This window comes from Rhodococcus sp. 66b, assembly GCF_002076325.1.
Lineage (GTDB): Bacteria > Actinomycetota > Actinomycetes > Mycobacteriales > Mycobacteriaceae > Rhodococcus_F > Rhodococcus_F erythropolis.
The window spans coordinates 576,714-631,855 of record NZ_MUZB01000001.1; the positions used below are offsets into that span (position 1 = coordinate 576,714).

General features: G+C 61.6%; 57 protein-coding genes and 1 pseudogene (2 of these 58 cut by a window edge). 23 read left to right on the forward strand and 35 right to left on the reverse strand.

Going from position 1 to position 55,142, the window contains the following annotated elements:
- Window positions 1-265 carry the 5' end (the start) of an ATP-binding cassette domain-containing protein gene (locus tag B0E55_RS02580; RefSeq protein WP_019747147.1) on the reverse strand. The gene continues 458 nt to the left of window position 1, outside the view, so 265 of the gene's 723 nt are visible here — the first part of the coding sequence; its start codon is at window positions 263-265; its stop codon lies off the left edge, out of view.
- Between the two features lie 179 nt (window positions 266-444).
- Between B0E55_RS02580 and B0E55_RS02585 the strand changes: the two genes are divergently transcribed.
- Window positions 445-1,074: a hypothetical protein gene (locus B0E55_RS02585; protein ID WP_241840959.1), complete on the forward strand. Its 630-nt coding sequence runs from the start codon at window positions 445-447 to the stop codon at window positions 1,072-1,074.
- Window positions 1,075-1,159: 85 nt separating this feature from the next.
- On the opposite strand, the gene B0E55_RS02590 is transcribed toward B0E55_RS02585, so the two are convergent.
- The 4 genes from B0E55_RS02590 to B0E55_RS02605 form a co-directional block, all read right to left on the reverse strand.
- Window positions 1,160-2,995, reverse strand: coding sequence for an acyl-CoA dehydrogenase (locus B0E55_RS02590; protein ID WP_020906438.1), 1,836 nt, complete (start codon window positions 2,993-2,995; stop codon window positions 1,160-1,162).
- 89 nt (window positions 2,996-3,084) lie between these two features.
- Window positions 3,085-3,717, reverse strand: coding sequence for a class I SAM-dependent methyltransferase (locus B0E55_RS02595; protein ID WP_019747150.1), 633 nt, complete (start codon window positions 3,715-3,717; stop codon window positions 3,085-3,087).
- A 21-nt stretch (window positions 3,718-3,738) separates the two neighbouring features.
- Entirely contained in the window at window positions 3,739-6,222 is a 2,484-nt protein-coding gene (locus tag B0E55_RS02600) for an FtsX-like permease family protein (RefSeq protein WP_080909018.1), read from the reverse strand.
- Window positions 6,222-7,004: an ABC transporter ATP-binding protein gene (locus B0E55_RS02605; protein ID WP_019747152.1), complete on the reverse strand. Its 783-nt coding sequence runs from the start codon at window positions 7,002-7,004 to the stop codon at window positions 6,222-6,224. Before B0E55_RS02605 ends, B0E55_RS02600 begins: the two co-directional genes overlap by 1 nt.
- A 109-nt stretch (window positions 7,005-7,113) precedes the next feature.
- Between B0E55_RS02605 and B0E55_RS02610 the strand changes: the two genes are divergently transcribed.
- The 4 genes from B0E55_RS02610 to murJ all read left to right on the forward strand — a co-directional run bounded on the left by B0E55_RS02610 (window position 7,114) and on the right by murJ (window position 11,884).
- Window positions 7,114-8,352 (forward strand): sensor histidine kinase, encoded by a 1,239-nt coding sequence (locus B0E55_RS02610; protein ID WP_241895990.1) that lies wholly within the window; start codon window positions 7,114-7,116, stop codon window positions 8,350-8,352.
- Window positions 8,340-8,981, forward strand: a complete 642-nt coding sequence (locus B0E55_RS02615) for a response regulator transcription factor (RefSeq protein ID WP_003945784.1) — start codon at window positions 8,340-8,342, stop codon at window positions 8,979-8,981. Before B0E55_RS02610 ends, B0E55_RS02615 begins: the two co-directional genes overlap by 13 nt.
- A gap of 161 nt (window positions 8,982-9,142) precedes the next feature.
- Window positions 9,143-10,171 carry a beta-ketoacyl-ACP synthase III gene (locus tag B0E55_RS02620; protein ID WP_003945837.1) on the forward strand — a complete coding sequence of 343 codons (1,029 nt, stop codon included), beginning with the start codon at window positions 9,143-9,145 and terminating at the stop codon, window positions 10,169-10,171.
- A gap of 96 nt (window positions 10,172-10,267) precedes the next feature.
- Window positions 10,268-11,884: a murein biosynthesis integral membrane protein MurJ gene (gene murJ / locus B0E55_RS02625; RefSeq protein WP_241895991.1), complete on the forward strand. Its 1,617-nt coding sequence runs from the start codon at window positions 10,268-10,270 to the stop codon at window positions 11,882-11,884.
- Here the strand turns inward: murJ and B0E55_RS02630 are convergent.
- The 3 genes from B0E55_RS02630 to B0E55_RS02640 form a co-directional block, all read right to left on the reverse strand.
- Window positions 11,870-13,024 (reverse strand): alkaline phosphatase family protein, encoded by a 1,155-nt coding sequence (locus B0E55_RS02630; protein WP_021333167.1) that lies wholly within the window; start codon window positions 13,022-13,024, stop codon window positions 11,870-11,872. The two genes, murJ and B0E55_RS02630, sit on opposite strands and share 15 nt — an antisense overlap.
- A 135-nt stretch (window positions 13,025-13,159) precedes the next feature.
- Window positions 13,160-13,933 carry a VOC family protein gene (locus tag B0E55_RS02635; RefSeq protein ID WP_019747156.1) on the reverse strand — a complete coding sequence of 258 codons (774 nt, stop codon included), beginning with the start codon at window positions 13,931-13,933 and terminating at the stop codon, window positions 13,160-13,162.
- Between the two features lie 261 nt (window positions 13,934-14,194).
- Window positions 14,195-15,139: an alpha/beta fold hydrolase gene (locus tag B0E55_RS02640; protein ID WP_080909020.1), complete on the reverse strand. Its 945-nt coding sequence runs from the start codon at window positions 15,137-15,139 to the stop codon at window positions 14,195-14,197.
- A 144-nt stretch (window positions 15,140-15,283) separates the two neighbouring features.
- Here B0E55_RS02640 and B0E55_RS02645 point away from each other — a divergent pair, with 144 nt between their 5' ends.
- Complete coding sequence (locus B0E55_RS02645; protein ID WP_241895992.1) at window positions 15,284-15,496, forward strand: hypothetical protein; 213 nt, start codon at window positions 15,284-15,286, stop codon at window positions 15,494-15,496.
- Here the strand turns inward: B0E55_RS02645 and B0E55_RS02650 are convergent.
- Window positions 15,478-16,239, reverse strand: coding sequence for an SDR family NAD(P)-dependent oxidoreductase (locus tag B0E55_RS02650; RefSeq protein WP_080909021.1), 762 nt, complete (start codon window positions 16,237-16,239; stop codon window positions 15,478-15,480). The two genes, B0E55_RS02645 and B0E55_RS02650, sit on opposite strands and share 19 nt — an antisense overlap.
- A gap of 205 nt (window positions 16,240-16,444) precedes the next feature.
- On the opposite strand from B0E55_RS02650, the gene B0E55_RS31630 reads away from it, so the two are divergent.
- Complete coding sequence (locus tag B0E55_RS31630; protein ID WP_019747160.1) at window positions 16,445-16,603, forward strand: hypothetical protein; 159 nt, start codon at window positions 16,445-16,447, stop codon at window positions 16,601-16,603.
- Window positions 16,604-16,716: 113 nt separating this feature from the next.
- Here B0E55_RS31630 and B0E55_RS02655 read toward each other — a convergent pair whose 3' ends face one another.
- The gene (locus B0E55_RS02655) at window positions 16,717-17,562 is read right to left on the reverse strand and encodes a glycosyltransferase family 92 protein (RefSeq protein ID WP_080909063.1); all 846 of its coding nucleotides are present in this window, start codon (window positions 17,560-17,562) and stop codon (window positions 16,717-16,719) included.
- Window positions 17,563-17,668: 106 nt separating this feature from the next.
- Between B0E55_RS02655 and B0E55_RS02660 the strand changes: the two genes are divergently transcribed.
- From B0E55_RS02660 to B0E55_RS02670, 3 genes are all read left to right on the forward strand, one after another.
- Entirely contained in the window at window positions 17,669-18,904 is a 1,236-nt protein-coding gene (locus tag B0E55_RS02660) for a cytochrome P450 (RefSeq protein WP_080909022.1), read from the forward strand.
- Entirely contained in the window at window positions 18,901-19,464 is a 564-nt protein-coding gene (locus B0E55_RS02665) for a TetR/AcrR family transcriptional regulator (RefSeq protein WP_021333171.1), read from the forward strand. The genes B0E55_RS02660 and B0E55_RS02665 overlap by 4 nt, the downstream gene beginning before the upstream one ends.
- Window positions 19,465-19,563: 99 nt before the next feature.
- A complete protein-coding gene (locus B0E55_RS02670) occupies window positions 19,564-21,477 on the forward strand; it encodes an alkyl/aryl-sulfatase (RefSeq protein WP_029254603.1) in 1,914 nt (637 codons plus the stop codon).
- 36 nt (window positions 21,478-21,513) lie between these two features.
- Here B0E55_RS02670 and B0E55_RS02675 read toward each other — a convergent pair whose 3' ends face one another.
- The 3 genes from B0E55_RS02675 to B0E55_RS02685 are packed head-to-tail and all read right to left on the reverse strand — an operon-like array spanning window position 21,514 to window position 24,121.
- Entirely contained in the window at window positions 21,514-22,134 is a 621-nt protein-coding gene (locus tag B0E55_RS02675; RefSeq protein ID WP_019747165.1) for an L-threonylcarbamoyladenylate synthase, read from the reverse strand.
- Between the two features lie 26 nt (window positions 22,135-22,160).
- Window positions 22,161-22,586 (reverse strand): MerR family transcriptional regulator, encoded by a 426-nt coding sequence (locus B0E55_RS02680; protein ID WP_019747166.1) that lies wholly within the window; start codon window positions 22,584-22,586, stop codon window positions 22,161-22,163.
- 35 nt (window positions 22,587-22,621) lie between these two features.
- A complete protein-coding gene (locus tag B0E55_RS02685) occupies window positions 22,622-24,121 on the reverse strand; it encodes a SulP family inorganic anion transporter (RefSeq protein WP_019747167.1) in 1,500 nt (499 codons plus the stop codon).
- Window positions 24,122-24,418: 297 nt separating this feature from the next.
- Here B0E55_RS02685 and B0E55_RS02690 point away from each other — a divergent pair, with 297 nt between their 5' ends.
- From B0E55_RS02690 to B0E55_RS31820, 4 genes are all read left to right on the forward strand, one after another.
- The gene (locus B0E55_RS02690; protein WP_080909023.1) at window positions 24,419-25,633 is read left to right on the forward strand and encodes an Ig-like domain-containing protein; all 1,215 of its coding nucleotides are present in this window, start codon (window positions 24,419-24,421) and stop codon (window positions 25,631-25,633) included.
- A gap of 55 nt (window positions 25,634-25,688) precedes the next feature.
- Window positions 25,689-26,807 carry an Ig-like domain-containing protein gene (locus B0E55_RS02695; RefSeq protein WP_080909024.1) on the forward strand — a complete coding sequence of 373 codons (1,119 nt, stop codon included), beginning with the start codon at window positions 25,689-25,691 and terminating at the stop codon, window positions 26,805-26,807.
- Window positions 26,808-27,095: 288 nt separating this feature from the next.
- Entirely contained in the window at window positions 27,096-27,464 is a 369-nt protein-coding gene (locus tag B0E55_RS02700) for a hypothetical protein (protein ID WP_029537646.1), read from the forward strand.
- Between the two features lie 354 nt (window positions 27,465-27,818).
- On the forward strand, window positions 27,819-27,989 hold the full coding sequence (locus B0E55_RS31820; protein ID WP_020906453.1) for a hypothetical protein: 171 nt from the start codon (window positions 27,819-27,821) through the stop codon (window positions 27,987-27,989).
- A 44-nt stretch (window positions 27,990-28,033) separates the two neighbouring features.
- On the opposite strand, the pseudogene B0E55_RS02705 reads toward B0E55_RS31820, so the two are convergent.
- From B0E55_RS02705 to B0E55_RS31825, 3 genes and pseudogenes are all read right to left on the reverse strand, one after another.
- Window positions 28,034-28,777: pseudogene (locus B0E55_RS02705) on the reverse strand (HNH endonuclease family protein); the annotation flags it as partial.
- A 78-nt stretch (window positions 28,778-28,855) separates the two neighbouring features.
- Window positions 28,856-29,311: a pyridoxamine 5'-phosphate oxidase family protein gene (locus B0E55_RS02710; protein WP_080909026.1), complete on the reverse strand. Its 456-nt coding sequence runs from the start codon at window positions 29,309-29,311 to the stop codon at window positions 28,856-28,858.
- Window positions 29,312-29,333: 22 nt separating this feature from the next.
- Window positions 29,334-29,702, reverse strand: coding sequence for a hypothetical protein (locus tag B0E55_RS31825; RefSeq protein ID WP_020906454.1), 369 nt, complete (start codon window positions 29,700-29,702; stop codon window positions 29,334-29,336).
- A gap of 704 nt (window positions 29,703-30,406) precedes the next feature.
- Between B0E55_RS31825 and B0E55_RS02725 the strand changes: the two genes are divergently transcribed.
- On the forward strand, window positions 30,407-30,877 hold the full coding sequence (locus tag B0E55_RS02725; protein WP_020906455.1) for a hypothetical protein: 471 nt from the start codon (window positions 30,407-30,409) through the stop codon (window positions 30,875-30,877).
- Window positions 30,878-30,884: 7 nt separating this feature from the next.
- On the opposite strand, the gene B0E55_RS02730 is transcribed toward B0E55_RS02725, so the two are convergent.
- From B0E55_RS02730 to B0E55_RS02740, 3 genes are all read right to left on the reverse strand, one after another.
- Window positions 30,885-31,808 carry a DUF2797 domain-containing protein gene (locus B0E55_RS02730; protein WP_080909029.1) on the reverse strand — a complete coding sequence of 308 codons (924 nt, stop codon included), beginning with the start codon at window positions 31,806-31,808 and terminating at the stop codon, window positions 30,885-30,887.
- Between the two features lie 63 nt (window positions 31,809-31,871).
- Window positions 31,872-32,528, reverse strand: coding sequence for a DUF305 domain-containing protein (locus B0E55_RS02735; RefSeq protein WP_020906457.1), 657 nt, complete (start codon window positions 32,526-32,528; stop codon window positions 31,872-31,874).
- The gene (locus tag B0E55_RS02740; protein WP_020968633.1) at window positions 32,525-34,090 is read right to left on the reverse strand and encodes an LVIVD repeat-containing protein; all 1,566 of its coding nucleotides are present in this window, start codon (window positions 34,088-34,090) and stop codon (window positions 32,525-32,527) included. The genes B0E55_RS02735 and B0E55_RS02740 overlap by 4 nt, the downstream gene beginning before the upstream one ends.
- 178 nt (window positions 34,091-34,268) lie before the next feature.
- Between B0E55_RS02740 and B0E55_RS02745 the strand changes: the two genes are divergently transcribed.
- The gene (locus B0E55_RS02745) at window positions 34,269-34,856 is read left to right on the forward strand and encodes a TetR/AcrR family transcriptional regulator (protein WP_225320295.1); all 588 of its coding nucleotides are present in this window, start codon (window positions 34,269-34,271) and stop codon (window positions 34,854-34,856) included.
- A 45-nt stretch (window positions 34,857-34,901) separates the two neighbouring features.
- The gene (locus B0E55_RS02750; protein WP_060938318.1) at window positions 34,902-36,038 is read left to right on the forward strand and encodes a GIY-YIG nuclease family protein; all 1,137 of its coding nucleotides are present in this window, start codon (window positions 34,902-34,904) and stop codon (window positions 36,036-36,038) included.
- A gap of 80 nt (window positions 36,039-36,118) precedes the next feature.
- Here the strand turns inward: B0E55_RS02750 and B0E55_RS02755 are convergent, their stop codons facing one another.
- The 4 genes from B0E55_RS02755 to B0E55_RS02770 all read right to left on the reverse strand — a co-directional run bounded on the left by B0E55_RS02755 (window position 36,119) and on the right by B0E55_RS02770 (window position 39,924).
- On the reverse strand, window positions 36,119-37,336 hold the full coding sequence (locus B0E55_RS02755; protein ID WP_019747181.1) for a Dyp-type peroxidase: 1,218 nt from the start codon (window positions 37,334-37,336) through the stop codon (window positions 36,119-36,121).
- A complete protein-coding gene (locus B0E55_RS02760; RefSeq protein ID WP_019747182.1) occupies window positions 37,329-37,829 on the reverse strand; it encodes a copper chaperone PCu(A)C in 501 nt (166 codons plus the stop codon). Before B0E55_RS02760 ends, B0E55_RS02755 begins: the two co-directional genes overlap by 8 nt.
- A gap of 25 nt (window positions 37,830-37,854) precedes the next feature.
- Complete coding sequence (locus B0E55_RS02765; RefSeq protein WP_020906462.1) at window positions 37,855-39,285, reverse strand: PepSY-associated TM helix domain-containing protein; 1,431 nt, start codon at window positions 39,283-39,285, stop codon at window positions 37,855-37,857.
- A 108-nt stretch (window positions 39,286-39,393) separates the two neighbouring features.
- Window positions 39,394-39,924, reverse strand: coding sequence for a hypothetical protein (locus B0E55_RS02770; protein WP_020906463.1), 531 nt, complete (start codon window positions 39,922-39,924; stop codon window positions 39,394-39,396).
- 213 nt (window positions 39,925-40,137) lie between these two features.
- On the opposite strand from B0E55_RS02770, the gene B0E55_RS02775 reads away from it, so the two are divergent.
- Together B0E55_RS02775 and B0E55_RS02780 are read left to right on the forward strand one after the other, a co-directional pair.
- Window positions 40,138-40,482, forward strand: a complete 345-nt coding sequence (locus B0E55_RS02775) for a hypothetical protein (RefSeq protein WP_080909030.1) — start codon at window positions 40,138-40,140, stop codon at window positions 40,480-40,482.
- 385 nt (window positions 40,483-40,867) lie between these two features.
- Window positions 40,868-42,034, forward strand: a complete 1,167-nt coding sequence (locus B0E55_RS02780; RefSeq protein ID WP_020906466.1) for a MinD/ParA family ATP-binding protein — start codon at window positions 40,868-40,870, stop codon at window positions 42,032-42,034.
- Window positions 42,035-42,072: 38 nt separating this feature from the next.
- On the opposite strand, the gene B0E55_RS02785 is transcribed toward B0E55_RS02780, so the two are convergent.
- The 3 genes from B0E55_RS02785 to B0E55_RS02795 form a co-directional block, all read right to left on the reverse strand.
- Window positions 42,073-43,107, reverse strand: coding sequence for a baeRF2 domain-containing protein (locus B0E55_RS02785; RefSeq protein ID WP_019747188.1), 1,035 nt, complete (start codon window positions 43,105-43,107; stop codon window positions 42,073-42,075).
- Window positions 43,108-43,308: 201 nt separating this feature from the next.
- Complete coding sequence (locus B0E55_RS02790; protein WP_019747189.1) at window positions 43,309-44,391, reverse strand: M48 family metallopeptidase; 1,083 nt, start codon at window positions 44,389-44,391, stop codon at window positions 43,309-43,311.
- Between the two features lie 77 nt (window positions 44,392-44,468).
- Window positions 44,469-44,672 (reverse strand): hypothetical protein, encoded by a 204-nt coding sequence (locus tag B0E55_RS02795; RefSeq protein WP_003945456.1) that lies wholly within the window; start codon window positions 44,670-44,672, stop codon window positions 44,469-44,471.
- Between the two features lie 145 nt (window positions 44,673-44,817).
- Here B0E55_RS02795 and B0E55_RS31830 point away from each other — a divergent pair, with 145 nt between their 5' ends.
- A complete protein-coding gene (locus B0E55_RS31830) occupies window positions 44,818-44,973 on the forward strand; it encodes a DUF6131 family protein (RefSeq protein ID WP_003945912.1) in 156 nt (51 codons plus the stop codon).
- On the opposite strand, the gene B0E55_RS02805 is transcribed toward B0E55_RS31830, so the two are convergent.
- The 4 genes from B0E55_RS02805 to B0E55_RS02815 form a co-directional block, all read right to left on the reverse strand.
- Window positions 44,967-46,139, reverse strand: coding sequence for a carboxylate-amine ligase (locus tag B0E55_RS02805; protein WP_080909031.1), 1,173 nt, complete (start codon window positions 46,137-46,139; stop codon window positions 44,967-44,969). The two genes, B0E55_RS31830 and B0E55_RS02805, sit on opposite strands and share 7 nt — an antisense overlap.
- A gap of 517 nt (window positions 46,140-46,656) precedes the next feature.
- Window positions 46,657-47,043, reverse strand: a complete 387-nt coding sequence (locus tag B0E55_RS31500; RefSeq protein WP_133053396.1) for a hypothetical protein — start codon at window positions 47,041-47,043, stop codon at window positions 46,657-46,659.
- A gap of 257 nt (window positions 47,044-47,300) precedes the next feature.
- Window positions 47,301-48,707 (reverse strand): serine hydrolase, encoded by a 1,407-nt coding sequence (locus B0E55_RS02810; RefSeq protein WP_080909032.1) that lies wholly within the window; start codon window positions 48,705-48,707, stop codon window positions 47,301-47,303.
- A gap of 184 nt (window positions 48,708-48,891) precedes the next feature.
- Window positions 48,892-49,779: an SAM-dependent methyltransferase gene (locus B0E55_RS02815; RefSeq protein WP_080909033.1), complete on the reverse strand. Its 888-nt coding sequence runs from the start codon at window positions 49,777-49,779 to the stop codon at window positions 48,892-48,894.
- Between the two features lie 284 nt (window positions 49,780-50,063).
- On the opposite strand from B0E55_RS02815, the gene B0E55_RS02820 reads away from it, so the two are divergent.
- Together B0E55_RS02820 and B0E55_RS02825 are read left to right on the forward strand one after the other, a co-directional pair.
- Entirely contained in the window at window positions 50,064-50,402 is a 339-nt protein-coding gene (locus B0E55_RS02820; protein WP_021333190.1) for a hypothetical protein, read from the forward strand.
- 47 nt (window positions 50,403-50,449) lie between these two features.
- The gene (locus B0E55_RS02825) at window positions 50,450-50,935 is read left to right on the forward strand and encodes an RNA polymerase subunit sigma (RefSeq protein WP_019747197.1); all 486 of its coding nucleotides are present in this window, start codon (window positions 50,450-50,452) and stop codon (window positions 50,933-50,935) included.
- 44 nt (window positions 50,936-50,979) lie between these two features.
- Here B0E55_RS02825 and B0E55_RS02830 read toward each other — a convergent pair whose 3' ends face one another.
- From B0E55_RS02830 to B0E55_RS02845, 4 genes are read right to left on the reverse strand one after another with little or no spacing between them, the layout of a single operon-like run.
- A complete protein-coding gene (locus tag B0E55_RS02830; protein ID WP_080909034.1) occupies window positions 50,980-51,750 on the reverse strand; it encodes a glucose 1-dehydrogenase in 771 nt (256 codons plus the stop codon).
- Window positions 51,751-51,758: 8 nt separating this feature from the next.
- Entirely contained in the window at window positions 51,759-52,334 is a 576-nt protein-coding gene (locus B0E55_RS02835; protein ID WP_019747199.1) for a TetR/AcrR family transcriptional regulator, read from the reverse strand.
- A 51-nt stretch (window positions 52,335-52,385) separates the two neighbouring features.
- A complete protein-coding gene (locus B0E55_RS02840; RefSeq protein ID WP_019747200.1) occupies window positions 52,386-52,913 on the reverse strand; it encodes an SRPBCC family protein in 528 nt (175 codons plus the stop codon).
- Between the two features lie 50 nt (window positions 52,914-52,963).
- Window positions 52,964-54,151 carry a zinc-dependent alcohol dehydrogenase gene (locus tag B0E55_RS02845; RefSeq protein WP_080909035.1) on the reverse strand — a complete coding sequence of 396 codons (1,188 nt, stop codon included), beginning with the start codon at window positions 54,149-54,151 and terminating at the stop codon, window positions 52,964-52,966.
- A gap of 202 nt (window positions 54,152-54,353) precedes the next feature.
- On the opposite strand from B0E55_RS02845, the gene B0E55_RS31835 reads away from it, so the two are divergent.
- On the forward strand, window positions 54,354-54,500 hold the full coding sequence (locus B0E55_RS31835) for a hypothetical protein (RefSeq protein WP_019747202.1): 147 nt from the start codon (window positions 54,354-54,356) through the stop codon (window positions 54,498-54,500).
- Between the two features lie 150 nt (window positions 54,501-54,650).
- On the opposite strand, the gene B0E55_RS02850 is transcribed toward B0E55_RS31835, so the two are convergent.
- Window positions 54,651-55,142 carry the 3' portion of a PAS and ANTAR domain-containing protein gene (locus B0E55_RS02850; RefSeq protein ID WP_019747203.1) on the reverse strand. 147 nt of this gene lie beyond the right edge of the window, so the window shows 492 of its 639 coding nt (coding positions 148-639); its start codon lies off the right edge, out of view; it ends in the stop codon at window positions 54,651-54,653.

Here is a 55,142-nt window from a genome sequence, read left to right on the forward strand (position 1 = left end):
CGAAGATCTCTCGGGGACGCGTTCGACCGAAGACGGACAGTGATCCGGAACTGGCTTTCATTCGTCCGCTGAGTGTCAGAAGTAAGGACGTACGTCCTGAACCGGCGGAGCCTTCGAGGATGGTCACACCGCCTGCACGAATCTCGAGATTGACGGGTCCGAACACCGGCCCCCATGGGCCGTCGAGCGCCAAGTCCGTGGCGGTCAATGCCAGTTCAGGGGCGTAATCGAGTTGTGCGTGCTCTGGTGCGACCACGATGATCACCTGTCTGTTGATCTACTCGGCCTTCGAAAGAACCGAGTGCTGGTTCAGTGGACGTTCGTGCTCACCCAATCACATCGGTAGCGGGTGAGCGGTCCCACGAATGGGATGTGTCGGACACGATCGGTAACTTGGAGACCGAACGGTATGTATTCTGTTGGAAACGGGCAGGGGGTGTCGAGGTGCCGGTTCGTAGACGCGGTATGTGCGCGTTACTGGTCATGGCCGCCCTGTCAGTTGTCTCCTGTGGCGGTGAGCGCGAGTCGCCCCCGTTCGTGTCGAGCGAGAGGCTTTTCGAGTTCACCGGTCGCAATGTCGGACCCTTGACCGTTCCGCCCTTGCCTTCCGATCGGCACGAGTCCGAAGCAGCGCCATACGGAGCCATCACCCTGTCCGGTGGGTGGAGCGGCGCAGCCAATGTCTCGCTGCCCGGATCCGTCACGTGTTTCGAGCACAACTGGGCGGATTCGCTGCCCGCCGGTCACCGTCAGTGGGCCTACGAGGTGCACACGAGTTCCTTCTACGAGTACGACGGCGGCGGCGAATATCCGGGGCGTGATTTCCAGTTGCAGGTCTACGTGAACGAAAACCCGGAACCAGGTCAGTCCGGGGCGACGATGATGTTCTCGGATCAGAGCGGACAGTTCGTGTCCTTCGGCGGCGGCGTCGACAATTCCATCGAAATAGTCAGTTCTCCGGACCGCAGACGCGTGGCGCTTTCCCTGGTAGGAACGGCGGCACGGCCCGGCGAACAACCGACGACGTCCGTACTGTCCGCACAGATCAGTTGCCCGACCGTCGAGCGCAGATGACCACAGATTGCCTTGACTGCCGAGCATGAAAATGCCGGTCCCGAAACATTCTCGGGACCGGCACTTTTCATGAATCAGGAACGAATCAGAATGCTGCTTCGTCGATCTCCATGATGTCGTTCTCGGTGTTCGCGATGATCTCGCGTGAAGCGGTGAGCTCGGGCAGGACGTTCTTGGTGAAGAAGGACGCGATGGCGACCTTGCCCTCGTAGAAGCCCTTGTCCTTGTCGGAAGCGCCGTTGTCGAGTGCTGCGAGAGCGATCTCGGACTGGCGGAGGAGCTGCCAGCCGATGAGCAGGTCGCCGACGGACATCAGGAAGCGGACGGAGCCGAGGCCGACCTTGTACAGCTCGGTGGGCTGCTCCTGAGCTCCCATGAGGAAGCCGGTGAGCGTGGCAGCCATGGCCTGGACGTCTTCGAGTGCGGTGGCGAGCAGTGCGCGCTCCGCCTTCAGGCGACCGTTGCCGGCTTCGCTGTCGATGAAGGTCTTGATCTGTCCGGCAACGTGAGCGAGGGCGACGCCGCGGTCACGAGCGATCTTGCGGAAGAAGAAGTCCTGAGCCTGGATGGCCGTGGTGCCTTCGTACAGCGAGTCGATCTTGGAGTCGCGGATGTACTGCTCGATCGGGTAGTCCTGCAGGAAGCCGGAGCCACCGAGGGTCTGCAGGCTGTCCGTCAGGTACTGGTACGCACGCTCGGAGCCGACGCCCTTGACGATCGGGAGCAGCAGGTCGTTGACGCGGAACGCGGTGTCCTTGTCTGCGCCCGAGACGAGCTGGGCGACAACCTCGTCCTGGTGTGCTGCGGTGTAGAGGTACACCGCGCGCAGGCCTTCGGCGTATGCCTTCTGCATTGCCAGGCTGCGACGCACGTCGGGGTGGTGCGTGATGGTCACGCGCGGTGCTGCCTTGTTGGTCATCTGGGTCAGGTCAGCACCCTGAACGCGCTGCTTGGCGTAATCGAGAGCGTTGAGGTAACCGGTGGAGAGGGTGGCGATTGCCTTGGTGCCGACCATCATTCGAGCGTGCTCGATGACGTCGAACATCTGGGCGATGCCGTTGTGGACCTCGCCGACCAGCCAGCCCTGTGCGGGGATGCCGTGGCCACCGAAGGTGACCTCACATGTGGCGGAGACCTTCAGGCCCATCTTGTGTTCGACGTTGGTGACGAAGACGCCGTTGCGCTCGCCGAACTCTTCGGTCTCGAAGTTGAAGTGCGTCTTCGGGACGAAGAACAGGCTCAGGCCCTTGGTGCCGGGTCCGGCGCCTTCGGGGCGAGCGAGAACGAGGTGGAAGATGTTCTCGAACAGGTCGTCCGAGTCGGCCGAGGTGATGAAGCGCTTGACGCCCTCGATGTGCCAGGAGCCGTCGTCCTGCTTGATCGCCTTGGTGCGTCCGGCACCGACGTCGGAGCCGGCGTCGGGCTCGGTGAGGACCATCGTGGCGCCCCATCCGCGTTCGACGATGGTGGCTGCCCACTTCTTCTGCTCTTCGGTGCCGTTGTTGAACAGCACGTCCGCGAAAGCGGGTCCGGCCTGGTACATGTGCGCTGCAGGCTGTGCGCCCAGGATCAGCTCACCGATGGCCCACACGACGGAGCGGGGAACCGGCACGCCGCCGACCTCTTCGCTCAGTCCCATGCGGTACCACTCGGCATCCCACAGAGCCTTGAACGACTTCTTGAAGGATTCCGGAAGTGCAACGGTGTGCGTCTCGGGATCGAAGACAGGGGGGTTGCGGTCCGCGTCGGCGAAAGATTCGCCAAGCGGTCCCTCGGCCAGGCGTGCGACCTCTGCCAGCATGTTGCGGACAGTGTCGGCATCCAGGTCGCCCCAAGCGCCTTCGCTCAGTGGCTTCTCCAGTCCGAGAACCTCGAAGAGGTTGAACTCCAGGTCCCGAACGTTGCTCTTGTAATGGCCCATGTCTTCTGCTTCTCCCAGTGAGGTGGTGCGGTCCAGCACTCCTAGTACCGCCCGAAGTTTATTACTCGTCGGTAACTTAATACATGTTACTAGCCGTTCTTTGCATTGCCAACACCGGATTTGCGTCCGATGACAAGCGCGTCGACCGCGATTCCCGTTTCGGTGTGTCTGTGCGGATTTCCGGCGATCTCGAACTCGAGCCTTCCTTGGAATTCCTGCATCAATTCTTCTGGTGTGTAAAGGATTTCGGGATCTTTCGGTCCGCCGACGCCGTAGTCGATGTTGCTTCGGTCGTGCCCCAAAATCATGAGGATTCCGTCAGGTTTCAGAGAATTTATGGCACGGTTCACAACCAGGGTGCGTTGTGGTGCGGGCAGATGAAGGTAAAGAAGCAGGGCCAAGTCGTATCCCTGCCCATTCCTGGAGGCGTAATCCGCGACGGTGACGTCGCCGCATCGGTAGTCGAGCCGGTCGAGAACCGATCGGGGCGAGCGGGCCGCGATCGTGCGGGCTTTCTCGATCGCGACGGCCGAGTAGTCGATGCCGGTGACCTCCCAACCGCGGGTCGCGAGCCACAACGCGTTACGGCCCTCGCCGCACGCCAGGTCGAGTGCCTGGCCGTGGGGGAGGGCCGTCGCGTATTCCACCAGCAGTTCGTTGGGAGGAGCGCCCCAGACGAGCTCGGTTTCTTCGTACTTCTTGTCCCAGGCCGCCGCATCCATAGATGACGACGGTAGTGCCACTCAGTGGTTACGCACTCCGTCCATCGGGTTCTTGCGTAGGGCGGCGCGCGTCGGGATCGCGATGGAGACAAATCCCAGAACAGCGGTCACCGCGACGATGGAACCGTAGATCGCCGGTGAAATCGCCGGGATCGGCTGCCCGGACACCGCTACGGCGATGCCCATCAGAGGCGGCAGGGCGATCAGTGATCCGACCACGACGGCGATTCCCACCACCATCAACGACTCGATGCGCATCATCGCTCGGACCTGCCTCGTCCGCGAGCCCACCAGTTGAAGGAGCGCGAACTCGCGGGAACGCTCGGCAGTGGCGGCGACCAGGGTGTTCACGACGGCGACTGCGAGATAGCCGAGCAGGACGAGGACGGCGAGGATGCTGACCCACGACTGCATACGACGCTGATCTTCGCCCGCGGCCCCGAACTGGTCCTGGTTCATCGCGGCGATCGAGGGGAACGAGCGCAACGACTGCTGGACTTCGGCCGACCGTCCGGGTTCGGCAGCAACCAGAACGGTGTCGATCAGAGCGTCGGTGGAGTGCTGACGCAAAGTCTCGATCGGCATGGTCACGTCCCCGAATCCGAGGCCGCGACCATATTTTGCGACGACCATCGGATGCACCAGTGTGCCGTCCCCTAGATAGAGGTCGACGCGCTGACCTACCTTGGCTCCGAGTGTGAAGGCGCCGTCTTCGCTCACGGCAACGGTATCGCCGGTCAGAGCGCTCAGGTCGCCCTCGGTCACCGCGAGATCGAGGGTCGCGTCGGCGCTGGCGGCGTCGATGCCCTGGGCAGCGATCGCGCTGTCGGCTGAGCCGCCTTCCTCACCGCTGGGTACCGGCAGGACTTGACTGCGGACCACCGGGTTTGCCGCACTCACTCCGGGCACCGATGCGATCGAGTCGAGGAGCGAGGGAGCGATGCCGGCCGGCGCGCCGACGATCAGGTCGGCGGTGACGCCCTTGATCGACTGGTTGGTCGCCTCGGCGGCGACGGTGCTCTGGCTGAAGAACTGCACCGAGCCCAGTGCGATTGCGAGAGCCAATGGAACAACCGCCGACGAGAGCCGTCTCGAATTGGATTCGGCGTTGGCGGCAGCGAGAACTTTGGACGCCGACCCACTACGGCGCAGTGGACCGCCGATCACCTTGATGATGCCGCGCACCAACAAGGGGCCGAGCAGCGCGACCGAGAAGATCAACAACAGTGCACTCGAACCGGCTCCAGCGGCTGCCACGCTGCCGGGCAGGAAAGCGGGGAGGATGCACGCGCTGAGACCGGCGGCACCGAAGATCAGCCCGGTGACGATGCGTCCGCGGCTCAGTTTCGCCGGGCCGCTTTCGGATTCGCGAAGCGCTTCGACTGGGTCGAGCTTCGCCGGTCGTCGTGCCGCGATCGCCGCTGCCGCGCGGGCAGTGAGTACGCAGATCAGGAATGCCGCGATCGCCGGAAGTGGGCTGTACGCCAACGCGAAATCGGTGGGCATGACCCCGGCGTCGGCAAACTGTGCACCCAGGAATCGGGCGAGCAGGTATCCGGGCACCGCGCCGAGAGCTGCCGCCGCAGCAGCAACGAGCAGCACTTCACGTCCGATCATGACGTGGACTTGTCGCGTGGTGGCCCCGATTGCCCGCAGCAGAGCGAACTCTCGGCGTCTGGCGTTGATCGAGAGCGACAGCGTGCTGGAAACGACGAACATACTGACCATCAACGCGAGACCGGCAAACGACGCGCAGAGCACGATCAACTGGGTCCGCGCAGCACCGGCGTCGAGGAATTCGATGCCTCCGCGCGCAGTGCCGGTCGAGACCTCCGCGCCGGTTCCGGCGAGTGCATCGCGGGCGAGAGCGGCAGCATCCATGCCTGCGGGAGTGATCAATCCGACTGCGGTGACAGCGTTCTGGTGCGGCCACAACCGTTCGGCCTCTGCGTCGTCGAGGAAGACGAGTGCCGGACGGTCGGGTGACGGCACCGAGGCCGAATCAGCTGTGCCGACGACGGTGTACTCGTCGGCTATCGCGCCGTGAGCCAGCGTGATTTGCTCGCCGAGCGCGGCGCCCGTAGTCGAGACCACCTCGTCTTGGCTCTGCGGAGCGCGCCCCTCGGTGAGCGAGTACGGCGCCAGTTGTGCTGTGTTCCAAGGATGTGCGTCGAGTACGACGCCCTCGGCGGTGCTGACGGGGACGGAGATGTCGGGAATCACCGTGACATCGAGGGCATCGAGCTTGCGGACGGTATCGCCGTCGAGGAGAACTCGCTCGGCAAAAGGCTGATCGGCGTCTTCCTTGACCTCGAGCGCCTGTGGTGCACTCACGACGGCGTCGGCACCGGCGTAGAGATGTGGTGAGACTCCGCCTCGCACTCCCGATTCCAGCAGCACACCCAGACCGCAGGTGAGGAGCGCTGCGCAGAATACGGAGACGAACACGGCGACGAAACCGGAGCGATGCGCTTTCAGGTGCGCAAAGGTGTGCGCTTTCATCATCACCAGTCCCCGAGGTGTGTCATGCGCTCGGCGATCTGCTGCGGCGTCGGGCGGTCGATGTGCCCGACCAGTTTCCCGTCGGCGAGGAACAGCACACGATCGGCGTACGACGCGGCCACCGGGTCGTGCGTGACCATGACGATGGTCTGATCGAACTCGGCGGCTGTCCGGCGCAACAACTCCAGAACCTGCTTGGCGCTGCGGGAGTCGAGGGCGCCGGTCGGCTCGTCGGCAAAGAGTGCGTCGGGGTGAGTGACGAGGGCGCGCGCGATGGCGACGCGTTGCTGCTGACCGCCGGACAGTTCGGAGGGTTTGCGCTTGCGGTGCGATCCGAGTCCGACGGATTCGAGGACGAAGGTCAGGTACTGCTTGTCGGCTCGTCGTCCGGCGAGGAGTAGGGGGAGCGTGACGTTCTGCTCGACGTCGAGAGCGCCGAGCAGGTTGTAGGCCTGGAAGACGAAACCGATGTGATCGCGACGGAAGATGCTGCGGGCCTTCGGCTTCAGCTGTGAGATCTCGGTGTCGCCCAGCCACACCGATCCGCTGCTCGGTCGATCGAGCCCTGCGGCGCAGTGCAGGAAAGTGCTCTTGCCCGATCCGGACGGGCCCATCACGGCGGTGAAGGTGCTGCGCGGCAAGGTGAGGCTGATGTTGTCGAGGGCGGTCACGGCGCCGCGGCCGTTGCCGTAGATCTTGCTGACGCCTTCGAGTCGCACGGCGGATGTTCGGGCGGCCGTGGCACCAGGGGCCGGCGGGGCGAGGACCGAGTGTCGATTCTTCATGGGATGAACGCTATGGAGATTCGGCATTCGTCGACATCCAGCAGGGTCCCGAATCAATGGTGTAGCCAGCTGTAGTGGATCGCGGCATCAGGTGCGGCATGCTGGGGCAGTGAAGAAGAGAACCAGGGCTGCGGTGTACGTGCTCGTCGAGGGTGCGGCAGCCGTGGTCTCCCTGTTCTTGCTGATGGTCGGTCTCATTCTGCTGTCGCTCTCGATTCTGATCGTCGGCTGGTTGCTGTTGCCGTCGTACGTGCGGGTGCTCCGGTGGTGGGCGGGTCTGGCCCGCACGAGAACGGCTGCGTACACCGGACGCCCTGTTCTGCAGCGATACCCACCGATGCCCGGCAATCCGACCTTCGGGGATTGGCGCCGGTTCCTCACCGATCAGTCGACCAGGCGCGACGCGGCCTGGCTGTCGATTCATGGTCTGGGGGCTTTCGTCGCGGCGATGCTGACCATTGCTCTGCCACTCGGTGCACTCAATTCGATTGCCGTCCCGCTGTACTGGCAGCAGATGCCCGCCGGTGAACCCGTCAACAATCCGTACCCCGTGACGTCGTGGTTGGGCGCTGCCGGAATGCCGTTGATCGGCATCCTGTACCTCCTGATCGCGTGGTGGTTGGTCCCCGCGATGGCGAAGTGGATCAGCTGGTCGACCACGACTTTGCTTGCGCCGGACACGCGTTCGGACCTCTCGAAGCGCGTCACCGCCCTGACGGCCAGCCGCGCTGCGGCGCTCGACGCACATTCGGCCGAACTCAAGCGCATCGAGCGGGATCTGCACGACGGCGCGCAGAACCGTCTGGTCGCGGTGGTGATGATGTTGGGGATGGCCGAGCGGTCGTTGCAGAACAATCCGGACCAGGCTCTGCCACAACTGCATCGTGCCCAGGATGCGGCCACCGAGGCGTTGAGCGAACTCCGGACGTTGGTGCACGACATCTACCCGCCGATCCTCGACGAGTTGGGTCTGGAGGGCGCGATCTCCGCGCTCGCCGGGCGCTCCGCCGTGCCCTGCGTACTCGAGATCGACGAACTCCGCCGTGCCCCGGCTGCCGTCGAGGCTGCTGCGTACTTCGTCGTCGCCGAGGCCTTGACCAACGTCGCAAAACACAGCGGAGCGCGCAGTGTCACCGTCACGGCACGGACGGAGGCGTCGGACGACTCGTTGGGTGAGACGATGCTCATCGACGTGATCGACGATGGTCAGGGCGGCGCGAACGAACGCCCGGGCGGCGGCGTGGCGGGTATCCGACGCCGGGTCGAGGCTTTCGAAGGAACCGCAGTATTGGAGAGCCCGGAGGGTGGACCGACAACGATGAGGGTGGAACTACCATGCGGATTCTGATTGCCGAGGACGACGCTCTCCTGCGAGAGGGGCTGGCACTGCTGCTCCGCGGAGAGGGCTTCGAGGTGTCTGCCGTCTCCGACGCCGCACAGTTCCTCACGGTGTTCGAGGAGACCGCCCCCGACGCCGCGGTGCTCGACGTCCGGATGCCTCCTACTTTCACCAACGAGGGGCTTCGAGCGGCGATCGAGGTGCGCAAGCTTCGCCCGGGCTTTCCCGTCCTGGTCCTTTCCGCGTACGTCGAGGATCGCTACGCCGGTGAATTGTTGGCAGGAGGCGCCGGCGGGGTCGGGTACCTGCTCAAGGAACGGGTCGGCAAGGTAGCCGAGTTCGTCGACGCATTGAACCGGGTCGTCGACGGCGGAACCGTGATGGATCCCGAGGTTGTATCCCAACTGATGAGCCGTCGACGCGCCGACGATCCGATCAGATCACTGACCCCACGCGAGTCCGAGGTTCTCGGACTGATGGCGGAGGGGCTGGGAAATCAGGAAATCGCCAGGAAACTGGTCGTCAGCGACACTGCTGTGAGCAAGCACATAGGAAATATCTTCGCAAAACTCGGCCTGTCGGCTTCCGAAAGCGGGCATCGTCGTGTTTTGGCAGTTCTAGCTCATTTACGCGCCTGATCGTGGATCTGGACTACATACCTGACCGAAGCGTAATGTGAGCCAGCCTCATGTTGTTGCCGTGATCGAACGGTGACCTGAGAGGCAGGGGCTTATGTCCTGTACGTAACGTGTGATGTCGAATGCGCGTCATCACCAGAAACCAACGAGGAGATCGATCAATGGGTAAGCCGATTGCCAGTGTGGCCGGAGGTCGGCAGTCCGTCCTTCTCGGGCTCGGCGTTCACCGCCCGGAGCGAGTCGTGACCAACGACGAGATCTGCGAGCTGATCGATTCCACCGACGAGTGGATCCAGACGCGATCGGGTATCAAGTCGCGCCGGTTCTCCGGCGAAGGTGAAGGCATCCTCGCGATGTCGATCAGCGCGGCCCGTAAAGCACTGGACGTCAGCGGCATTGCTCCCGAGCAGATCGGCGCCGTGATCATCGCGACGTCGACGTGGGACCTGCAGACTCCTCAGGCTGCGTCCATCGTCGCCCACGAGCTCGGCATCAAGGGTCCGGCTGCATTCGACGTCGCGGCAGGCTGCGCCGGTTTCTGTACCGCCCTTGCCGTGGCCAGCGACCTCGTTCGCGGCGGCACGGTTGATCACGTACTCGTCGTCGGCGTCGAGTTGATGAGCGAGGCCACCGAGCCCACCGATCGCAGCGTTCGCTTCATCTTCGGTGACGGCGCAGGCGCAGTTGTCGTCGGCCCGAGCGATACCGTCGGAATCGGCCCGGTCGAGTGGGGTTCGGACGGCAGCCAGTCCGACGCCATCGTTCAGGAGCCGAGCTGGCTCGACTACACCAAGAACCCGACCGGACCTCGGCCGTGGATCAAGATGGCCGGTACCGCGGTGTTCCGCTGGGCTGCCTTCGAGATGGGCAAGGTCGCCACTCGCACCCTGGAGAAGTCGGGGCTGGGTATCGAGGACATCGACGCTTTTGTGCCGCACCAGGCAAACCAGCGCATCAACGAGGTCATCGCTCGCAGCATGAAGCTGCCCGAGGGCTTCCCCGTCTCCAACGACATCGCCGAGACGGGCAACACGTCCGCGGCCTCGATCCCGCTCGCCATGGAGCAGATGCTGCGCGACGGCCAGTGCAAGCCGGGCGACAAGGCATTGCTTCTCGCCTTCGGTGCGGGTCTGTCCTTCGCCGGCCAGGTTGTCGTCATGCCGCCGTTGGCTGGAGCGGAATCAGCCTGATCTTCTCTCGTGACGAGCGCCTCGAACCCCACGGTTCGGGGCGCTCTTCCGTTTCCGTCCAGATCGTCGAACCTCGCGCTGTGGCACCCTGGCCAGATGGTCGAAAGTGCGGGGGAGTCCGAACGTACGGGTGTGACAGGCGGCAGCTTGGCGAAGATGGGCGGGCAAGTGGCGCTCGCCAGCACGGTCAGTCGGATCACCGGCTTCGTCCGCACCCTTGCCCTTGCCGCGGTCCTCGGCATCGCCCTGGTCAGTGATGCGTACAACGCGGCCAACAGCTTCCCGAACATGGTCTATCAGCTCCTCCTCGGCGGGATTCTCGCCAGCGTTCTGCTTCCGTATCTGACACGGCAGCGAAGTCGTGGGCGGACGCTCGAACGAGAGCAGACGCAGCGCGTTCTCACCGTCGGAGCGCTTGCTCTTGCGCTCGTGACGGTAGTGGCGGTGGTGTGCGCGCCGCCTCTGGTCTCGGCCGTGATCGATGATCCGGCTCAACGAGAGTTGACGACGCTCTTCGCGTACTTGCTTCTGCCGGAGATCTTCTTCTACGGCGTCACGGCGATGATGACGGCAGTACTCAGTGTTCGATCAGTGTTCGGCGCGCCGGCCTGGGCCCCGGTGATCAACAACGTCGTCCTTCTGGTGACGGTCGCGGTCTTCCTGTGCATCCCGGGGCCGGTTACTCTGACTCCCGAGTCGATGACCACCGCGCAGGTTCTGGTGATCGGTATCGGCACTCTGCTCGGGATCGTGGCGCAAACCGCCGTCGTTGCTCGAGCGCTGCACCGCAACGGGTTTCGGTGGCGCCTTCGCGTGCGGGTCGTACCGCACACCTGGCGCCCGGTGCGCGTCGGGGCGCCGTTGCTCGGTTGGGTACTTGTGTACGTCGTTGCCGGTCAGATCGGTGTGTGGGTGACGATGAAGGTCACTCTCTCCCGTCACGTCTACTCGATGTACACGCACGCGGATCTGCTGTTTCAAGTGGCGTACGGCATTCTCGGTGTGTCGTTGTTGACGGTGCTGATGCCGCGGATCGCCAGGTCGGTTGCTGCGGGTGACGACGTCGGCGTCGTATCCGATCTCGGCCGGGGAGCCCGGTATTCAGTGGTGGCGCTGATTCCGGTGACGGTGGCGCTCATGGTGTTCGGCCCCTCGTTGACCACCTTGATCTTCTTCGGCCGGGTCGACGGCAGCAGTGCCCGGTTGATCGGGACGGCCGTTGCGGTCAGTGCATTCGGGCTGGTGCCTTTTGCGATGGTCATGCTTCAGCTTCGAGTGTTCTACGCCGACAACAACACCCGAACTCCCGCGGTGATCGCGCTGGTGATGGTGATAGTCAAAACAGCGCTCGTTCTACTTGCGTCACTGTCCGCGAGTGACGAAACGCTGTTCCTGGCCGTCTGTGCGGCGGGCTCGTTCTCCTACGTGTGCGGAGCGGCGCTCGGCCACATCCTGCTTCGAAAGCGATATGGGCTGTTGGGATTCCGTCGCGTACAGGCCACCGTCGGAAGGATTTCGGCGGCGGCAATTCTGGCAGGTTGTTGTGCGCTGGCTTTGGTGGTGGCGGTTCAGAACCGAGTTCCCGAGCCCAGGCTTGCTGCTGTTATTTCATTGTCGGCGGGTGCGGCCGTCGGTGCCGTCGTCCTGTTGGGCGCATGCAAGGTCGTCGGTGTTCCCGAGATTCGCCGGGCTCGGGCCCTACTGTTGTCCTGAGGACAAGAGCGGTACCAGCAGTTCGTCCGGAGTGAGGGCGCCGTGCTGTCCACGGAGGCCGGACAGTCCCGATTCGACAGATCGACGTACGACGGCCACGTCCCCGGACGCAATGGCGATGACATCACCGATCCGGCCGTGATACTCGGAATGCACTGCAGGCCCGAACAATCCTGCGACTATGCCCTCGGATCTCGTCCCGATCCACATGCGGTCACCCAGTTCGGCGCGCCAGCGGTCCGCAACATCTTGTGCAGCGCCTTCTCGGGTGTGGATGTGACGACATCTAGGTTCACCGGCAAGAGCGAGTACATCTTTGGACAGAATCGGAGTGTTGTCGAAGTCGATCTTGTTCTCGTCCAACACGTCGACCATTCCGTGGTCTGCCGTCACCAGCAATCTCACGTCCGGACCGAGAGCGGCGGCGAGTTGCTCGACCAGTCGATCGACAAGCATCAGTTGGAAAATCCACGGCTCGGACTCGGGGCCGTAGACGTGGCCGAGTGCATCGATCTCGCTGATGTAGCAGTACGTGAACGTACGGTCGGCAGATTTCGACGCGGCCACGGTGCGAGCGAGGAGGTCTCCGTATGCCTGGATTCCGGCGAACTGGGCGCCGCGCATTCCCGCCCGGGTGAGGCCGCTGCCGTCGAATTTGGACGGAACGACGGTAGTGACGGTGATGCCGGCGGCCGCGGCACGATCGAAGGTCGTGGCCTGCGGCTGCAGGGTCTCCGGGACGATGGAGTCGGTCTGAGATTCCTTCTTGCCCGCGCTGTGCCAACCCAGCCAGTTGAACACCGAATCGGCTTCTTCGACGTAAGACTGGTAACCGGTGATTCCGTGCGCCCCCGAGGGCAGCCCGGTCCCCAACGAGACGATGCTGGTGGCCGTCGTCGTGGGGAATCCTGCCCGTATGGGCGTTCCGATCAGTGAGTTCAGGAATGGTGCGTGTTCGGCGTTGCGGGCGAGCAAGTTCGCGCCCATCCCGTCTACCAGCAGAATTACAGTCTTCTGGCTGGGCTGTAGATCGAGACGGTTCGCTTCGCCGCTCACTCCGAGAGAAGCGAGTACCGACGGCGCAAGCGTCGACAGAGTCGGCTGCGAGTACACATCGAGGAGAGGGGCGGGGGCGGGCATCCCATGAGATTAGGCGTTGGACGCAGAAAACTGCATACCTTCTGGGCGAGTGTTCAAATCCGTGCGGTCAAATCGGGACTTTCCAGATGATCAGCGCGCAGAGACCGCGGGCCGGTGCGGCCTCTGCGCGGAGATTCACTCCATGATCGTGGAGATCTGGAACTTGGCACCGAGTGGATCGGCCACCGACGCGAGACGGCCGAAGGGCGTGTCCTCGGGATCGCGCAAGACGCTGCCGCCGAATTCGACGACCTTGGCGACGGCCGCGTCGGTGTCGTCCGCCCCGAAGTACACCTGCCAGAACGACGGCACCTCTGCCGGGAGGAACGAGCTGGCATCCATCAAACCGGCGACGACGGTGTCGCCCTGCTTGGCCTGTGAGTACCGGAACTCGTCGCTGTCGCCGATGGACTCGTAAGTCCAGCCGAACACGTCGGTGTAGAACGGCAGGACCGCGGCGTAGTTCTTGGACAAAGTCTCGTGCCACACCGGGGCTCCGGCCTCGCCGACCAGACCGAAGCCGTGGTGCTGATCTGCCTGCCAGATACCGACGACTGCACCGGCAGGATCGCCCACGATCGCCATGCTGCCCTGGGGACCGACCTGCATCGACGGCATCATGATCATTCCGCCCGCGGCTTCGGCCTTGGACGCCGACGTTGCCGCATCAGTCGAGGAGATGTAGGTGGTCCAGACGTTGCCGTACGGGTTTCCCTCCTGCTGAGGTCCGAGCCCGGCGATGGGCTGCCCGTCTTTGCTGAAGATCGCGTAGCCGCCGTACTGCGGGTCGTCGTTTGTGTCAGTCTGCCAACCGAACACGTTGGTGTAGAAGGATTTGGCGACCTCGGTATCGGAGCTGGTGAGGTCGATCCAACAGGGTGTTCCGTCGAGCGCTGTGCGTGCGGGCATCTGAAACTCTCCTTTACCGAAACGGATACACAAGTACGGGTCGCGCAAATGCTTGGCCGAGGAAGGCGCGAATCTCACGCTACGCGCGTACCCCGACACATTCCCAGGGCTCGAGAGCTTTGGAGTATTTGACCGTTCGCGCTTACCGGTGGGCCGGACCTGCCGACGTAGTCGATCGCCGAATCGTCCTTGATACGCCGAAGTTGATGGGGCACTTGCTCGATCGACAAGGCCGTTCAACGGGTGTGGTGCCGGTACGTGTCAGCTCGTGATCAGCCCCGTGCGATCGAGCCACGCGAGCGCATGACGGGTGAACTCGTCCGGAATCTCCAACTGTGGGGTGTGGCCGGTGTCGCCGAGAATGATGGTGGTCCAGTGTGGATGTGCGGTAGCAGCTGCCCGTGCAGCCTCGACCGGGACAAGACGATCGCGATCGCCGTGCATCAGGAGTGTCGGAGTCGTGATCTCTCGCAGTGTCTTTCGATAGGCGGCCGGACGGGCGAGGGTCATCAACAGTGACCGTGCTGCCTGCAGGAACTCGGCATCCTGAGTGGGTTCGCCGCGACGAATCGCAGTCAAGGCAGCGCCCGCGTCGAGGACCGCGGGGTCTGCTCGCGTCGGATCGGCAAAACACAATCTGGTCATCTGAGCGGCCAACTGCCGGTCGGACATCTTCCGGCGTCCGAAGCCGAGAACCTGCTCACCGACGTACGGCATCGAGTAGAGCGCGAATTGGGCGGCGACGGTCAGATCGGGAAGTTGGACGGGCAGTGGGAGCGCCGGATCCACCAGCACCAGGCCGGCAACTGATTCGGGATTGGCATGGGTCGAGATTGCCGAGACCATTCCCCCCATCGAATTGCCGAACAGGACGGCAGGTTCACCTACTACTGTCTCGAGAAAGCGATTCAGGAGTGCTGCGTTGGCGTCGACGCCGGTGTGCCGCCCACGGGCAGAGGTGAGTCCGAATCCGGCGAGGTCCAGTGCGTACACACGCGTGCGCGCCGCCAGCGTCGGTGCCACCCGCACCCAGTTCAGGTGCGAGCCGCCCAGACCGTGAACGAGCACGATGGGCGGCGCTCCGCTGGGACCGCCGAAGTCGATCCAGTGAACATCACCGCCGAGGTCGGTGATGTTGCTTGTCCCGCCCCACGGGTGTGTGAGGGTGCTTCCGTCGGCGGGTTCGGCCGAAACAGCGGATTCCATACCTGACAGGATGCACCGAGGCGCGGTTCCAGTCACGCTCTCGTCCCGGTTCGGTATCCGAAACTGTGTCCTCGATCACGGATTATCGGGAAGCTCGGGAAACGGGCAAAACGGAATTTGACTGGTGTCAAGTACTTTTCGCGGTTGTCATCGCTTTCCGGCGGCCGTGGTGTGCGTCCGGCGGAGGTCGGTTCGGGCATACTGAAAACCATGTGGTGGATGGTCGGGCTCATTGTTCTGGCCGCGCTGGTTTTGGCATCCGTTCTGGTCGGTTTCGTTTTCCGCCGCCCGATCGCCGAAGCCAAGTCGGCGGTGCTTGCCTTCGACGACGCCAGCTCTCAGCCCCAGCGCGACTGACCACCGTCGAGCGGAATTGTTGCTCCAGTCAGATACGCGGCATCCGGGCCGACCAGGAAAGCCACCGCGGTGCCGATGTCCGTTTCGCAGTCCCCGATCCTCCGTAGCGGAATCCCGGCAACAAAAGCGGCAGCCTCTTCCGGACGCGCATCTGCCCAACGCTGTAGCCCGGGCGAGGATGCATGAGGAGCAACCGCGTTGACTCGGATCCCGTCGACGCCCCATTCGCACGCTGCTGCGCGACTGAGGGCTCGGACGGATTCCTTCACGGCCGCGTATCCGCCGTAGCCGGCGGCGTCCCAACGGACGGCCACGGAACTGACCATGTTGATGATCGCCCCGCCGCCGCGTTCCTTCATGAACGGGTAGCAGGCTTGCATTGTTCGCAGCGTCGCGACGGGACCGGAAGTCAATCCGTCGGCAAGGCGCTCCGGAGTGAGGTCGAGGACGTTGCCGAGCGGGTTGAGGCTGGCGTTGTTGATCAGGATGTCGACGCCGCCGAACAGTTCCACGGTTCGCGCCACGGCAGCGGTGATGGAACCCGCGTCGGCGATATCCACGAGCACCGGTTCGGCACGGCCTCCGCGTTCGGTGATCTGGTTACATGTGACGACGAGTTTCGACTCAGTGCGGCCCGCCACCGCGACGGAAGCACCTTCCTTGGCAAGCGCAAACGCAACACCCTGGCCGACGCCTTGCCCTGCGCCAGTGATCAGGGCCACTTTTCCATCCAACTTGCCCACTGCTGTTCTCCTGCTCGTCATTCAACGGTTCCCGAAGCGTTGTCCGAATCGCGCATTGTTACTCGTGGGTTCCCGCTGGATGAGATGTGAGTTACGTCCCACTCAACGGCACCGCTTCAAATTTCGGCTGTCTTACGTATATTGTGAGCGCCGTTACATACCGGGCGCGCGGACCGCGTACACATTCCATGATGAGGAGCTAGACATGGCATTCACCACTGGCAGCAGCAAGACGGACCTGGCACAGCTCGGCGACTTCCAGAAGATCATTGCAGGCCTGGGCGGCGTTCTCGTCGGCATCGGCGCAGTTGCTGGTCTTCTCGGCGCAATCGGTGGCGCAGGAAGCTCGCAGCCGAAGGCTTGATTGCTTCGCTGAACCGGATTTACGGCCCCCGGCCCGCATTCTGAAGGCATTGCCTTCGTGGATGCGGGCCGGAGGTTTATCTGTACCTGAATACCTGTGTCTTGCAGGCACATTCAATTCTGTGATACGTCAATTGCCGCCGGAACATCCACACCTTCTTCGTGGACTTGGGGTCCGAAGTTCGGCAGCGGAGTGAAGTCGAGTGCCGCCTCCGAACCGCGGTAATGGCGGAAGTAGAAGAGGGATCGGTCGGGCCGCACCAGGCTGTCCGGTTCGCTTGTCTTCCATCCCCAGTGGACGTCCGCTCGCAGAATCTCCGACAGCCTCACGATGTTCTTGCAGCCGTGGCTTTGCAGTCCAAGGCATTTCAATTCCTCGACGTCTCGCAGTTGCCCGTCGCGCGTCCACCTGGATTCGTAAACCAGAGCATCGAGAACGACGCGGTGCGAACCCGCTTGAGTAACTCCGGCAAGTAGAACCTCCCAGTCCAATCCTGGTGCGTGTTGGAGGTATTCGTCGGCGTCGACGAATGCTGCCCATGCGACGGTGTCGCGGTACCGGCTCACGTAATCGACGTAGGCCTCTACCTGTCCGTGCACGATCCGACCGTCCGCGTCGCGCGGTTGCCAGTCGACGATCGTCACCGGAAGGTCGTGCAGTTCTTTGCGGAATGCGACCTGAACTTCACTGTCCGACATCGATCGGGTGAAGGCGCCGTAAGAGTTGCCTCTCTTGTCCTCGCTGCGGCCGTGCCAACGGTTGAGGCTGAATGCGCTTGTCTTGCGGGTGGACCCGACGGAACCGGTGTTGTCGTAGAGAACAACCTCCCAGCCTTGCTCGATGTGGTGCAGGCACCAGTCCCTGATGAAGGGGAGATGTTCGCGGGGGAGTAGGACCGCAACCACGGCGCGGCGTCCGGTGGCAGAGCTGTTCAGGTGGTTCTTCGGATCCGTGATCACCCGACACACGATAGTGCTCCGCGTGGAAGCGGGTTACTCGATATTGATCGCAGAAATATTAGTCGTCAACGTTGACACATCTATCAATTTGTCTCATAGTCGAGTCATGACAACATCTGTGTCACATTCGCCACGGTTTGTTCCTTCCACCGGGGAGTCCTGGCGTTCGCCCTGGGCCATGTACGACGCATTGCGCGAGAACGACCCGGTGCACAACGTTGTGCCGGAAGCTGCGCCGCAGGACGACTACTGGGTGCTCACCCGTCACGAAGACGTCTACAACGCCGCTCGCGACTACGAGACGTATTCGTCGGCAAAGGGATTGACCACTGTCTACGGTGAACTCGAACAGATCGGGATGCAGGACAATCCGCCGTTCGTGATGCAGGACCCGCCCGTGCAGTCGGAGTTCCGGCGCATGGTGTCGAAGGGTTTCACTCCGCGTCAGGTATCGGCGGTCGAGCCGATGGTTCGCGAATTTGTCGTCGAACGTATCGAGGCGCTGAAAGCGCGTGGCAGCGGCGACATCGTCGTCGAGCTCTTCAAACCGTTGCCGTCGATGGTTGTCGCACACTATCTGGGTGTACCGGAATCGGACCGTGACCAGTTCGACGGCTGGACCGAAGCCATTGTCGCTGCCAATTCGGCAGGTGGCGTGGCCGCGGCAGCGACGACGGCGCAGGCCGCCACCGGTGAGTTGATGATGTACTTCGCTTCGCTGATCGAACGCCGCAAGGTCGAACCGGGTGACGACACGATTTCGCACCTACTCGCCGCTGGACTCGGTGAAGACGGCGACATGTCCGGCCTGCTGTCGATTCTGGGCTTCGCCTTCACCATGGTGGCCGGTGGAAACGACACCACGACAGGAATGCTGGGTGGTTCGGTGGCGATGCTGACCGAACGCCTCGACCAGCGTCATATCCTGCTGGACGATCCCGCATTGATCACCGACGCGGTCGACGAGTTGCTTCGACTCACCTCGCCGGTCCAAGGACTGGCACGCACCACGACGCGAGATGTGGCCTTGGGTGGCAAAGTGATTCCAGCAGGACGTAAGGTTCTGCTGATGTACGGTGCGGCCAATCGTGATCCCGAAAAGTACGGACCCGACGCGGCGGAGTTGGACGTCTTGCGTCGACCGCAGAAGATTCTCACCTTCAGTCACGGCGCCCACCACTGTCTGGGGGCGTCGGCAGCTCGGATGCAGGCTCGAGTTGCGTTGGAAGAGTTGCTCTCCCGGATTCCAGATTTCCATATCGACGTCGACGCGATGCAGTACGCGCCGGGCAACTACGTGCGCCGTCCTCTCACAGCGCCCATGTCGGTGACCCGGCCGTGAGCAACGACTGGCTCGGTGAGGGGCGCGCCTTGGCGGCAGCCGAGAAGATCCTCGACAGTGCGGCGCAACTGTTCGTCGAGAAAGGTGTCAACGCCGTCGGTATGGCGGAGATAGCCTCTGCTGCAGGATGTTCCCGGGCCACCCTGTATCGGTACTTCGAGAATCGGCAGGCCCTTCACATTGCATTCGTTCACCGCGAAGCGCGCAGGCTGGGAACTGCGATCGCGGAATCGGTAGCGACCATCGATGATCCGAGCGAGCGTCTCGAAATGGCGATGCTCACCGCAGTGTCCGCGGTGCGCAGCACTCCGACGTTGGCTGCATGGTTCACTCCGGGTGATGCGAGTCTTGCAGGTGAACTTGCCAATTCATCCGACGTCATCAACGGACTGGGCGTCGCGATGCTCGGTGAAATCGGAGCAGGCACAGCGTCACGAGCACGCTGGATCGTGCGAGTGATCCTTTCGCTGCTCATGGTGCCGGGGGCGGATGAGAACGACGAGCGGACGTTGGTGCGTGAGTTCGTTGCTGCGCTGTTGAACGCTGGACGAACCACGTGATCATCCCTTCCGGGTGATGCGCGAGGACTACGTGGCGATCGAGGATGAACCGGTATCCAGACACAGGACACCGCGAGTTCCCGAGGAGCGTAAGAGAAGATGACTACACCATCCGAACTCGACCCCAAGCCCGCTACCGAAGCGACTCGCCTTGCGAATGCCCAGGTCCTCCGTGATCTTCCGTTCGATGACACATTCGACTTCGAACTGATTTCTCGCGGTCTGGTAGCGCCGCTCATCGACGGCGGGTTGGTCAAGGGTGACAAAGGACAGTTCATCTTCTCCTACGACGCCTACGGGTTCGCCGACGGCGAAGCGCCGGACACCGTCAACCCGAGTCTCTGGCGCCAAGCCACTTTGATGGGAAAGGGCGGCGGGCTCTTCAAGCTTGCCGATCGCCTCTACCAGGTGATCGGCCAGGACTTGTCGAACACGACGATCATCGAGGGCGATACCGGGTTGATCATCGGTGACACCCTGATGTCCGCGGAAACAGCCGCTCTTGCGCTGGAGTTGTACTACCAGCACCGCCCCAAGGTCCCGGTCAAGGCAATTATCTTCACACACTCCCACGGCGATCACTTCGGCGGAGTCAAAGGATTTGTCACCGACGAAGAGATCGAGTCCGGTGCCGTAAAAGTCTATGCACCAGACAGTTTCACGGAGGAAGCGATCTCCGAGAACGTGCTCGCCGGAACGGCGATGACGCGTCGCGGAATGTACATGTACGGATCATTCCTGCGTCCAGGCCCGCAGGGGCAGGTTTCCGGTGGTCTCGGACTGTCCACGTCGCACGGCACGTCGACGTTCGCGGTGCCGACCGACGTCATCACCGAACCGGTACACGAAGAAGTCATCGACGGCGTGCGAGTGACGTTCATGCTCGCGCCGGGCACCGAAGCGCCGTCCGAAATGTTGTTCTATCTACCCGATTTCAAGGCGCTCGGGTCAGCGGAGGACGTCACGCACACAATGCACAACCTGTACACGTTGCGCGGCGCCAAAACTCGCGACGCCAAGGCCTGGTCGCACTACGTTCGTCTGGCGATGGAACTTTTCCCCGACGTCGAAATCATTTTTGCGCAGCATCATTGGCCCACGTGGGGCAACGACAAGATCTTGAAGCTGATGTCGGATCAGGCAGACCTGTACAAGTATCTGCACGATCAGACGTTGCGTCTTGCCAACAAGGGACTGACACCGGTAGAGATTGCCGACCAGATCGAGGTACCCGACGCCATCGGAAAGCAGTGGTACAACCGCGGGTACTACGGCTCGCTCAGTCACAACGTCAAAGCGATCTACACCTTCTATCTCGGTTGGTTCGACGGCGTTCCGGCTCACCTCAATCCTCATCCGCCGGTGGAGAACGGCAAGCGCTACGTCGAAGCCGTCGGCGGACCCGATGCGCTTCTGACCAAGGGCAAGCAGGCGTTCGACGACGGCGACTACCGCTGGGCGGCCGAGCTGGTGAACCATCTGGTGTTCGCCGATCCGAGTAACCAGAAAGCGCGAGAGTTGTTGGCGGACACGTACGAACAACTCGGCTACCAAGCCGAGAACGGTACGTGGCGCAACTTCTACCTGGTCGGAGCGATGGAATTGCGGCATCCGCTGGCACCGATGCCGTCCAACAACCCCACCGGCCCGGCCGTTGTCGCCGTGATGCCTCTCGAGCAGATGCTGGACTTCTGGGCAGTTCGCCTCGACGGTCCCAAAGCTGCCGACGTCGACCTGTCGTTGCGATTCGTGTTGTCGGACACTGCTGACAACGTCCTGGTCACAGTGCGCAACGGCGTGCTGAATTACGACACGGACAAGGCAGATGCTTCGGCCGCCCTGACTCTGACCTTGACCCGTGCCGTGTTCAACGAGGTGTATCTGGGAACGACCTCGCTCACCGAATCCATCAAGGCCGGAACGGCAAAAGCTGTGGGAGATCAGTCTGAACTGGAGACGTTCATCTCGCTGCTGGAGGACTTCGATCTGTGGTTCGACATCGTGACGCCGTGACACGTTGCCATCCGTGATGTGGCACGGGCGGGGGGATCATTCGAAACGGGAAGGATCTCCCGCGCCGACGCGCACGATCTCGGGGGCGCCGGACGAATAGTCGACCACCGTGGTGGGCTCGGTTCCGCAGTCACCCGAGTCGATGACGGCGTCGAGTTGGTGGTCGAGTTCTTCCTTGATCTGCCAGCCGTCCGTCATCGGCTCCTCGGCGCCGGGCAGGAGAAGGGTGCTGGAGAGGATCGGTTCACCCAACTCTTGCAAGAGCGCCCGCACTACCGGGTGGCTGGGGATACGCACTCCGACGGTCTTCTTCTTGGCGTGTGCCAGTCGACGCGGAACTTCCTTCGTGGCGGGAAGGATGAACGTGTACTGCCCAGGCGTAGCCGCTTTGACCGCCCGGAACGCCGAGTTGGTGACGTGGACGAAGTGCCCGAGCTGCGCGAAGTCGGCACAGACCAGCGTGAAGTGGTGATCCGACCGCAGGTGACGGATCTCGCGGATCCGATCGGTGCCCGAGTGATTGTCCATTCGGGCACCCAGGGCGTAGCAGGAGTCGGTGGGGTAGGCGATGACCGCGTCGTTGCGCAGCATTTCGACGATCTGGCTGATCGCGCGCGGCTGCGGGTTTTCCGGGTGAACGTCGAAATATCGGGCCATCAACCCAGCTTAGTTCAGCTTGCAGATCACGAATGCCGTTCACCGTTCAGACTGTGGTCGGCGAGCAATCCCGTCAGCTCTTCGGCGTAGGCGAGTTGCTTACGTAAGTGTGTGCAGCTTTCTTCCGCCCGGGTATGGCAGGCGGTGACGAATTCGGTTGCGGCGGTTCGTGTTGATGCGTCCGAAGCTTCGTCGCCGAGCACTGCCAGGGAATTGAGGAGTTGTTTCATTTCTTCGAGACTGAATCCGAGCGGCTTCATTCGTCGGATTACCAGTAGCCGTTGGACGTCCGCCTCGGTGTACAAGCGGAATCCTCCGGCGGTCCGCTCCGATGGAGTGACCAGACCGACCTCGTCGTAATGACGGATCGTCTTGATCGACAGTTCGGTGCGTTCGGCAACCTGCCCGATCTGCATGTTCTGTCCCTGGACCGCATGTTCCGGCTCAGACATCACTCCTACTTTCGTCGCGCTGGGCTTCCATACTCTCAGTGACCGTCACCCAGGCGTCCGGACAGGCGCAGATGGCGCTCGGCCGATGCGTCGTCGAGCCCCACGATCTCGACATTCTTGCCTCTGGCCGCGTACTTGGTGGTGATCGCGTCCAGTGTCGCCACGGTCGACGCATCCCAGACATGCGACTCGGACAGATCGATGACAATGTTCTTCGGGTCGTCGACATAGTCGAACTGGTAGATCAGATCGTTGCTGGATGCGAAGAACAGCTCGCCTCGAACCGCATAGACACGGGTGTCCTCGTCCGGATGAGCGACGTCGATCACTTCGGTGAGATGCGCGACGCGGCGGGCGAAGATGACCATCGCGGTGATCACTCCGACGATCACGCCGTAGGCAAGATTGTGGGTCGCGACGGTGACCGCCACGGTGACCAGCATGACCAATGTCTCGCCGATCGGCATGCGGCGCAGGGTCTTCGGATTGACGCTGTGCCAGTCGAAAGTGCCGACCGAGACCATGATCATGACGGCTACCAATGCGGCCATGGGAATCAACGCCACGACATCGCCGAGGCCGACCACGAGTATCAGCAAGAACACGCCCGCCAGGAAGGTCGAGATTCGAGTGCGAGCGCCGGAGACCTTGACGTTGATCATGGTCTGGCCGATCATCGCGCACCCTCCCATGCCTCCGAAGAAGCCGGTGACGATGTTCGCGACGCCTTGGCCCCACCCTTCTCGGGTCTTGTTCGAGTGAGTATCCGTGACGTCGTCGACGAGCTTGGCCGTCATCAACGATTCGAGGAGGCCGACGAGCGCCATGGCCAATGCATACGGAGCAATGATCGACAGTGTGTGCATGTCCAGAGGGACGTCGGGGAACAGTAGCGTCGGCAGGCTCGACGGAAGCTCGCCCTCGTCGCCGACATTGGGGACGTTGAACGCGAAAACGACTGTGGCGGTGGTCAGTAGCACGATCGCCACCAGTGGAGCCGGGACCGCGCTGGTCAGTTTCGGCAGGAATACGAGTATCAGGAGGGCGACGGCCAGAAGTGGGTAGACGAGCCACGGAACATCGATCAGGTGGGGGAGTTGGGCAATGAAGATCAAGATGGCCAGTGCATTGACGAATCCCACCATGACGCTGCGCGGGATGAAGCGCATCAGCTTGGCGACGCCGAGGAGGCTCAACACGATCTGGAGCAGGCCGGCCAGAAGGACTGTCGCAATCAGGTAGTCGATTCCGTACTCGCGCGTCAGTGGAGCGACGACCAGTGCGACGGCGCCGGTAGCTGCGGAGATCATTGCGGGTCGTCCGCCGACGACGGCGATGGTCACTGCCATCGTGAACGACGCGAACAGTCCTACCCGCGGATCGACGCCGGCGATGATCGAGAACGAGATCGCCTCGGGAATCAGTGCCAACGCCACGACCAGTCCGGCCAAAACTTCCGTTTTGAGACGGCGAGGTGACCGGAGCGCGGCCCGAACCGAATTGTCGTTGGTGGATGAAGCGATGGTTACTGCCATGAGATTCCGTCCTGACGAGGTTCTCATACTCTACCCTCCCGTAAGGGTAGAGTATGAACGGAGTTCTCGCTACGGCGCGAATTCCTGTCGAATTGTGTTTCCCCGCAGTGAATCTCGAACTGCGAGATTGATCGAGAGAGGCAAGGCTCGCGGTGGCGGTCAGATGTGACGACCAGTAACCCTTACCAATTATTTACCTACTGTGTGGTTTTTGTTTATTGAAAACGGGTCAACTCGGGCGCTGGCTCCGTTACAGTTCGGCGGCAAACGTCAATCAGGTTGTTCCGAGAGGACATCATGTCAAAACGCCTACTGAATGCTGCGCTCCTTACCGGCCTCCTTGCCGGTGGAACCGCTGTGGCCGTGATTCCGGCGACCGCGGCGCCCGTTGCAGAAACCACGTCGACAACGTTTCAGGTCACGTGCCGCGCAGTTCCGAGTGCGTTCTCCGGTCCTTCGTCAGACGGAAAGCCTGCTACGGCGCGAGTTTCGGCTCCTTCGGTCGTGGCGCCAGGTCAAGTCTTCGACATCGACGTGGATCCGGGTAGCGTCCAGATCCCGAACGATGTGAGCGGCGCCAGTGTCAAGAAGATCTCGCGTCTGAAGATCGATCTGCCGATTCCGACCAACGCGGAGTTCATTTCGGCGACGGTCATCGATCCGGGCAATGTTGTTGCCGGGAAACCTGCTTCGGTGATTCGTGTCAACGAAGACGGCACTCCCGCAGCGGACGGTCCGATACTTCGGTTGTCCGGCGCAAACGAAGCGATCGGCAACAGTCCGTCATCGTCGTCGGGTGCACACGGCGGGCTTGCGATCAACGCTCAGTCCGGAGCCGAGACCAACATCGTCTTTCCGAAGATCAGAATCACCGTAAAGGCCGGGCCGTCCGGCGCAGTCGAAACCAATGTCCGGACTTCGGGTGCTGCAGGTACTTTCGGCGGGCCGGAGTCGTTTTTGACCTTCCTCCCTCAGGTAAGTCACTGGCTCGCGGGAACCATCTGGGCGCCCACATCCTGTTCTCCTCGCGACGGTGAGACGGGTCCCCTCAACGCCGGTGCCGGCGCATTGGCATCCACGAAAATCGACGGAGACCTCGGACCTGTTGATCCCGAACCTGGAGCAGACATCGTGACGACGCTCGAAGGACCGACGACGGCCGCTACCGGTACCAAGGTGTCTTTTGCTTCTCACGTCGATCCGGAAAACGCAACGGGAACAGTACAGTTCATGGTCGACGGCAAGCCCGTCGGTGACCCGCGGCCGGTGGTTCGCGGTATTGCCCGCCTGGATCTGACCTTCGGTAAGGCGGGTACCAAGTCCGTGACCGCAGTCTTCACAGCTACCGGCGACGAGGCGAAGTACACGTCGGCGGCACACATGCTCACGGTGACCGGTGATTCAACAGGCCCGGTCGATCCCGACCCGACCGATCCGGGCACTCCGGGTGGTCTCGGCAGCCTCGAGTCCGTTCTGCCGCAGCTGCCCACAGGTTCGCTCGGTGGCAAGTGATCACGGTCCTACTTCACCGAACACTCGATGACCGAGTCTTTTTGAAAGGCAACATATGAACTCCCGTTCTCTGGCTGTTTGCGCAGTCGTACCAGCTGTCGCGGCCGGACTCCTCGCTGTGTCCGCTCCGGTAGCAGCGGCTTCCGATACCGTGACGCGAACAGTTTCCTTCGAACACAAGTGCCGGGTCGACGGCGCCACCGATTGGGATTCGTCGTTCTCCGACAACCTGGAGGTCACGGCGCCCACGTCCGTGCGTCCCAGCGAACAGTTCACAGTGAAACTGCATCCGGGCACCATGCGTAGTTCGGATTCGGACACCGGTCGTATCAAGTACGACATCGCACTACCGCAAGGGGCAACCCTGGTTTCGTACTCCCTCGTCGGTGATTCGTCGTCGAACTTGACCGGCGAGACTGCGGTGCTGCTCCGGGTGGGCGCAGACGGAAACGCGAACCCGGCGGGTGAGTACCTGCGAATTACCGGTACCGGCAACAAGACAATCAACGACGGTCCGAGCGCGAACGACAACAAGCCAAAGGAAGGGCTGCAAGTCAAGGCCAACACGGACTTTCGTTTGCCGGCAGTCGAATTGAAACTCGAAGCTCGGTCCGACGAGGGAAACGCGACGACGCACCTGCGCGCCGGGGCGACGAGCCCGAGTATCAAGATCAAAGACACGAGCATGAGTTTCGGTGAGTCCCGGTGGGTCAATGCCGCTGGGTATTGTGTTGCTTCGGGCGAGGGACGCAGCGCCCTCTCGACTACCGAGGTATTCGCGACCAACCAGACCGAGACGACGGTCGCTGTCGCACTGGAGGCACTGACGGGCGAAGACGTCAAGATTGCGGCGAGTATCGACCCGAACCCGGGTGAGGGCACGGTCGAGTTCTTCGACGGCGAGACGAAGATCGGTAGCGCCACAGTCGATTCCAATGGCCATGCAGAACTGGTCTGGCCGTTCCGCGACCAGGGCGAGCATCGCATCACCGCAAAGTTCTTGGGTACCAAGAAGTTCAGTTCTTCGGAATCTGCGGACAAGACCGTGACCGTCGCTGTGCCCGGCGTCATCGTCGTCGAGCCGGTGGATCCGACGGAACCGGAAACTCCTGGTGGAACCGGAAGCCTCGGGGACATCTTCTCGAAGCTGCCGACGGGCTCACTTGCAGGCTGAGTCACCCAAACGGCAGGGGAGCGTCGACGTTTCGGCTCGAATACGGTTGTGTGATCGAATACTGGAATGACAGGTTCGAACCATGCCGAGAGCCGCAACGCCGGCGTGCCCTAGTTTTCTCAATGGGAGTCTCCGTCACGGAAATCGGGCCAGAACCACAAAAGGTAGCTCACCAAAACTCGTGCCCTTTTACTACCGTTAGTTGAAGAACTGCGCGAACCGCGGGTTCTTACGTCAACAAGCCTTCGAACTCGCCGCTGCGGTTCAGGTATGAACAAGGTAGGGAAAATGCGCAAGGTTAGTTTGCTCGCGTCCGCTGCAGCAGTAGCTGTCGGTGTGGCAATGATCGGGACGTCTGCGGCCTCAGCAGCGCCGGGAACGATTCCCGGTCATGGGCTGTTCGACGTGCCGTGGGAGGTGTTGCCGGGAACCTACACGACGTCTGGACCCGTATCAGCTGATATGCCGTGCATATACGGTCGGGCAAAAGTCGACGGCGACGGTGAATTGAATGTCCTCGAGTTCGAAAGCACCCTCGAACCGGCGACAGTCACCATTCTCTTGACGGATTCTCGCTTCACCACCGCGTATTGCGCTGATTGGAAGAGAGTGTCGTCAGTCGGATCGTTGGATCTGGGATCGCTTTTCGGGTCCTAGACGTCTCCGCTCTATGTCGAGATGGACCTCTGGACGTGACCACGGCCCTCTGCCATCTCGATTTAACGCTCGGCTCGCGGATGCGCTCGTTCGTCTCGAGTTTTCGACCACTCGTCGCATGAGTCCATGACCAGGGACTTTAGCCCTCAGTAATTACCTACCAATCGGTATATTCTGCGAAGGTACGGACTTCGTGAACCGATGTGAGTTGGCTCCGGGGGACGTGCCGGCCTCGCAGGACCGCCCGCAAAGTCAGCCCGGTGAGGCCACCAGAGTTCGCGCATTTCGACAGATTGCCGCTGGGTCCGTCCGCTACGAGGGGAGCGGACGGACCTGACAGCACGAGAGAGTGCCATGCCTGAACGTGGTCAAAGCAGAGTGGACGCGGGGATCATTGCCGTCGTCGCAGTCATAACCGGTGTGTTCGTCGCACTGACCGGCCACGGTCTGGTTGCAGCGCTGGCCACCGTGTTGGGCCTCGCGCTCGGGATGGCGATTGTGCGGTATCTGATCAAAGGTCGCTGATCGGAGTCCTCTGATCAAATGTCGCTGATCACCGCAAGAGTTCAGCAGGTCGCGAGAATGTCTGCGATGGTGTCGTGTTCGGCTTGGGTAACCCACAAACCGTATGCCGCTTTTACTTCCACTTGAGCAGTCACGTACTTGCAGCGGTAGGCCTTGTTGGGCGGCAGCCACGACGCCGCGTCGGAATCCGACTTCTTCTGGTTGGTGGGCCCGTCGACAGCGCGCAGGTTTCGAGGGTCATTGGCCAGATTGGTTCGCGTTTGCGTGTCGAGCTGCTGCGCGCCCTTCTGCCAGGCGTCCGAGAGTGCGACAACATGGTCGATCTGGACTGCAGAAGACGTGTCCTGGCCGCGGGTGAAGGCGATGGTCTTGTTCGTGTACGGGTCACGGAGCGTACCGGTTTGGACCGAGCAGCTTTTGGAGCCGTCTTTGAATGTCAGGTCGGTGAGGTCGCGCCGCAGGATGTCGTTTCGGGTATCGCAGCCGTTGTGGCCGAACTCGACGGTGACGTCGTCGGTCCAGGCGGTACCGAACAGTGCGCGGTCGTATCCGGTCTTGGGTGCGCGTCCCTTGATGGGGATCTGTGCCAGCATTTCAATTGCGGCGGACGAGGGAGCCGAAGTTCCGGCTGATACCGTCGTCGTGACGCCGGATCCGATTCCCGAACCGAGAGAAGATGTTTCGGGTGCGTCGGCGTTGGAATTGGCGCAACCTCCCAGCACGATCACGGCAGCAATGCCGATGGTGACGCCGGTGATGCCGCGCCTGTGATGTGCCGTGCGTGCCATGTGTGAGAGTCCATTTCTGCGAGAGATGAACTACAAGTATGTCATTCACGACATTTCGGGCTGAACCGGCACTGTCTGTCAGTCCGGTCGAAGTAGCCATCGCGTCACCGGAACCGACACGAGAACTCGCGGACCTTCACGAGTTTCGTCTGCGGCATCCCAGCCGTCGTACTTCTCGCCGAAAAGTTTCAGGAGATCGCCGAACTCGCCGACGTTGTGATGAATTGTCCCGAACCCCTGTGCGACCCACGGGTCGTGAGAGGATCCGTCGACTGCCAACGAGACCCGAGGATCGTCCAGCAGGTTCCGAACCTTCCGATTCTGCTCGGCGCTCGGTATCCAGAATGTGTTCTGACGCAGTAAGAACCAGACCGGAGTCGTGTGCGGCGAGCCGTCGCTTCGAAGGGTGGTCAACCACACGCAAGGAGTATCCGCGATAGTCACTGTCCCAGTATCGGTGCCGGCGCGACGTTCACCAATCGACGGTGCGGAACGAACAATGCCCGGTCCTCGCCGTTGGCGAGGACCGGGCATTGTCGGGAAGGGAGTGGAAGCGTCAGATCTCGATCTTGGGTGTCTGTTCGCCCAGCTTGTGGCGGGCCAGTGCCAGATTCGCACGCGCGCGGTCCAAAACCAGGTACACGAACAGCGTTGACAGTCCGGGCGTCTCGAGGACGCGAATGAGGTGGTACTGGTTACTCAGGGTGATCAGAATGTCTTCGAGAGTGTCGGTAATCCCCAAGTTACTCATCGTGCGGAGCTTTGCTCGCACAACCTCGGAGTTGCCGGCGCCGGCGTACTCGAGGCTGAATGACGGGTTGCCGCTCATACCGAGAACCATCCCGCTGTCGGCGTCGACGACGGCTGCACCGCTGGCACCGTCGATGCGCATCAATTCGCCGAGGATCTTGTCGATGTTGCTCATTGCTTCTCCTTGGTAGGGCAGAGTCGCGCGGGGCGACTCCAGGTGATGCTTCGGTGATGAAGTCATCGGTACATTTCGAGGTGGAATCGTTGGTTGCGGTGTCGGGAGTGGGCTGGGCGGCAACTGTTCAGCTTGTGAGATTTGTGGGCTCGTTCCGTTCGGTGCAGATGAGCGGCCATTCGACGACTCGAATTCGTCGATGCGGTCTGCGGGCAGCCAGCCGTCCCCGGGGGGTGCGCTGAGCGGCCATCTCGTATCCGTCTCGAAGTCCGGCACCGGCGTCTGAAGTTGCGGATACACCGGCGCGGTAAGCGGCCGCTTGTACGGAACCGGCCGACCGCCCGCGTCGGAGACGTTCGCGAACCAGGCGGCATACCCGGGGTCGCTGCGATCGAGGTTCTGCCCGCGATCGTCGTCTTCCTCTCGGGAGCCTCGTCGACGAAAAAGTCCCACTCGTTCCAGCCCCTTAAAGACGAACTATTTCCGATCAGAGCGTTCCGGATGAACGCGGCAGACCGGACAATCCCACCCATAGTTACTTTGCAGTTAAGTCACCGTAGCATGGGTTCGCAGACGGGGCATATGGTCCAATCCTGTAGGCGGGCCGACGAGGCGCTCGGAATCGACAGGCTGCCCGGACGATTCTCGCCGGTCGACGATGCCGGTCCGTTCGAGCGCCAGACGCCCTCTGGCATCCTTGAAGGATGAAGAAAACGATCACCGGGTTCATCGGTGCCTGCTCGCTGGTGGCGCTGGTTGCCTGCGGTTCTGACGGAGACAAGCCGACCGAGGTCGGAACACTCACTTCCTCCGTTTCGGCGACCACCACTGCGTCACCGACGACGTCATCCGAGGCTCCGGCGACATCGTCGGAATCGACTACCGAGGCACCGTCGGTCGACTCGAGCGTCCCGGCTGAGGTCCCGTCGGACCCGAATGTGAGTTCGGCACTGCCACGGACCTACGCGCAGGCGTGCTCCGACGTTCTCCGGTACCTCGACGCATACCAGCCGGCAATTGACGAGTCGGGCGAGGAAATGGGCATGACGCGTGAATCATTGGCAAACGACATGCTGACCTCCATCCAGGCTTATCCCGAATGGTCGAGCTTGTCTGCCGACGAGCAGGCTGAGGTCACTCGCGGATTCGCCGCAGCGACCGCGGGAAGTTGCTGACCTACTTTCAGAACAACGATTCCTGAATCGCCACGCCAGGGGACTCGAACTCGCCGACGGTGATGGTTCGACCGACCAGTCCGGACACATCCGCGACGAAGCGTGGCGATTCAGGATCGGGGTCGATCCGCAGCGAGGCGATCGAACCGGCAAGGCCCTCCAAGTACAAGGAATGTTCCCCGGACTCGAAAGTGTGCGGATACGCGATCAACGGTGCCGCATCGAAGACAACGTCGGCGCACGCCGGCGCCGTCCATTCTTCGGGAGCCTCCAGGATCTCGATTCCGTCGATGTCCGATCCGATGTCATTCAGCTCGTCTTTGATCGACGATACGAAGTGGTGCAACGACTTTCGCAGTTTCTCGCGATCCAAGGGTCCTGTCAGCGCTTCGATCTTCCGAGACGTACGTATGGCCTGGCTCAAGTGCAAGTGCTCCGAAACTCGGGCTTCGAGGGAACGAATGCTGTAACCGTCCGTCGACCGCGCTACGAACAATGCGCAGACCGCTCCCTGTTCGGCGACTCGCGGATGCTTGCGGAACTCGGCCGCCGTCCCCACCTTCATCTGACCGCCGGCGAAGATGTCGATGTAGAGCCATTGTGGTTGCGTGAGATAGGTGCGCACGTTCGGATGAATGTGCGCGCCGCTGACATGTGCCTGATGAACGGTGGTGAATCCCTCACGATTTCGGCATCGATCGCACTGGCGCCCGGTAACGACCGTGGCCCCGCGGTCACACGGCGAGTGTCCTCGACCTTCTGCGGTGAGATCTCGCCAGCCGAGGCAGCGGCGGCCCTTCTTCTCGTCGACGGAGAATCGCAGAACCGAGTCGTGAGTGTAGAAGGTCGTAGCGGAAGTGGTGTCGTCGACGCATCGGATCCGCGGTGCTGTCGGGTTCGACCATTCGATTCCGCGAACGAGCAGGGTCATTGAAGTGTCGATTCCTTCTATAGTTCACAGGTCGACACCCATGCTAGTCAGTGCAGATGCGGTTCAGTGCAGTGGTTGCGCCCCACGTTGTCCGAGCATCAGTGTCATCAGCCCGGATTCCTGACTCTGGGAATTGATCATGTCGCGGGCCGACTGTTTCACCGGTCCGCGCTCGAGCAGAGCATCGGCGGCCTGCGCCATAGCGATCCCGCCACGGTGGTGGCGTTCCATCAGTTGAAGGAACACAACCTCGGCGTCGAACCCGCGAGCGCTACTCAGTTTCTCGAGTTCTTCGGTCGTAGCCATACCCGGCATGGAGGCGGCCTCGGTGTCCAGCGTTGCCGGGTGATGATGAGAGTCGCCAGCGCCGCTCGGTGACGCCTCCATCCACGCCATCGGCGTTCTACTGTTCGGTGGGACACCGGCCAACCTCAGCCAGCCGAGCATGACACCGATTTCCGTTCTCTGAACATCGTCGATCTGCTGGGCCAGTCTCGTAACCGCCGGGTCCACATCGGGACTCAGACGCGCGAGAATGAAGAGGGCCTGTTGATGGTGGGCCGCCATGTCATGCACGAATCCGATTTCGGTTTCGCTCAGAACAGCTGTCTGCGTGTGGTTCTCGGGTGCGAACAGCGGACGTAATGCTGCGCCGAGTACGAGCAGCATCAGTGCCGCAGCCACGAGTGCGACGGCTTTGACCGATCGCGGCGCCGTCATGATCCCACGGTCGTCTTCTGGTCAGCGGGTGGTGTGTAGACACCGTTTTCGAGTTGCATGGCAACAAAGCCGTTGTCGGCGCACGTCGCCCACAACGTGGTACCGCGCCATTCGGGTGGGGAGAAGCACCAATCGGTCGAGATGTCGCCGAGAGCGACCATGCCCGATCGCGAACTCAGCGCTTGGCCGGGGTCGAACTGGCCTTGCGCGATCGACTGCGCGATTGCCGGCGTGCTGAGAATGGGTACCCCGATGAGCGAGGCGAGAGCGTGCGGCGAGTTGGCGAGTTCGAGATTGTCGCCGGTCCGAGCGGGTGGGTTGAAGTACGCAATTTCGTGGACGTCGAAGGGATCTCGAACATCGAAGACCCGAATCCCGCTCGAGATCCATCCGCATGCCAGCGCCGTCGGGTCGACCGGGCGATCGGCCGAACAGTAGTGAGATTCGTACGCGAACAGCGATCCGCCGGCAGCAGACGCCAGCGCAGCATCTTGATTCTCCGGCAGATTGATCTCGAGCTTCACCGAATTGACGACCGCCGGTTCGTCGTCATTGGAGACGTCGATCAATTTCACTCCGCCGGAACCACCTTCGTCGACGGTGAACAGGTACGGCGAACCGTCGTAGGTGACCGGAATGCTGTGTTGGGTGGCCCAACCGTCGGTCCACGAGAGCTGGGACAGTTGGCGCACCCGAGGATTCGGGACGCGGCGCTGAACCTCACTGATGTCGAGAACATGTATTCCGCCGAGATTGTTCGACAAGTACATGCGATTTCCGTCTGGAGTGATTCCGAAGCCGTGGGTCGACAACCCGATGAGGTCCTGCCAGACGACACGCGGGTTGGCGGGATCGGTGAGATCGACGGCGCTCACCACGCCGGGAGCGGTGCCGGAAGACCAGTAGGTGTTCCCGTCCGGTGAAAATCCACCCTCGTGATTGGTGATGGGCAGCAGCATCCCCAGATCGGTTCCTGGTCCGGGGTTGAGCAGCTTCGGGTGCGCGCAATCGGAGATGTCGTAGACCGACATCAGGCCGACGCCGGTCAAGAGCGGAACGCCAGTGCCCACCAGCAGCTTTCGCGCGGTGTTGACCTTGAGACTCTCCCACGTTCCGGCCAGCATCGCAGGTTCGGTCAGCGTGGCGGTGAGAGCAGGATTGGCAGGATCCGACACGTCGAGAACTTGCACGCCCTGCGCGGGGCCCAGGAGGTTCCCGGGGAAGAAGCTGCCGATGTACGAGCAGTGTTCGAAGTTGGTGGACGTGATCCCGCCGCCGCGACCCGAGTAACCGCCGATCTGAGACATGTTGCAGCTGTACCCGTCTCGGCTGCGTCCGCTGTTTCGGTCCTCGGCCGGAACATCACCCTGCAACCCGGTCTCGGGCATCGAGCCCGGGCCGCATTCGGCGCGGCTTGCAGCGTTGGAAGCGACACCCGGGTTCTCGTGGATCGAGCCCGGGGCAGTGGCGGGCTCAGCAGAAGCGACGCACACCGGAAGGACGGTGATCAAGGTGACGAGCGCGATGGCAGATCTGGTTCTGATGGTCGTGAACGATTTCATCGAGTCCAACTCCCGGTGCGGGATTGCCTTTCGTATCTCACGGGCAGACGTACCTCAGGGACAGGCAGCACGGAGGGCAGGCGCGCGTTCGAGCGCTCACGACGATCGGGTCGGGGTGTGAACCGGTGTCGGGCCGCAACCAACCGGACAATGCTGTCCGGTTGGTATCGTAGTGTGCGTGACATCGTCTGGCCGCGTCAATAGCGGATCTCTCAACAGAGGGCCGAGAGATGCGGCGCGCAATCGTGCGGCGCTCATCTCAGCAGCTCGCGAGGTGTTCGCCACCCAGGGATTTGCTGCTCCGCTCAGCCTGATCGCCCGCACGGCCGGCGTCGGCCAGGGCAGCCTCTACCGGCACTTTCCCACTCGCGAAAGCCTCGCACTCGCGGTGTTCGACGAGAACATCGTCGAGCTGCAAGATCTGGCGGCTGATCCGGATTCGACTCTCGACGATCTTTTTCGTTTGTTGGTCGACCAGATCACTACCTCCATCGTGTTCGTGGAGGTCATCAAGCCGGTCTCCTTCGGCGACTCGCGACTGAATTCGGCCGGCGCCCGTTTGACCGATCTCCTCGAAGGGCGCCTCGACGAGGCGCGTCGAACTGGGAAGATACGAGAGTCCGTGACTGCTGAGGACGTGATCCTGGCGATCGCCATGTTCGCCGCGATCATGGAACGGACTGCCGAGAGCTCGCGGAAAGAAGTCGCGCACTCGGCCTGGAACCTTCTTGTGCAGGGACTGGCCGGGCCGGCAGCGGCGGGCTGAGTCGCGTTCGCCTCGCGTCTCGAGGTGATCGCCTAGGCTCGTGGCATGGCTATTGTCTGGACAGTTCCTCGCGCTATCGGCTCCACCCTGCTCGTTGCTCCGTTGATCAAGGAGTTCCTTGTCGAGGGTGACGGCACCCTCGATGCAAAACTGACTGCGGTCGGTACGGTCTCTGCATCTCTCGAGAAGCAAGTCGGCCGCACGTTCACCTCGATCAGCGCTGCTTCGGCGGCAATCTTTTCCGGTGCTGCCGGTTCCACCAGCGTGCCCGACGCACTCCGTCTGGCCGTGATGCGCACTCTGTCCACCGAGGTGGTCGTCAGGAAGCCGGCTCCGCAGCCGTTCACCGAAAAGGTTGGGAAGAGACTGGGGCAGTATGTCTTTGCCCTGCGTGACCCGCGCAACGATCAGGTGTTCCATGTCGGGCACGGCACGGGAAATCAAGTGTTCGCGCCGGTATTCGAAGCGCTCGGTGAACTTGCGAATCTCGAAGGAGCGGACGGCCCAGCCGAGTCGAATGCTGCTGTGACAGCAGCCAAGATCGCCCGCATCCGTGAAATCTACGATGCGGGTTCGGCGGTGGAGCACTTCGTTCTTCTCCGCTCGGTCGCTGCCGCCACGGATTCGGCCGCCACTACCGACGAGGTCGTCCGCGGCATCGTGGAAGCCTTGCGAATCACCGACGCGGGCGAGGGCCTGACCAACCTCGCGGGCGATACATCGGACAAGGACGCCCGTGCGACCCGCGTCGAGGAACTCGCGTTGCGCTACTCGGCCGATCCCGCGCCGGAACTCCCGACGCCGAGCATCGTCCTCCACGTGCCGGCCTCCGCTCGTCCGGGAGCAACGCCGGAAGAGATCTACGAACTCGCGCGCGCCGAGTGGTCTGCCGGTGCAGCTGTTCGTGCCGAGATCGGAATCCCCGTTCTGGTGTTTGCCGACAGCATCATTCGTGGTGCATTCCGCGCTCAGTCATGGGAGGTGTCCACCCGTAATGCCGACGGAAGCCAACTGTGGCGGTTCAACGGAACCGTCGACGACGAGCTCGCTGCCAAGTATGTCGGAACCGAGGTCACCCCGCACAACGTCGGCCTGAAGAAGTGGCCCGTCAGCGGTTGGGTCACGAGGTTGACTACCGCTCGTCCGGGGGCGGTTTTGCCGGGACCTCGTAAGTCCAAGTAACGCAACAACTTCAGGTAGAAGGCATTGTGGGGGCGGGATCCGTTCGGATCCCGCCCCCACAGTATCGTTACCCGGGGTTGTCAGCCGAGCAATCCGCTTCCCACATAGTCGTTCTCGGTGCATCCCGGCGGAATGAGATACACCGCAGAACCGATCGGCGTCGTCCACTCGTTGAGTGCGTCGAAGTCACTCAATCGCTGTTGGACCGGTAGATATTGCTCGGCGATGTCCCGTTGGAATGCTGCGAAGATCAATCCCGAGTTCGAGGTCTGCCCGCCCTCGGGTGCGTCGTCGTAGTTGTATGCCCGACGGAAGAACTGCTCCTTCTCATGCGTCTGGTGGGCTCGCGCGATGTGTGATCCTGGCGGGATCACCGGAATGCCGAACTTGTCCGTGAGTGTGAAATCCGCTTCGTCGAATTCGTTGGTTCCGTTGAGCGGAGCGCCATTGGACAACGTGCGCCCCATGGTGAGTTCACGCCCCGAGCGATCGAGTTCGTCCCAGGTATCCATTTCCATGCGAATGCGTCGTAGTACCAACGAGGTTCCGCCCGCCAGCCACGGTTGACCGGCGCCGTCGTGCCAGATCAGTGAATCGAAATCCACTGTTCCCGGAGCCGGATTGACCGTCCCGTCCACTTGGCCCATGAGATTGCGCATCGTGGTTCCCTCGGGCGTGGTGCCGCGCGCGTTACGGAATCCCTTTTGTGTCCACCGGATTGTCGTCAGTGATCGGACGTTCTTGGTCAGAACTCGCACAGCATGAGCAATGGTCACCGGATCGTCGCCGCAGATCTGCAGCAAAAGGTCCGATCCGCCCCATCGATCGTCAAGTCGGTCGATCTCGTAGCTCGGCAACGGCTCGAACCAGTCCGGTTGACGTGCTTGCAATCCCAGCTTGGTGAACAGGCCAGGGCCGTAGCCGACGGTAACCGTCAAGCGGGCCGGATCCACGGCCAGTTCCCGTTCGGTATCCGCCAACGCCGGGTTACCGGCGGTCAGCCGTGACGCATCCTCGGACCACATCTTCATGATCCCGACGACCACAGCTCGATCGGCTCCAGGCAAGAGGTCGAAACCGATGAACGTGCCGTGCGCTTGCGGAGTGGTGGCGATCCCAGCTTGGTGGACGCCGTAGAACGGTTCCACCAGCTTGCCTGCTTGCTGTTCGTGTTCGCTGCGCTCCACCACTGTGGTTGCGCCCCAAGTTATTCCCGCGACGCCGAGCGCGGCGGCACCTCCTCCGAGAAGGCGCCGCCGGCTGAGTGCTCGGCTGGGCGGGTTCGTGTTCTCAGCCACCGTGATTCGGGTCGTAGTTCTCCTGATTACCGGAGAAGTCGCGAATCTGGGCTGTGAACGTGGTGCTGGAACCGTCGTCGTAGATCAATGTGAGGTCGGTTTCTGCGCCTGGGAGCAGCGGCGCGGACAGGTCCATGAACATCAGGTGGTCACCGCCCGGGGTGAGGCTGGCGGACCCGTTGGCAGGGACCAGGAACCCACCGTCCTTGGGGCGCATCGTCATCGTGCCGCCGTCCCCGGTCACGACCTCGTGCAGTTCCAGTCGCGATGACGCGGGACTGGTTGCCGAGACCACGCGTACGTCCTTGTCGCTGGAGTTGACCAGTTCGGCGAACGCCGCACTCATTCCCTCGGGTGCTGCCTTGACCCATTGATCCTGAACTGTGATGGATTGTGCGGCTTCGGTTTCCTTGTCGGAGTTCGAAGAACAGCCGGTCAAGGCGAGAGCTGCGGTCAGTGCAACAGCTGCGAATATCTTTGTTCGAACAGTCATGTGTGTCTCCGTGATTCGTGAGGTGTCAGGTGGTGACGCGGCGTTTGAACGCCGCAATGCAAACGTCGATCAGCAGGAATGCGAGAAGACTGATGCCGAGTAGCGGAACAAACCAGCCCACCAGTGCGGTTACCGCAACCAGCGCAACAATGCTGAGCGGGGAGAGGTTGCGAATCCCGCCGCGGGCAGGGGCCCGGCCGACAGCCCAGTCGGAGCCACGGGTGGGGCGTCGGCGCCACCACATGATGTAGCCACGAATGACCACGCTGACCAACGCGAGTGCCAGTGCGGTGAGTGCGATCTGGTTGGCAAGGCCGAACAGCAGGCCCATGTGGAGCTGGATTCCCCAAGCCGAAAGTTTGGCTGCGAGTGGCCAATCCGAGAACCACAACTCGTCGGTGACCTTCTGCGTCGCTCCGTCGATTGCGATGGTGTTGTTGCTGTACACCCACGGCTGACGCGTCTGGGCGACGGTGAACGCCGTCTCGGCGTTCGCGGGTATCGATACTTCGACCGGACCGGTGATCCCGTTGTACCTGGCGATACCGAGGACGGTGTCGACACGTCCGACGTTGGTGTCTGTCAGCGTGCCGGCGGCGGCGGGGGCCATGTCGTGACCCTCGTGCCCGCCCGTTGCCGGTGGTGGAGCGTCGCCGAGAGTTTTCACGACCGAGGGCGTCGTCCAGCTCAATGCGGTTCTCAGATTGCTGACGTTCTCTCCGGCGTACGTCGACCACGTGAGTCCGGTCGCCGAGAGAAACACCAACGCAACTGCTATCCAGATGCCGACGACACCGTGCCAGTTCAGGGTCCGGCTTCGTCCGGTGGACGCTCGGTCGATCGTAAGTAGGCGAGCGTTCCGAGCGGTGCGGTATCGACGGAACCACAGGTAGACGCCACCGAGTGCGACCACCCACATCCACGACGCGGCCAATTCGCTGTAGAGGCGGCCAGGTTCACCGAGATGAAGGTGGCGATGCAGCTGAGAGATCCAGGTGCGCAGTGGCAACGAACCACTGCTTCCGTAGACCGCCAGCTCGCCGACCGGCTGTGCAAGCACTGGATCGACGAAGACTGCGAGCCTCTCCGATTCGCCCAACGACGGATCGGTGAACAGGACCCGCGTGGTTTCTCCGGCCGCAGGGGACGGACGTACTGCCGAGACGGTCAGGTCAGGGCGGTACTGCTGGGCGGAACGGATCTGGTCGTTCAGCGACGCGATTTGTCCGGTGGTGTCGGTCTGGAGGTAGTCGCTGTAGACGAATTTCTCGATGGTGGGCGCCATCGCGTAGAGACCACCGCTCAGCGCGGCGATGAGGATGAACGGCCCGATGAGGATTCCGGCATAGAAGTGCAGGCGCAGAATCAGCGGTCTGGCGCCGCCGACCTGCTTCTTCGGGGGAGAGCTGTCGTTGGAAGCGCGTGTCTGTGCGCGCTCCAATTCGGGTGCGGACATGCGTGTACTCGATCCCGCCGTGCGCCTTTGTTAACCGCCCGCGGTTAATAAAGGCGCACAGCAAAGTGGCGCACGTATTCACGTGCGTGAGAGGAAAGGGAAGGTGAGTTACACGAATGCCGGTGGGCCGCGAGTGCCCAGGCCTGAGGTGAGAAGTTGACGCAGAACAACTTTGGCGCGGTATCGAGTACGCGCAGTGAACGGCGAGGGTTCAGGTGCCCACGGGCGCAATAGGACGGCGACGATTGCCGCCACCGTCGATGCCGCCACGACGTACCCGTGTTCTGCGCCGCGGATCAGAACTGCGCACACTCCGACGGCAGCGATGTGCGCTGCGAGCATCGGAAGCGACAGGAGCAGACCGTGTTGATGATCCGAAGCGATGGTCAATGTCGCGTGACCGATGGCCTGACCCGCAGCGAGCATAAGGGCGAGCAAGAGGGCAGGGGATCGGCGAGTGTCGATGGACGTGACCACCGCGCCGACGCTCGCGCACGCGAGGATCAACAACACCACCGCGCTCTCGGACGGGGCCATGCCGCCACCACCGAGCGCGTGGGCTGCGACGGAAACCGCGCCGGAGGTACCGCCCACGAAAGCGCCGCGCAGCTGCGCGACATCTTTCGGACCCGGCGTCATACGCGAAAGGATACAGGCAGCTACTACGAGGGCTAGTAGTCGAGCCCGGCCGAGTCGGTTGACGCCGTCGACGGCAGTCAGGTCGCGCCACTCACATTCTTGCAATCCCTGTATACGAATGGTGCACGGTGATCGTTCAACGCTGTCGGTCATCATCCGTACTCGTATCCGGCGCTGCCTACAGATGAACATGACTGGAACTCGTGGTCTCAGATGAGTGTCGAGTCGTTCACGGGCGGCGGGATCGTTCGGCCGAGCCTTCGCGGAATCATGACTGCCAACGGAGATTCTGCAAAAAAGATTTGGATTACCGAGTTCGGGGCGCCTACAAGTGGGACTCCCGACAGCGTCAGCGAAGCACGTCAACTCGAGATCTATCAGGCAGCGATGGCAGACAAGCAAACCAAGTCTTGGTTGGGGCCGCTCATCTTCTACCGTCTCAACGACTACGCGCCTTACGGGGCAACGACGGATCGAGAGTCGTATTTCGGCGCAGTGAGGTCGGACGGCACCGTCAAACCGAGTGGTGCATACGTGAAGAGTGTGCTCTGCCCGTGATGACGGTCGAATGGTACGAGTGATCCGTAGGGTTGGGGGCACTTCGTTCGAGAGTGCGGAATTATGCAGCAGCTGAACACTTGTCCATGAAGGGAGGGCGATCGCCGAGGCGATCGCCCTCCCTTTTCTCGTTTGTTACCAAGGGATTTGCCCTGACATTGCGGAAGGCTGTTTTCAGCGGCAGATGAAGATATCTGTGCCGCATATCGTTACGACGTTCGTATTTGCTGAGATCGGCACAGGCGTGGGGACCAAAGTCATCGAAGTGCGGGTGTAACGGTCTGTTGTGCCGTGACGGTATTGAGCAGAGAACGGCAAGCCCGCCAGAGTGATAGCGTCCGAGAGGCTATGTCCGAAATGATTCCGAACTCGACCTAGGAAAACGGTGCGCAGCGATAACAACGGTTCGAATAACGGAGTCCTGGGGAACAACTCCGGAACGACTCAGGGCGACGGCCTTTTCGACGCGTCCGACGACGGTTACGCAACGTCGATTCGAACCGTCACCTTCACGCCGCAATTCGACGAACCTGCGGCAAAACCGTTGCCCAGTCAGCGGATGCGCCAGCAACGTCGTGAAGAGCCGACCGATTTTCGGACCTCGACGCCCAGAGCTATGACGTCCGTCGACGATCTGGACATCATCAAGCGGGCGAAGCGTCCACCCGAACGCGGTTTGGGCAGTGTGTTGTTCAAACTCACCGGGGGTCGGATCAACACCGGGCAGTCGGCCGCCGAACTCGAACATCAAGCTCTGGTGCGCCGTGCCAACCGAACAGTGCGCGGCGTGTACAAGATTGCTTTCATCTCACTCAAGGGTGGTGTGGGGAAAACCACGGCGGCCAAGACCGTCGGTTCGACGTTCGCGTCGATCCGTGGCGATCGAATCGTAGCCATCGACGCCAATCCCGACCTGGGGACTCTGGCTGATCGTGAACGACGTGAACATCACCTGACCGTTCGTGATCTGTTGGCCGACGGTGACATTCGTACGTACAGCGATGTTCGCTACTACACCTCGCAAGGCGACAGCCGACTCGAAATCCTTGCGAGTGAGGCAGATCCGGAAACTTCGGAGTCTTTCAACGAGCAGGACTACCTCGATACTCTGCGAATTCTCGAGGTGCATTACAACATCGTCATCACCGACTGTGGCACCGGAATCATGCACTCTGCCATGTACGGAATTCTCGACGAAGCAGACGCTTTGGTAGTCGTAAGCCCGACGGCGCAGGACGGTGCCCGTAGTGCCGCAGCAACGCTCAGTTGGCTGACCAAGCACGGCTACGCAGATCTGGTGAGCAGGTCGGTCGTGGCGATCAATGCGACGCGGCCGGGTTCGTCTTCGCTCGACCTCGACCAACTCGAGGACGTTTTCGCTCAGCGTGGAGTGCGAGCGGTCAAGACGTTGCCCTATGACGATCACCTCGGTGAGGGTGGTCCGATCGACTTGAAATTGTTGAATAAGCGCACTGCACGGGCATATCTGGAACTCGTCGCAGCGATTGCCGATGGTTTCCCGGACTCGGTGGGCAAGCACGCTTCTCGCTGAACGTGCTCGCCCCCCGAATCTGATCATCGGGCCGGTGTTCAGGGGTGCCGAAGTATCGCGCCGTATCCGTCGGCGAGAACGAGGCGTTCGTCGATCTGTACCAGCTCGGTGCCGGTCCCGATTGCGATGTAGGGGAGTACGCGATCGGCGGGCCCGATCAGCTTTCCACTGGTGACTTCCTTGTCGTCGGGATCGGTGAGCAGCAGTGTCTCGACCTTGCCCTGTTCGAGGGCGTCGAGGACGCGTGCGGTCCCGTCGATGGAGAGGCCGGAGTCCCGGCCCTGCTCTGCGACGTAGCGTTCGGTTTCCGCATCCATTCTGCGCAGTCGCTGCGTGTCGATCAGTTCACGAATCGACTTCGACACCTCGGCGGGTGTCGAACCGACTGAACGCGAACCTTTTTCGACGTCCACCACCCGTAGCGTCGACGGTAGAAGCTGTGCAAAAGCTTTGCGGGACTGTACTTCTCCGATCACGACCACCAGCGCGACCTTGTGTTCGCGGGCGAGCGCCGCCGCGCGCTCCACGGCCTGTGTCAGGTTCTTTCGGATGTTCTCCTCCACGAGGCTTTGGCTGTCGGTGTACCGCTCCTGGCCGCCCACGTGTGCCTTGTGGACCGGGAAGCCGTCGCCGTCTACCGTTTCGCCGTACACGTCACGCCCGCGAGCATCGCGCACGCACAGGTCCGCGCCGGTGTGGTCGACCTTTGCGATGAGGAACGGTTCGGTGTCGTATCCGTGTGCGATCAGTGGAATCAAGTAGGGCAGTTCGCCCAAGGTCGCGATGGTGGAGCCGGCAGGTTCGAGCAGAATATCGTCGATCAGCACTGCCTCGGATGTGGCGACGATCGCGCGTCCGGCGCGACCTGAGATGCCGTGATGGTTGTCCTTCACCTCGTCCAGTCGCGCGATCAGCGATTCCGATGCTCCCTGTTTCGTGAGTTGATTGCGCATCGAGCGCCATTCGAGTTCGAAGCGCTCGCGTGCATCTTCCCGGTTGCGGACGTCTTCGAAGTACACGGAGGCAAACGGGCCGTCACTCGAACCGACCTTCTTCAGCCGCCCAGCATGCATGTCGGCTCCCTTCTGTAGTGGTCCTATGCCGCGTACCCGACAACTGGTGATTCGACACGACCGCTTTCAGTTCGCACGTTTGTTCGACTGCTGGTACTGTCTGTGAACGTGAGGGTGGTGCAGAGGGAAGCCTGCATCACCTTCACGCCAAGAACCCGGGACCTGCCGCCGACTGCCTTCGGTGGCAGGTCCCGATTCTGCTTAATCGGCGTCGTCAGTGCCCTTCGACCTGTCGGAACTCTTGCGCCAGTGAGTGAATCGTTCCTTGATGTCCGTCGCTACGTCGCCGACGCCGTTCCCGACGGCGCCCACGGCACCGCCCAATCCGCTACCGATGTCGCGCACCATCCGGACCAAGGGGTCTTCCGACTCGTCGAAGTTCTGCTTGTAGGTCTTGGCTGCATTCTTGAACTCGTCGCTGATCTTCGCTCCGTCGTCATCTCCGCGGCGGGGGTAGTTTCCGCGCAGAATCGCGGCGTAGTCTCCGCTGTCCACCCACTTTTTGAGTTCGGCGGCGCGAAGCACCGAGAACGGGTGAGAGAGCAGTTCGATGTTGAGGAGCTTGAGTACACCGTCGCGGAGGTCGCCGCTGGCGTCGTACTCGGCGGCCTGGGCAAGAAACGCGTCGATGTCGATTTCACTGACTCGGGATCCGCCGGCCAATTTCATCTGCACGCGAATCGCTGTGTGTACGTCCTGGCCGCACAGTAGTCCTGCACGATCGCCGGACAGTTCGGACTTGCGTTGCCATTCCATCAGGGCGGCGATGATCGCGCGCAGTGCCCATCCGCCGACCGGCAGCCATCCGATGGTTCCGGCCAGTCGCATCAAATGCATCAAGATGGTGCGATACACGGCATGGCCGGACAGTGCGTGGCCTAGTTCGTGGCCGATGATGAACCGTTGCTCCTCGTAGTTCATCACGTCCAGCAGACCAGTAGTGACCACCATGAACGGCTTGTCCATGCCGATGGTGAAGGCGTTGACCATCGGGGTCTGGAGTACGAACAGCTCTGGTGTCTCGTCGGCCTGCAGGATCTCGACGCAGTCACGGCGCAGATCGTTCAGGTCACTGAACTGGCGTTCGTCGACTCGCACTGACGTGGCGAGGTACATGAGGCGGTGCTGACGTTCTTGGAGCAGTCCGGACAGCGTCCGCAGAACAGTGTCGAACCCCCGAAGCGTCCGGAGCGTCACCAATGCGGCCCGATCGGCTGGGTGTTCCCACGCACGCGAGCTGATGTCCGGGAACTCGATTCGGGTGCGATCTGGTGCAGTGGTCATGGTGGCCCCTCACTTCGATGTGTGTCGACTCACCTCCAGGGTAACGACTAGTCGGTTTAGCGCGGATGTCCGGCAGCTCACTCGGTGGGCTGGGGGAGCGTGCAATCGGTGACTTTGGGGTTGACGCCGAAGTAGTTCAGCGGGCCGGCGATGACCGTGAGTGCGATGGTCCCGACGCCGGCGCAGTTGGTCGGCGAACTGCTGTAGTAGCCGCGTTGGCCGGCCGCGACGGCCCCGACTATCAGCCAGATCAGAACGATCAGAGTCACAATTCTCATCATGGCGGGCTCGATTCTTCAAATATTATGGTGCCCAGCGAAATACCCGGTCAGAGTGGGTATGAAACGCTCAGCCGACGGGTATCCCTGATGTATGCGGCTCGAGGCGGGCGTATCCGCCCGAGTGAACGCACTGAAGGAGCTTGTGATGATCATCCTCGGCGTAATCCTGCTGATTATCGGTTTCGTGGTGAACATTCCGATCCTCTGGACGATCGGTGTCGTCTTGTTGGTGATCGGAATCATCCTGTACGCGCTGGGCGCGGCCGGGCACGCTATCGGTGGTCGGAGGCATTACTACTGATCAGGGGTCGACCCGTCATGCGTATCCGTGCCAGTCGGGACGGTGCGCTCAACCGCACGTGCGATCAGTTTCCGCAGGCAGACCTGGCGAAGCGTTCGCTGTTGCCAGTCGCTGCCGCCGCCGGTCACGCATTTGTCGCGCAGTGCTGATTCCACGCTCGTGTACTCGCCTGTCTCGTCGAGGGAGTCACGGACATGGATCAGGAGTCGGTGCAACTGTTCCGCGGCCGAAATTCTTTGTGTGGTAACCGGATCGATCGACGCGCCCAGGACGCCCTCCTTCGCGGACACCCAGGTTGCGAGGCGGAGGTTCTCGAGGGAAGTGCGCGGAGCGACGACTCCTCGTTCGACGGCGCGCAGTGCAGTGGCGACCAGCGCGCGCACAAGTGCTGCAAGCAATACGGTGTCGTCGACCGTCGGCTGAACGTCGCAGACCCGGATCTCGACGGTCGGTAGGTGGCAGGAAGGCCGGATATCCCAGTAGGCCATCCGCTTGTCGAGCATCACGCCGCAATCCACCATCTTCGCGACCGCGGTGTCGAAGTCCCCGGCGGTCTCGAAGTACGGCGGCGGCCCGGCGACGGGCCACCGGGACCATTGGATCGCCCGCCAACTCGCGAAGTCGGTGTCGACTCCTTGGTGGATACGGGAGTTGGCGCTCAGTGCCAGCAGGGCAGGCAACCAGATGCGCACGTGATTGCAGACCTGCACGGCCTCGACTTGATCAGCGACGCCCACATGGATGTGGCAACCGCAGATACTTTGTTCGGCGGCGAGGGCGCCGAAGTGTTCGCCCATCTGGCGGTAGCGAGGGGAGTCGCTAATCTCGAAACGTGAAGGCCCCGAAAGCGGTGCGCCGACGGCCAACAGCCTGCAGCCGTTCAACTCGGCCGCTTTCGCCGCGAGCCGACGCATGTCGATCAAGTGGGTTCGGAGTTCGTCGATGCTCTGGCACACGGGAGAGTTGGTCTCGACTTGGCAGCGGGACAACTCAAGCTGAAGATCCAAACCGAGTGTCGACGCGGTTTCCGCAACCGCGGCATTGTCGGTGGACGGCAGCCAGGATGTCGGGTCGACGAGGATGAATTCTTCTTCAACGCCGACGGTCGGGGTCGTCGATTCATAGCGGCCAGCGGTGGATCCGGTCGAGCAGGTGGCGGCGCCCATGCTCGCGTCTACCCGGTCGGTCGAAGGCGGAAACCGACCCGAGGAAGCCCCGTTCTCGTCGGGAGAACGGGGCCTGTGGTCGGTCTTGCCAACATCTCGGAAGCGTCAACGAGCCCTTGCACACCGTATGAATCTGGGGACTGGCGTGCCTGGGAAAACGTACTGTGTCGGACTCGGTAAAACGAGACCCCAAGGCATGTCTCACCCCCGATTTCACCCTCATGCGAGGGTGCCTGCACGCCCTTCGTCGAGGCGCGGATCGTGACCTGGTGGCCTGCGGCGGTCCAGTCGCGGTTTATCCGTGGGGCCGCCTTTATCGGGCAGATTTCGAGAAATACGAACCCATCTAAACTAACGTCCAGCATTCGGATGTGAAGTTCTGGCGAAGTGTGGGGACTCGGTGAGTCAACAGACATTTGATCAGTTAATCGCGTGCACAGTATCCACTGAAGATATGTAATTTTCGAACTGGTATTGCGTTTCATCTGCGAGAATATCCAGTGGTCATGGGTGAAAGTCAGAAGGTGGGAGAAAGTGCCTGGGATTGTGTTGCTAACGGTTCGTTATCGCCGCCGAATGCCCACCATGTATGTGGATGGCGCCTCTTGGAAGCGGGAAAACTGCGTGTCATCCGTGTCGCAACTTCCTCTGCCTCGTGGTCTTGGATTGAGAGTTTCACCAGGAGGATCTTTCGTAATCGACGCGTACGGAAATTTTTCTCAAGATTTACCCACTTGCGAATTAGGGAATTTAATGGGTTGTGGAAAGTGGAAATATTGCGGGTGGGAGCTGTTATTTGCGGTGATTTGCTCATATCTTGCTGAGTGAGGTATTTGCAACCGAAGTGCCACGTGGTCGAGAAATAATGCTTTTCATGCTTTACATTGGAAATTGCAAGATGCACGTTTCATCCTCCAGTGTTAAACGAAAGGACGAACGCAATGGGTAGCTTGGAAGATTTCGACATCGCGGCACTTCTTCAGAAGGTCATCGCATTCTTCGACGGATTCTCGTCGGACGAGACCGAGCCCCCCACGGGCTAAGACTTGGCGAAGCCGCTGTGCATCCGGATGACACTGGAAGCACAGCGGCTTCTCTGTATCCGGACCTCATCTGTCAACCCAGTCGGAGACTGTCGCGAAATCTCAACCTTCTATCGTTCTAGCTGGTCGCATCCTTCTGGATCAGGAGCATCGCGTCGTCGACCGGATCGAAGTACAGAGCCGGATTGGCAACCAGGGCAGCGTCGTCACCGTGAGTTTGCATGGCGACGACCCAGGCGCGATCGTCGTGTTCAACGTAGTAGGCACCCGCAAGGACCCCGATGGAGCTGCCGCCCTTGAATCCGCCGTAGGTGAACCATTTCGCGGACTCGTCACCGAGCGCCGGATCTTCGGCCAGTATGTCTCGAACCGGTGCACCGCTCTCGGTCTTCGCCATCTCTTGCAACGAGACCAACGCGGCACGCAGGTCGGCGGGCGAGGCGAACCAGTCGATGTCGAAAGGCCATGCGGGGGTGGTGAATGCTGACGCCGGGATGTCCACCAGGCCGCCAGGTAGTGCCGCCAGTATTGCTCGACGCTCGTCCGGGGTTCCGTCGCGCCAGGCGATACGTTGTGCGCCATCGTTGCCCCAGCCGAGTTGGAACAGTGCGCGGGTCGGCTTCAGTGGAATGTTGAGCGAAGGATCCGCCATGCCCATCGGGGCGAATTCGGCCTCGACCTGCTCGCGCCCGACAGCAGCGATCAGCATGTCGGTGGCGGTGTTGTCGCTGATCGAGATCATCTTGCCGGCGGTCTCCCGGACCGTGACTTCGGTTCCCGACGGCAGGTCCTGCATTGTCCCGCCGGGCATCGACTTGAGGTCGTCGGTGATGGTGAGCTTCTGATCCCACGAGAGTGTCCCGTTCTGGACAGCCGTCGCGACCGCGCCGAGAACGTACAGCTTGATCGTTGACCCTGTGGGCTGTGGTGAGGTGTCGCCGACACCGAAGACTTCGGCGTTCTTTCCGCCGGTGACCTCGGTGACGGTCAAGTTCGTCGGCGCGGGAAGTGCTTTGACAGCTGCCTCGAGCTCTTTCCACGATGCGGCAGGCACATGATCGTCTTTGGTCGGTGTTATCGCCATTCCAAGGACCAACCCGCTGCCGTCGACGACGACGTTTATGTCGAACGCGCCGCCGGTGGTACTGGTGATGGAAACGGTGCCGTCGGTATCGCCTCCCTTGTAATTCACTGTTGTCCAGGGCTGTCCGGCTCGGATGGAGTCGAAGTCCGGAGGCGTCAGGACAACTGGTGCGGTGGGTCCGAAGTGCTCGGCGATTTCTTCCTGGGGCAATGGCGCGCTCGTGTTGAACGCACTGAGAAGCCAGCTGATCTGCTTGCCGACGGGGCTGTCGGGGATCGTGACTGTCGTGGGTGTCTCGGTGGCGGAGACCTTTGTGCTGTTGTCCGAGGTTTGTGCAGAATCCGGCCCGGAAGTACATGCGGCGAGGGCGAATACCGCTGCGGAGGCAAGTGCCACCAGCGTGAGCGGGCGACTCTTCCTGCGTGTGTGTTCGAGTTTCATGGACTCATTTCATCAGCGTTCTCTTCGGCGCGCGTCCGTCTGAGGTGTAGACGTACTCAGCCTGAAGTACTGAATCGGTTCATCCTCGAGTGCCGTCAACTACTTGTCGTGGTGACACGCATAGTGAAGCTGGACAAAACGGAGAAATGCTGCACCCGAGTAACTTTCGTGAGGACTGCCCGAGTTAGTTCTTGGTCGCGGCCAGGAAAGAAGGCTGCGTCGACAGTGCGGCGATCTCTTCGGGGAGATCAGGAATCCGGCGATCGTACAGATCTGCCAACCCCACCGAGCTGAAGCGTCGGACGGTCCAATTGTGTTCAGTGAGCCACCGGCCGGGATCGGATCGTTTGTCGCTGTAGAACAGTTGCGAAATGTCCAGGTCTCCGAACGGGTTCTCGGCAAAGTACTTGGATCTGATGGTCGCCAGCTTCTTCGGGTCCGTGCCGGCCGGAAAGTCGTTCACTGCCAACCGACTACCAGTGGCCGAGAGTTCGTCGATCCGCTCGAACAGGGCGTCGTGGGCCGGGCCGGGGAGATAAGCGAGCAGGCCTTCTGCGGACCATGCAGTAGGTTCCTTCGGATCGAAACCGGCCTCCGCGAGCGCAGCCGGCCAGTCGTTGCGCAGATCCGTAGGCACAGTGCGTCGATCAGTTTTCGGCTGGGCGTCGCGCGCCGCGAGCACTTCGGCTTTGAACTCCAGTACCTTTAGTTGATCTACTTCGAACACTGTGGATTCTGAGTTCCAATCCAGCCGGTACGCACGCGAATCCAACCCCGCCGCAACGATTACCGCCTGCTTTACTCCGGATTCGGTTGACGACAAGAAGAATTCGTCGAAGAACCTGGTTCGCAATCCCATGAAACCGCCGAAGGGTGTGTCGTCGAGGAGTGCCGGATCTTTCAGAAGAGCTGTGAAATGCGGCTCCGCTGCAGCTTCTACGAACCACGATGCGAACTTGTCTTCGATGATCGCGTCCGAGCGGGCGCTTTCCAATGCGCGGAAGGTCGCCACTGCAAGCGCGGTGAGTCCGACGCTGCTGACGATGTCCCACGTATCTCCATCGCTCCGCATTTTCTGGGTGTCCTTCCGCTCTGGACGACTGAGCCGAACCCTCTCGACTTTACGCCCGAGCGACCCCTTGCCGCCTGGAACGGAACGGTCGGAACTGGGGCGCGAACAACCACGAGGCAGCGTCGGAACATTATGTAGTGCAAGGCGTTCGGTTTGAAATCAGCCCTGCCAGGAATCTGCCAGGGTTGTGCCAGTGGACGGCCAGGATGCAGGACTTCACTGGTGTGTGCCCCGTTCGGGACAGCCAGAGAGAGTCTGGAGAATCTTCGGAGAAGGGATCGATCATGACACGACTATCCGCACCGGAACAACGTAGGAAGTACTTCTGGACCAAGCTCGCGGTGACGGGTGCGGTATTGACCGTACCCATTGCCGTGCTCGCCGCACCGGCCTCGGCAGATACTGTGAATCATGATGTAACACAGGCCGATAACAGTTGGTACGGAGATCAGGGGGGCGATCACTCGCACGATTGGGACCGTGGTGGAAACGGCGGCTGGAACCAGGGTGGTAACTGGAATCAGGGCAACGACTGGGGCAATCAGAACCAATGGCAAGGCGGGCAAGATCAGGCACCCGCGCCGACAGTGAACCCCTTCGCCGGACTGTTCGGATCCAGCTGATCCCCCGGCTACACGACGAATTTCGGGTCGAGAGAGATTGTAAGCCCATGTTGCAGGAAGGCTCGCTCGAGATGTTGGCCGCCGCGGCACGGAGCGGTAGCGATGAAGCCATGACCGATTTGTACGCAGTGTTTCGCCCGATGGTTGTGCTGCGGTGCCGCGCCGAGCTTGATCGGGCCGTCTCCGACTCCGCCGCGGATGCTGCATGCATCTCTGTTCTCACGGCAGTTTGTGACGGATCGGCGGCGAATCAGCCTTTCCTGCGCCTGCTGTACGTGAGTACAAGCGTCGCGATTGCTCGGGCGGCATCCGACCGGTTCAGCAGTGGGCCGCTCCCGCCTCCAACAGCGCTCCCGGTTGTCGAACGCGATGTCCTGGTGTTGCGGTTGATCGTCGGCCTCGACAGTGAGGCGACGGCAACATCGCTCGCCCGTACGACCGACCAGGTGTCACTCGACCTGCATCGTGCGCTGCAGCGCCTGCGAAAGTTGAGTTCTCCGAATGCAATCAGGGAGACGTTGGTATCTACCTGAGGACGTTCGGAATGCGCAGGTTCAGGCGGGAACGGATCCCTGCCTTACTGGCCGGCGATGTATTCGATCGACGGTCCGGCGGTCCAACCACCGTCGACGGCGATCTCGGAACCTGTTGTGTACGAAGCATCGTCGGAAAGAAGGTAGGTGACCGCACCGACCAACTCCTCCGGGCGACCGACACGGCGATACGGATTGTTGGGGAATGCGCCCTCTTCGAGGCTGATGCCCGTCGGCGCAGTCATGGGGGTGAGGACCATGCCGGGGTGCACGGAGTTGACCCGAATCTTGTCGCGACCGAGTTCGACGGCGGCGATCTTGCTCAGCCCACGCACGCCCCACTTGGCTGTGCCGTAACCGCTGGTCAGAGCCATGCCCATCAGGCCGGCGGCCGAGGAGATGTTCACGATGGATCCGCCGCCTGCTGCCTTCATGAACGGCACTACCGTGTGGATACCGGTGTGTACGGACACCAGGTTGATCTGGATGATGCGTTGGAACGTCTCGAGCGGTTCTTCGGCGACCGTCTGGCCGGAAGCCGAGATTCCGGCATTGTTGACCAAACCGTTGATCGCGCCGAATTCGGATACCGCGTACTCGGCGGCGGACTTCCAAGACGCCGGATCGGTGACGTCGAGGTGAACGTAACGTGCTGCGTCGCCGAGAGATTCGGCCACTGCTCGGCCGTCGTCGTCGAGTAGGTCGCCGATGACGACGCGGCCGTTACCCGCGACGATGCCGCGCGCAAACGCTTCGCCCAGGCCGCGTGCGCCGCCAGTGACGAGAACGATTTTTCCGGAGAGATCCTGAGTCATGATTGTTCCTAACCTGTTGGTGTTGCGAGATATGGCTTCGAGAACGCGCCGAGCGCGCGGGTGATGGCCTTGGGTGCGGGGGTCCGGAGGTCTGCCATCTCGCGCAGTGCGGCCACTACCGCCAGTGTTGCCTGGCCCGAAGCCGCTGTCGTGTCGAGCGAGCCTTCTGGCCGATCGATCAGACGTGCAACTTCTGGGCGGATCAGTTCCATCGTCTCGAAAGTTGCTGATTCCCAAACTCTCCGGAGCGCCGCGTCGCCGAAGATGATGGGCATCAGTGACCGAGTCATCGGCTCGAAGGACTCGCCGACCGATGCGATAAAGGCCGTCTTCACTGCCGCTGAGAGTCCGTATTCGCGGGATTGCGCGCTGAGGGCGGTGGCAAGACTGCGGTTTCCCTCGTCGAGCATCGGCCAGATGCTCTCTTCCTTGGTGGCAAAGCAGCGATAGAAGGTGCGCTCGGAGATTTCTGCCCGTTCGGCGAGCTCCGCGATGGTCGTCGAAGTGTCGCCGCGTTCGACGAAAGCGGCAGCGCAACTCTGCGAGACGCGGAGAAGTAGTGCAGTGCGGCGGGCTGTTGCCATATCCGCACTGTACCAAAAGTGGCAGAAACTGCCACAAGTTGTGCCGGTCGGTCAGCCGGTGCTGCCTTCGATGCCGGATACCTCCTGCTCAACGGCGCTCTTGATGTTCAGCAGCGTCTTGCGGATGTTGCCGCGCTGAAAGTCGGCGAACGTCTTTCCGCCGGTGGCAACCTTGTCGAATATGTCGGCCGCAAAATCCGGCCAGCCCCGTCTGTCGTCGATCCACGTTTCGGTAACTCGGGTTCCACCGGGGACGGGCTGAAATCGGTACCGCCAGGTTGCAATAGCGGCAGAGATTCGTGGCGTGGCAAGGCCGATCTTGTGAACACGGAATTCGAACAGTTTCCCGGTGTCGGCAGCGGTGACGGTGCATCTTGTGGTCCACTGCGCGCGCCCACGTTTGTTGTGCCCGTCGAACTCCATACCCAGGAAAGCGCTTTCGCGGTCTCCCCGCAAGGTAGCTCCCAGGTTTTCGGGACTCCAGTCGCCCATGCGAGTGGGATCGCTGATGAGCTCATAGAGAGAAAGCGCGTCGACATTGACGACGACGCTGTCGGAGACGGTGAGTTCGCGAGCCATTTCGGTTTCAGTTTCTTTCTGTCGAACGTGGATGGAATCGGTGCTGATTATTACCCGTGCGGTTTCAGTTGGATCTTGACCGCGCCTTCCTGCTTTTTCTGAAAGATCTCGTAGGCGTGTGGCGCCTGATCGAGCGGCAGCTGATGAGTGGAAAAGGTGTCGACGCCGAGTGGGTCGTCATCAGTGAGCAAAGGCATGATGTCGTCTACCCACTTCTTGACGTTCGCCTGACCCATCCTGAGCTGAATCTGCTTGTCGAACATAGTCATCAGCGGCAGTGGATCAACCATGCCGCCGTATACACCGATCAGAGAAATCGTCCCCCCGCGCCGAACGATGTCGATGGCCGAATGGACCGCACCGAGTCGATCGATTCCTGCGTTACGCATCGCAGGCGCGGCAAGAGCATCGGGAAGGAGTCCGACGAACTGCTGCGCGAGCTTTCCGATCGGAGACCCGTGAGCTTCCATTCCGACAGCATCGATCACCGAATCGGTTCCACGGCCGTTCGTCGCATCTCTGACTGCGTCACCGATCTTGCTGCCGTAGTCGTCGAGATTGAGGGTTTCGATCCCGCGTTCGGCAAGGCGTGCAAGGCGTTCGGGTACACGGTCCACGCCGATTACTCGAAATCCCTTGTGGTGAGCGATGCGGGCCGCCATGTCACCGATCGGTCCGAGACCGAGGATGGTCACGGACCCACCCGGCGGGATGTCGGCGTATTCAACCGACTGCCAGGCTGTGGGAAGCACGTCGGAGAGGTAGACGAATCGCGAATCCGCGGGACCTTCGGGAACTTTGATGTGTGTGAAATGTGCCTGCGGTACTCGAAGGTACTCGGCCTGCCCGCCTGGCACCGAGCCGTACAGCTCGGAGAAGCCGAACAACGCTGCGCCTGTTCCCTGATCGCGGACCTGAGTCGTCTCGCACTGTGTGTAGAGGCTCGAATCACACATGAAACAGTTGCCACACGAGATCTGGAACGGGATCACGACGCGGTCGCCTATCTCGAGATTCGTGACTTCCGAGCCGACTTCTTCGACGATGCCCATCGGTTCATGACCGAGAATGTCGCCGGCATTCATGAACGCACCCAGAGTCTCGTACAGGTGCAGATCGGATCCGCAGATATTCGTCGTGGTGACCTTGATGATCGCGTCACTGGGTTCGACGATCTTCGGGTCCGGAACCGTATCGACGCTTACGTTTCGTTTGCCTTGCCAAGTCACTGCGCGCACTGGGATCGACCTCTCATCGCGGAAATGCTGTTCGCAGTCACCTGCCCGAAAGCGCTGAAATGCAAACAAAACCGGTGAGGGTTGCGGGAAGTGCTGAGAGCGTTAGATTGAGAGGGAGGCGGGCCGAGGCTCCTGAAAGGCCGCACGCCGTATGACTGACAGGACCAAATGACTGACAGGACCAAATGACGGGGATGACCGCATGACCGAGAAAGACAACAACGACCAGTCGCCCAAGGGTGGGCACCCAGGGCCCGTGGACAAGGGCGGCGACGGCGGAATGGCAACTCGAGAACAGGCGCCTGAACTGGTCGAGGAGACCTCCGAGAAGAAGTCTGACGACAAGTAGTTTCCTTTTACTCCGCGTTGGGTAACAACGGGGATAGGCCGCATCGGACCGTCCCGGAATCAATGCGGGCGAGGTTCCTCGAGGTTGAGCAGCCAGCCACGGGAACCGCCTTAAGCATCTCCCAGTTCGTGGTTCAGCCGGGTTAGAAGTTCAACCCTGTAACAGCAAGTGATCGAACCGGGTCCGCAGAAGTGTCGGGACCCGGAAATCGTCCAGCGTGCGAACTATCAACTGCTCGGCAACATCCCTGAGTTTCACGTTGGTCTCCTGCGAACGCCACACGAGGATGTCGAAAGCTCGATCGGCAGAGATTCCGTAGATCACCATGAGCATGCCTTTGGCTTGCTCGATCACCCCGCGAGAAGCAGTGATTTCGTTGACCAGCACGTCGACAGATGCTTTCACCGTGCTGTCCAGGGTTTCGGTGACGTCGATGTAGAAGCCTGAGCTGCCGACCACAGCACCCGACTCGTCCACGACGCTGTCGCCGACGACGATTACCGAGTGAGTGTCCCCTGCGGTGTCGATAATGCGGTGGCGGCTGCTGAACGGGCCGCCTGAAGTGCGGATGGCATGGAGTGTCTGGGCAACGTGTCTTCGGTCGTCGGGATGCTTGTGCGCGAGCATCAATTCCGTCGTCGG

Bases quoted from the DNA above. Each gene is read 5' to 3' on its own strand.
- B0E55_RS02590 (WP_020906438.1), bottom strand. From the start codon at position 2,995: ATGGGCCATTACAAGAGCAACGTTCGGGACCTGGAGTTCAACCTCTTC.
- B0E55_RS02595 (WP_019747150.1), bottom strand. From the start codon at position 3,717: ATGGATGCGGCGGCCTGGGACAAGAAGTACGAAGAAACCGAGCTCGTC.
- B0E55_RS02600 (WP_080909018.1), bottom strand. From the start codon at position 6,222: ATGATGAAAGCGCACACCTTTGCGCACCTGAAAGCGCATCGCTCCGGT.
- B0E55_RS02605 (WP_019747152.1), bottom strand. From the start codon at position 7,004: ATGAAGAATCGACACTCGGTCCTCGCCCCGCCGGCCCCTGGTGCCACG.
- B0E55_RS02615 (WP_003945784.1), top strand. From the start codon at position 8,340: ATGCGGATTCTGATTGCCGAGGACGACGCTCTCCTGCGAGAGGGGCTG.
- B0E55_RS02620 (WP_003945837.1), top strand. From the start codon at position 9,143: ATGGGTAAGCCGATTGCCAGTGTGGCCGGAGGTCGGCAGTCCGTCCTT.
- murJ (WP_241895991.1), top strand. From the start codon at position 10,268: ATGGTCGAAAGTGCGGGGGAGTCCGAACGTACGGGTGTGACAGGCGGC.
- B0E55_RS02630 (WP_021333167.1), bottom strand. From the start codon at position 13,024: ATGCCCGCCCCCGCCCCTCTCCTCGATGTGTACTCGCAGCCGACTCTG.
- B0E55_RS02635 (WP_019747156.1), bottom strand. From the start codon at position 13,933: ATGCCCGCACGCACAGCGCTCGACGGAACACCCTGTTGGATCGACCTC.
- B0E55_RS02640 (WP_080909020.1), bottom strand. From the start codon at position 15,139: ATGGAATCCGCTGTTTCGGCCGAACCCGCCGACGGAAGCACCCTCACA.
- B0E55_RS31630 (WP_019747160.1), top strand. From the start codon at position 16,445: ATGGCATTCACCACTGGCAGCAGCAAGACGGACCTGGCACAGCTCGGC.
- B0E55_RS02660 (WP_080909022.1), top strand. From the start codon at position 17,669: ATGACAACATCTGTGTCACATTCGCCACGGTTTGTTCCTTCCACCGGG.
- B0E55_RS02670 (WP_029254603.1), top strand. From the start codon at position 19,564: ATGACTACACCATCCGAACTCGACCCCAAGCCCGCTACCGAAGCGACT.
- B0E55_RS02675 (WP_019747165.1), bottom strand. From the start codon at position 22,134: ATGGCCCGATATTTCGACGTTCACCCGGAAAACCCGCAGCCGCGCGCG.
- B0E55_RS02680 (WP_019747166.1), bottom strand. From the start codon at position 22,586: ATGTCTGAGCCGGAACATGCGGTCCAGGGACAGAACATGCAGATCGGG.
- B0E55_RS02685 (WP_019747167.1), bottom strand. From the start codon at position 24,121: ATGGCAGTAACCATCGCTTCATCCACCAACGACAATTCGGTTCGGGCC.
- B0E55_RS02690 (WP_080909023.1), top strand. From the start codon at position 24,419: ATGTCAAAACGCCTACTGAATGCTGCGCTCCTTACCGGCCTCCTTGCC.
- B0E55_RS02695 (WP_080909024.1), top strand. From the start codon at position 25,689: ATGAACTCCCGTTCTCTGGCTGTTTGCGCAGTCGTACCAGCTGTCGCG.
- B0E55_RS02700 (WP_029537646.1), top strand. From the start codon at position 27,096: ATGCGCAAGGTTAGTTTGCTCGCGTCCGCTGCAGCAGTAGCTGTCGGT.
- B0E55_RS31820 (WP_020906453.1), top strand. From the start codon at position 27,819: ATGCCTGAACGTGGTCAAAGCAGAGTGGACGCGGGGATCATTGCCGTC.
- B0E55_RS02710 (WP_080909026.1), bottom strand. From the start codon at position 29,311: ATGCCCGGTCCTCGCCAACGGCGAGGACCGGGCATTGTTCGTTCCGCA.
- B0E55_RS31825 (WP_020906454.1), bottom strand. From the start codon at position 29,702: ATGAGCAACATCGACAAGATCCTCGGCGAATTGATGCGCATCGACGGT.
- B0E55_RS02725 (WP_020906455.1), top strand. From the start codon at position 30,407: ATGAAGAAAACGATCACCGGGTTCATCGGTGCCTGCTCGCTGGTGGCG.
- B0E55_RS02730 (WP_080909029.1), bottom strand. From the start codon at position 31,808: ATGACCCTGCTCGTTCGCGGAATCGAATGGTCGAACCCGACAGCACCG.
- B0E55_RS02735 (WP_020906457.1), bottom strand. From the start codon at position 32,528: ATGACGGCGCCGCGATCGGTCAAAGCCGTCGCACTCGTGGCTGCGGCA.
- B0E55_RS02740 (WP_020968633.1), bottom strand. From the start codon at position 34,090: ATGAAATCGTTCACGACCATCAGAACCAGATCTGCCATCGCGCTCGTC.
- B0E55_RS02750 (WP_060938318.1), top strand. From the start codon at position 34,902: ATGGCTATTGTCTGGACAGTTCCTCGCGCTATCGGCTCCACCCTGCTC.
- B0E55_RS02760 (WP_019747182.1), bottom strand. From the start codon at position 37,829: ATGACTGTTCGAACAAAGATATTCGCAGCTGTTGCACTGACCGCAGCT.
- B0E55_RS02765 (WP_020906462.1), bottom strand. From the start codon at position 39,285: ATGTCCGCACCCGAATTGGAGCGCGCACAGACACGCGCTTCCAACGAC.
- B0E55_RS02770 (WP_020906463.1), bottom strand. From the start codon at position 39,924: ATGACGCCGGGTCCGAAAGATGTCGCGCAGCTGCGCGGCGCTTTCGTG.
- B0E55_RS02775 (WP_080909030.1), top strand. From the start codon at position 40,138: ATGAGTGTCGAGTCGTTCACGGGCGGCGGGATCGTTCGGCCGAGCCTT.
- B0E55_RS02785 (WP_019747188.1), bottom strand. From the start codon at position 43,107: ATGCATGCTGGGCGGCTGAAGAAGGTCGGTTCGAGTGACGGCCCGTTT.
- B0E55_RS02790 (WP_019747189.1), bottom strand. From the start codon at position 44,391: ATGACCACTGCACCAGATCGCACCCGAATCGAGTTCCCGGACATCAGC.
- B0E55_RS02795 (WP_003945456.1), bottom strand. From the start codon at position 44,672: ATGATGAGAATTGTGACTCTGATCGTTCTGATCTGGCTGATAGTCGGG.
- B0E55_RS31830 (WP_003945912.1), top strand. From the start codon at position 44,818: ATGATCATCCTCGGCGTAATCCTGCTGATTATCGGTTTCGTGGTGAAC.
- B0E55_RS02805 (WP_080909031.1), bottom strand. From the start codon at position 46,139: ATGGGCGCCGCCACCTGCTCGACCGGATCCACCGCTGGCCGCTATGAA.
- B0E55_RS02810 (WP_080909032.1), bottom strand. From the start codon at position 48,707: ATGAAACTCGAACACACACGCAGGAAGAGTCGCCCGCTCACGCTGGTG.
- B0E55_RS02815 (WP_080909033.1), bottom strand. From the start codon at position 49,779: ATGCGGAGCGATGGAGATACGTGGGACATCGTCAGCAGCGTCGGACTC.
- B0E55_RS02820 (WP_021333190.1), top strand. From the start codon at position 50,064: ATGACACGACTATCCGCACCGGAACAACGTAGGAAGTACTTCTGGACC.
- B0E55_RS02825 (WP_019747197.1), top strand. From the start codon at position 50,450: ATGTTGCAGGAAGGCTCGCTCGAGATGTTGGCCGCCGCGGCACGGAGC.
- B0E55_RS02830 (WP_080909034.1), bottom strand. From the start codon at position 51,750: ATGACTCAGGATCTCTCCGGAAAAATCGTTCTCGTCACTGGCGGCGCA.
- B0E55_RS02835 (WP_019747199.1), bottom strand. From the start codon at position 52,334: ATGGCAACAGCCCGCCGCACTGCACTACTTCTCCGCGTCTCGCAGAGT.
- B0E55_RS02840 (WP_019747200.1), bottom strand. From the start codon at position 52,913: ATGGCTCGCGAACTCACCGTCTCCGACAGCGTCGTCGTCAATGTCGAC.
- B0E55_RS31835 (WP_019747202.1), top strand. From the start codon at position 54,354: ATGACCGAGAAAGACAACAACGACCAGTCGCCCAAGGGTGGGCACCCA.